A 55,975-nucleotide genomic window follows, 5' to 3' on the forward strand; every position below is an offset into this window, starting at 1 on the left:
GTGTTGGTGACGCCGTTGGTGGTGGTCGCACCCGTCACGTTCAGCGTGGTGGTGGCGATGTCGCCAGCATTGCTGATGCCGTTGGTGGTGGTGGAGCCGATCACAACAGTGCCGCCAGCCACGGTCAGCGTACCAGCGAGCGTGCCATTGCCGTCGCTGTCGACCTGGAAGGTGTCCCCGCTGCCGTTGCTCACGGTCATGCCCGCACTGTCGATCGTCACGATCGTCGGCGCATTGCTGGTCTTGACGACGTCGGACTTGCCGCCGCCGCCCAGCAGGACCAGCGCATTGCCGTCACCGTTGCCGGTAACCACGGCCGTGTCAACGAAGCCAGATCCCACGGTGGTGGACTGCTCGGAGAAGCCGCCCTCACCGATAGTGCCATTGGCAACGCGGACACCGAAATCCGACACGATGGTCGCGGAGTATGCGGCCGTCGTGTTGTTGGCGTCGCCATGGATCGATGCGCTGCCGACCAGCAGGCCTTGGGTGGTCAGAGCGGTGCCGCTCAGGCTGTTCACGCTGACGTCCGTGGCATTGGTGGTCGTGTTGAACTTCGCCGTGCCGGTGACAGCCAGATAGACGGTGCCTTCGGTGGTGACAGCGCCGATGCCAGCGTTGAGGGTCGCCGTGCCGTCGCCCTTGCCGTTGTCTTGCGACTGAACGCCGGCCGAGAGCATGCCGGTGATCTGGGTATTGGCAGAGCCGCTCAGGGTCACGTTCGTGACATTGGCCACGGTGGTGTTCGCGACGTCGGTGTAATTGCCGGGCGTCGACGTGGTGTTGAAGGTTTGATTGCCGTTCAGCGGGCCGATCACTTCCACGACAGACGTATCAGTCTTCGTCTGGTTGACCGTCACGGTGGCGTCGGCACTGGCTGTGTAGAAGGTGCTGACGTTCTGACCGAACAGTTGTTCGCTGCCCTCATCCGTGGCGGTGAAGTTGGTGGTCGTCGTTTGCGTGCGGTTGGACACGGTGGTCGTCGTCGTGATCGAGCTGCCGTTGGCGGCGTCGGTCACGTTGACGGTGCTGGTCGTGTTGACTTCCGGGGTGCTGTTGGTGACGATTCCCACATTGCAGTTCGGAGGGGAGGCTGTGGGGTCGGTGCTGGCGCCAGAGGAGGGGTTGGTAGTGCATGGCCAGCCGCAATCAGCCGGCAACGGCGGCGCTTTCAACTGCACATCCAGAAGGTAGATGCCCGCAGAGGTCTGCGCCAACGGATCCGTAGGCGCAGCCGTCACCGACGTTGCGGCGCTGGCCAGCATGGAGGTAAGCAGCAGAGCGCTGAGCCTGCTCATTGCGCGTTCGCGCGATTTGGCATTCGAATAAAGCATGATTAATCCTCTTTAACTATCCAATGACTGCCGCAACCTATTCCCGCAACACGCACAGCGGAAATCCTGCGCGCGGCCTTTGCCACACAGATCGCCGGCAACCTAGTAGCCTGATAGTGTGACGATTTAAACCAAATGGCTATATGAATAGGCTTATGCCGTCATGTATTGGGTTTCCGGCGCGATCTGACGGCGCATATGCAGGCGCTGGCCGGTCGCTTTAGTATGTGCAATCTTGATATTGGTTCGGCTTGCTGGCCTGTACCCGATCAGCTGCGAATCCACCGGTCGGATTGAATCCGATCAAGCACAAGGTAGCCCGTTGATGGCATCGCTCGAAAAGCTCGAATATCATTGCTACCGGCGCGAACATGAGCTGGCCGCCCTGGAACTCCTGTCGCTGTTGCGGTCGCTGGATCGCAGCTTCGGCCAGTTCGCGCCGGATTATGCCCTGGAATTGCCGGTGCCCCTGGCCAGGGACGATCAGACGCTGCATCTGGTGACCCGCACGGCCGCCGCCGTGTCCGCCCTGCTGTCGGACCCCAAATTGGGATTCGCCCCGGCCGTTCATGCGGAATTGCTGACATTGCAGCGGTGGCTTTCCGCCATCTTTGCCGCCAGCCCGTTTGGCAATGCCGATCACATCCTGCGATCATTCCATGTGGGGGGGCCAGGGTCGCCGCACGACATCACGCTCGATACAAAGGACCTGTTCCGATACTGCCTGCTTTACCATCCGAATTCGGAACTGCGCTTCGATCTGGACAATCTGTGGAAGGTCGCGCCGGGAATGATCCTTGGCGCCTGCATCAGCCTGCTGTCCGCCCGCTTCCTCGGCACCCCCGCCGCGCATGGCAAACGCGAACAGATTTTGCCGTGGCTGGCGCAGAAACTGGCAAACCACCAGGATCTGGGCCAATTGCCCGTCGGCGTGCTGCACGATGTCTACATGCATTGCAGCTATGCCAACCGGCGCGACAAGCACGACGTGAAACGCGGGATCAGCCGCCTGCTGCGGCGGGAACTTGGCAAGCAGGCCATAACGGACATCAAGCGCAAGCCCGCCATCGGACCGGAAAAGCCGGTGCTGCTGGTCGTGCTGGAATGGTTTACCTCCGGCCACTCGATCTACCGGACCCACAGCCGGACCATGGAAGCCGCGCGCCGGCATTTCCACGTGGTGGCCATGGGCAAGGCAAGCTGTGTCGATGAGATCACCAAGCAGGTTTTCGATGAATTCATCCCGCTGGAACGCGAACAGGCCGTGGACCAGATCCGCGAGATCCGCGCGGTTTCCGAACGGCTTGGCGCGCAGATCCTGTACATGCCAAGCGTCGGGATGTTCCCGCTGACGATGTGGCTGGCCACCGTTCGATCGGCGCCGATCCAGATCATTGCGCTGGGCCATCCGGCCACGACCCATTCCCCGGCAATCGATTATGTGGTGGTCGAAGAAGATTATGTCGGCGATCCCGCCTGCTTCAGCGAGAAGCTGATGATCCTGCCTTCCGATGGAATGCCCTATCGTCCATCGGCCTTGGCGGTCGACCTGCCCGAGCGCAAGCCGCGGTTGAACGTCGAACCGGTTCGCATCGCCGTGTGTTCGACCACGATGAAGCTGAACCCGCGATTCCTGGAAGCCTGCGCCGCGATCCGCCAGCAAGCGAAGGTCGAGGTCCATTTCGAATTTCTGATCGGCCTGGCCCAGGGGCTGGTCTATCCGCAGGTCAAGCGCGCCTGCAACCAGGTGCTGGGGGATTCGGTGACGGTGCACGAGCACCAGCCCTATGCGCGCTACATGGACGTGATCACCAATTGCGACATGTTCATCAACCCGTTCCCGTTCGGCAACACCAACGGCATCATCGATACGGTTTCGGCGGGGCTCGTTGGCGTTTGCCTGTCCGGCCCGGAAGTTCATGAACATATCGACGAGGGCATCTTCAGCCGTCTCAACTTTCCATCCTGGCTGACAACGCGCAGTGAGCTGGACTATATTGCCGCCGCCGTGCGCCTGGCCGACAATCATCTCGAACGCGCCACCTTGCGCAAGCAATTGGCCGGCCCCGACAAGGTCACGCGCATGTTCGAAGGTCGGCCCGAAATCATGGGCGACATGTTCCTGGCCACCCTGCGGAAATCTGTTCCACACAAGCGGCGCTGACGGCGGCGCCCGCCTGAACCAGGCCCCTGTCGCGCGGGGCGCGCCATGACGTGCGGGTGCATCGCGCAGCATCGGGGGATTTGGGGGGGGGATTTGGGGGGATTTGGCGCGGCGACCGCCGGCCGCTACGCAATCATCCGGTCTTTCCTTTTTGCCAGTGGCCAAGCATGCCGGGGCATGACAGCAGTGCAGCCTGCACAACCAGAAGCCACCGAAGGGGAATCCCATGTTTTTCGAATATAGCGACAAGACCAAGGGCCTGATCGAACAGGTCCGTGGCTTCATGGATCAGCATATTTTCCCCAACGAGGAACGCTATCGCCAGGAAGTGCAGGAAGGCGAGCGCTGGAAGGTGCTGCCGATCATCGAGGAACTGAAGCCCAAGGCGCGTGAAGCCGGGCTGTGGAACCTGTTCCTCAACATCTGCGCGCATGACACCGGCGAATGGAAAGGCCCCGGCCTGACCAATCTGGAATATGCACCACTGGCCGAGGAAATGGGCCGCGCCGGCTGGTCGTCGGAAGTGTTCAACTGCTCCGCGCCCGACACCGGCAACATGGAAGTGCTGCGCACCTATGGCACCGACGAACAGAAGCAGCGCTGGCTGAAGCCGCTGATGGCCGGCGAAATCCGCTCCGCCTTCCTGATGACCGAACCGGCGGTGGCTTCGTCCGACGCCACCAACATCGAGACGTCGATCCGCCGCGAAGGCGATGAATATGTGATCAACGGCCGCAAATGGTGGTCTTCGGGCGTCGGCGATCCGCGCTGCAGCATCGCCATCGTGATGGGCAAGACCGATCCAGGCGCACCGCGCCACCAGCAGCAGAGCCAGGTGCTGGTGCCGCTGGATGCCCCCGGCATCACCAAGCTGCGCCCGCTTTCGGTGTTCGGCTATGATGACGCACCGCACGGCCATTTCGAAGTGATCCTCGACAATGTCCGCGTGCCGGTGGCCAACATGCTGCTTGGCGAAGGCCGCGGCTTTGAAATCGCCCAAGGCCGCCTGGGGCCAGGCCGCATCCACCACTGCATGCGCAGCATCGGTGCCGCCGAACGCGCCCTGGAAAAGATGGTGAAGCGCCTGAAGAGCCGCGTCGCCTTCGGCAAGGCGATTTCGGAACACAGCCTGTGGCATGAACGCATTGCCGATTCGCGCATCGCCATCGAACAGGCGCGGCTGCTGACCCTGAAGGCCGCCTACATGATGGATACGGTCGGCAACAAGGCGGCCGCCAACGAGATCGCCATGATCAAGGTGGTCGCCCCCAACATGAGCTGCCTGATCCACGATCACGCCATCCAGGCCCACGGCGGCGGCGGCGTCTGCCAGGATTATGGCCTCGCCAGCGGCTATGCCGGTCAGCGCACCCTGCGCCTTGCCGACGGCCCGGACGAAGTGCACCGCCAGGCAATCGCCAAGAACGAACTGCGCAAATATAATTGATTGGCGATGGGCGGCGGGCAAGCCAACGACAGGCTTGCACCCGCCGCCCTGCCCTGCTACCCGCGCCATCTGCCGAAGGGGGGCCACCCCCATTCCATCGTGTGCGGCCATGGCGGAATTGGTAGACGCGCAACGTTGAGGTCGTTGTGGCCGAAAGGCCGTGGAAGTTCGAGTCTTCTTGGCCGCACCAAACAGCCCGTCGTTCCGGGATTTGCCGGGACACGGCATGATCAAGCGGGATCTCAGGCGGCGGCAGCACCAGGTGTCGGTGCCGCACGCGCGGGGCGGGGCCCGTCCACGCGGGATCGCGAACACTGGCTGGGTGCGCCGCATTGCAGCAATGCGGCCTTACATTCGGCCAAATCAGTGTTATCCGTGCCCCTCGAAAGCGAGGCTAGGCCATGATTCTTGTCACCGGCGGTGCCGGCTATATCGGTTCGCATATTGCGCTGGCGCTGCTTGATCGCGGCGATCAGGTGCTGATCCTCGACAATCTGTCCACCGGCAACCGCTGGCTGGTGCCGGAAGGCGCGCAGTTCGTCGAAGGCGATTGCGCCGATAGCGCGCTGGTCACGAAGCTGGTCGCCGATCATGGCATCGCCGCGGTCATTCACTGCGCCGGGGTGATTTCGGTGCCGGAATCCGTCGAAAAGCCGCTGACCTATTACGACATCAATGTCGGCCGTGCGGTCGCCTTGTTCGCTGCCGCCATGGCCGGCGGCGCTCGCCATCTGCTGTTTTCCTCAACCGCCACCGTCTATGGCGCACCCGATGCGGACCGCCTGTCGGAAGATCTGCCCTTCGCCCCGGTCAACCCCTATGCCGCCAGCAAGGCGATGGTCGAACGCGTGCTTGCCGATGTCGCAGCCACCGGCGCCGTCAATGTCGGCGTGCTGCGCTATTTCAACGTCGCCGGCGCCGATCCGGCAGGGCGTTCGGGCCAGGTATCGAAAACCGCCACCCATCTGATCAAGATCGCTGCGGAGGCGGTGATCGGCAAACGCGATTCCGTGCTGGTGACCGGCAATGATTTCGGCACGCCCGACGGCACCGGCATCCGTGACTATATTCACATCACCGATCTGGCGGCGGCCCATCTGTCCACATTGGATGCACTGGCCGCCCAGCCGGACCAGAGCCTGACCTTCAACGTCGGCTATGGCCATGGCGCCTCGGTTCTCGACGTGCTCGATGCGGTCGATCGCGTTTCGGGACAGACGCTGCACCGCATCGCCGCCGGCCGTCGCCCCGGTGATGTGGCCCGCCTGGTGGCAGACACCAGCCGGATCCGCGGCCAGCTCGGCTGGCAACCGGCATTGGACGATCTCGATCGGATCGTCGCCGATGCCATCGCCTGGGAACGCAAGCTGGCGGCGAGAGACGCCGCAGACTGAACCAGGCCCGGCTGAAGGCGTTTCAGCGTCCCGACGCGGCGGGCCAACGGCCTGCGCACGGGCTGGCGGTTTCGGCCTGGCCCAGAGGCCTTGTGTCGACGCTGGCCACCAACAGGCGCAGGGCGGCCCAGCGATCGCGCGATGCGTTCACACAGCGGGCCACCCGCTGCTGCGCCACCGAATAGCCGGCAACCAGCGTGCCATAGCGATCAAAGAACGCCAGCAGCGCCTCCGGGCTGGAGATCAGCGCCTCATCGGCAAGCGCCGCCAGCGTCGCTTCACGGCTGCTGTCGCCATCGCGATAACGACGCAGGATCGGGATGGTGGAAAGCGCCAGCGTCCCGATCAATTGGTGCACCTGGCCGTGCAGGCGGGCGTCTTCGGGCGAAAAGCCGGCCAGTGGAAACAGGGTGCCGGCCATGAACGTCAGGCGATCGGCCGGCGGGAAGGCCAGATCGATGCCGGCGTTGGCGCTGCCTTCGCGCAAGGCCGATTGCGGCGATCGCAGCAGCACGACGCTGTCTTCCGGCCGGATCGCGGTGCGCACCTCCAGCAACACGAACTGCGCGTGGTGCCCCGGATAGGCTTCGTGACAGGCCAGATCGAGTGCCACGGCCGGATCGGCAACCGCCGCCGGGTTGATCTGCAGGCGGCTTTGATAATGGCCGAGATAGCGGTGCCACGCCGCCGGCACGCGGCTGGTCCATTCGATGTCGAGATGTTCCTGTGCCGGCAGCGGCCATCTGGCCAGCGTGCGCGCCCGGCATTCGGCCAGCGCGCGGGCAAACACCGCCTTGCGCTTGTCCGGCGGCAGCGCAAACCGGCGGCGATATGCCATCACCCGCTGCGCCAGCGGACCCGACCCCGGCAGCAGCGCCGCCAGGGATTGCCGCGCCGCCGCCTGCGCCGCCATGTCGATCCGCGCTGGCGCGATGCCGAAGATCGCCGCCGCTTCGGCATCAAAGCCCGGGCGGCGCGGCGCCGCGATCAGCCCGATCAGCGCATCGAGCTGTTCGATGCGGGCCAGCAGACGGGCGCGGCGTTCCACGGGCGCCTGCGCCGTGCGAATTTCTGAAGCCAGCGCCTGCACCTCCTGCCGCAGCACAGCGGGCGGCAGCCGGTCTTGCGCAATGACCGGCCCGAAATAGGCGTCGATCTCGTCCGGGCCAAGGCCGCGCACCGCCAGTTCGGCATAGCGCCTGCCGGCCGCGTCCAGCCTGTTATCGGGTGAATCGGGCCAGCCGATCCACAGCAAGACGCCCGCCGCACACAGCAGCGATGCCAGCGCCGCGTAGCGGGCAACCAGCCGCCACCCAGCCGCCTTCAACAGCCGCCTATTCGGTGCGGAGTGCATCGATGGGATCCAGCCGCGCGGCCCGCTGCGCCGGATAGATCCCGAACACCAGACCGACCGCTGCCGAAACCCCAACCGCCAGCGCCATCGCCGAAATCGACACATGCGCCGGCCAGCCCAGCGACCAACCGATGATCCACGACGCGGCCAATCCGATCACCAGCCCGATCAGGCCGCCGATCAGGCTGAGGGTCATGGCCTCGACCAGAAACTGCATCCCGATATCCGATGATCGCGCGCCCGCCGCCACCCGCAGCCCGACCTCGCGCGTGCGTTCCGTCACCGAGACCAGCATGATGTTCATGATGCCGATGCCACCAACGATCAGCGACACGCCGGCAATGCTGGCCAGCAGCGCCGTCATCGTATCGCTGGCCCGATCGAGCGTGTCCGACATTTCTTCCAGTGTCACTTCATCGAGCTTGGGCAGGTTGGCCAGCGCAAAGGCCGCTGCCGGCGTATACAGCCCCTGCGTCAGCGCCTTGGCGGCCTGGGTTTCCACGGTGAAATCATCTGCCGCACCCATGGACGCTTGCGCCGATTGCACGGGCGCCGCGCTGACAAAGCCGCCGGTGGACGGTGCGCCGGGCGCCTTGCGGTGGCGTTCGCGCAGCAATTTGCGCACCGCATCGGCCACAATCGACGCCTCGCCGGCCTTTTGCGCGGCCACGACGATCGTATCGATATGGCTGCCGCCGCGGATGGCCTGCAAACGCTGCCACGGCACGAACAACACTTCGGCATGATCTTCCGACACGCCGGTGGTCACGCCGACAATCGTGAACGCCGTATCGGCCAACGTCACGGTCTGGCCGACGGGATCTTCGCCGCGCCCGAACAATTGCCCGGCCAGGGTGGCACCGATCACCGCTTCCGGCGCGCCATCGGCCAGCATGCGGCCCTGCACCAGTTCCCAGCCATAGGCCTGCTCATAGCCCGGCTCGACGCCCTGCACCCGGGCAAAGCTGCGCTTGGTGCCGGCGGTCAGCGTATCGCGCAGCGACACGCCGCGGCTGACAATGTCCACCTTGTCGATGCTCTGCAGGATCGCGTCGGCATCGGCAGGCATCAGGGTCCTGGCGGAACCACTGCCCGATGTGATGCCGATACTGTCCCCGCCGCGCGTGTAATTGCCGCTGCGCACGAACACCAGCCGCGTGCCGGCCGAACTCACTTCGCCTTCCACCGCCGATCGCGCCCCGGTACCGAGTGCCACCATGGTCAACACCGCGGCCACGCCGATGATGATCCCCAGCATGGTCAGAAAACTGCGCAGCCGATTGCGGCTGAGCGAGCGCAGCGCGAGGCGGAGGTTGACAGGAAGCAGCGCAAGCATGGTGATCTCCGCAAATCCGGGCCGGGTTATTCCGCGCGCAAGGCCACGACGGGATCGAGCGACGCCGCCCGGCGTGCCGGGCCGATCCCGAAAACGACGCCGATGATGGCAGCCATTGCCAACGCCAGCACCAGCATGATCGGCGATACCGCCGTGGCCCAGTGCAGCCGCTGATCCGCAAAGACCAGGCCGATGCCACCCAGCACGAGGCCAAAGGTACCGCCAAGCCCGGCCAGGGTGAGCGCCTCGACCAGAAACTGCGTCATCACATCCTGCGCCCGCGCGCCCATCGCCATCCGCAGGCCGATTTCGCGGGTGCGCGCCGAAACCGAAACCAGCATGATGTTCATCACGCCGATCCCACCGACCAGCAGCGACACCGCCGCCGCGCCCGCCAGCAGCAGGGTGAAGGTGCGGCCGGCGGCGCGCAGGCTCTTGGCCATTTCCTGCCACGACGCCGCGTCCAGCCCGCCGACATTGCCATGCACCGATCGCGCCAGCCGCGGATCGCCGCCCATCGTCGGCATCGCCATCACGCTCTGTGTCTGAACGCGAAAATCATCGAGCACGTCATCGGGCAACCGGTGTTTGGCGCGCAGCACCGCCCGGATCGCCTTGGCGGTCTGCGTCGTCACGGCGACAGACGTGGTGCGCACGGTGATTGAATCCAGCGTGTCGCGATTGCCGCCGCCCGCCGCCAATGCCGTCTGGGCACTGCGCAGCGGCGTGTAGATGCGCGGCAGCAGTTCATCGGCATCATCCTTGGTGCCATCGACAAGGCCGACAACCGTCACCTCACGCCCGCCGATGGCGAGGGATTTGCCCAGCACGGGCGCTGCACCCGGCCACAGCCGCCGGGCCACCGCGGGCGCCATCACCATCAGCGGCGCGCCAGCCACATGTTCCTGATCGGTGATCATGCGGCCTTCCACCAGTTTCCAGCCGCGCATCTCTGGCCACGGCGCCTCGAAACCGCTGACCCGCACGATGCGTGTGCGCACATCCCGGCCCGATGCGGCATCGTCCAGCGTGACATTGCCTTCGACGACGCCGGCGATCGCCCTGATATCCGCCACCTTGCCGCGCAGCAGGGCGATATCGGCGATGCCCAAGGGTTCGGGCACGGGTTGATGGCGCATGGGGGCCGCCGTGCGGCGCAGCCGGGCGCGGTTCTGGACAATGGCGGCATCCACGGCCGGATCAAATTCGCCTTCTCCGCCAACGCCGCCCGACACCGCGCCTTCGGAAGGTTCACCGCCGCTGCTGTCCTGGGTGCCTTCGGACGCGATGCCGGCCGGTTGATAATTTCCGGCGCGGATCACGATCATCGTCGGCCCGGCACTTTCGATCTGCGCCTCGATCCGCGCCTGCGCACCCAGGCCAAGCCCGGACACGATCACGACCATGGCGACCCCGACACCAACCCCAAGCAGGGTGAGCAACGTTTGCAGGCGGTTTTGCAACAGCGCCCGAAAGGCCATGCCGAGATTATTGGCCATGTCGATCAATGGCCTGCGTGGGGATCAACCGGCTTCGGCTTGGCGGCAGCGGGACGCGCTTTGGCTGCGGCCTTGGGCGCAGGCTTTGGTGCAGCCTTGGCCAGTCGCGGAATCATGTCGCCATAGATTTCCACCGTCGCCTGCTCGCCGCGGTGCACAAAGGCCAGGCGGATCACGGTCTTGGCGCTGGTCACCGGCTTGCTGCGCGCCATCCAGTGATCGCCATTGGCACTGATCGCCATGGCCAGCGGCTCGACCGACCGATCCGGCCGGACGATCTCGGCGCGCAGCCGCTGGACCGCCGACGCCGGCAGATCGTTGCGCTGCTCATCGGTGAAATACACCATCACATTGCCCGCCGGCGGCGTGACCACCTCGTAATGCAGCGTGCCCCACATTTCCACCACGCCGCCATGGTGCGCGTTGTGATCGCCATGGGTGGCCGAACCATGCTGGGCGGCAGCCGGCAGGGCAGCCAACGCCAACACACCTGTCATCAAAACCAGAAACCTATTCATGTCGCAGGGCCTCGATTGGTCGCAGTTCAGATGCACGCCGGGCGGGATAGACCCCGGCCACGATCCCCAGCACCAGGGCGGCAGCAATCGCCGCCAGCGCCGTCAGCGGCGATACCGTCGCCGACCAGTGGAAAAAGCTTTCGAGCCCACCCGATGCCGCAACGCCGATCGCGATGCCAAGCACGCCGCCGATCAGGCTGAGCAGCACGGCCTCCAGCAGAAATTGCGCCGCGATATCGCTTTGCCGTGCGCCAAGCGCGATCCGCAATCCCACTTCCCGTGTGCGCTGGGTGACGGACAGCAACAGCAGATTGGTCACGCCGATGCCGCCCACCAGCAAGGACACGGCTGCCACACTGCCCAGCATGACCAGCATGGTCTGATTGGCGCGCGACAGCGATCCCGACAATTGTTCGACGGTCAATTCCTCGACGCGCTCCAGATTGCCGCCCACGGCCCGGGCCAGTTCTGGCGGCAGCCCCTTGCCAAGCGCCTGCTTGGCCATGCTGGTGACAATGAAATCATCGGGTTCGGCTTCGGTGATGCCATGGCGTTCGCGCAGCAGATCGATGATCTGCTTGGCAACCGCCGCATTTTCGCCGACCGACGTGGTGGTGACCGTCACCGTGTTGAGTTTGCCGAGGTTGAGCAGCCGGTGCACCGTGGTGACCGGCACATAGACCGCATCGAATTGATCATCCCCCGCGACGGGCTGCGCAGCCCAGCTCTTGCTGCCGACGACGCCGATCACCTGGAACCGCTGGTTCCACAGCGTCAGGGTCTTGCCAGTCGGATCGACGCCCTCGCCAAACAGCCGGTCCGCCACCACGCGGCCCAGCACCATCACCTGCGCGCTCTGCTCCACGTCATCGGGGCTGAGAAACCGCCCGCGGTTGATCACCCACCCGGCGCGCACTTGCGGCAGATCGGCTTCGGTGCCGTGCAGACGGGTGAACCATTGGCGTTTTTCCGGGCTGTCGGCCACGAACACCCGGGCATTCTCGTGCACACCCGACACGACGAACTTCACGCCCTTCACTTGTTCTGCCAGCACCCGCGCATCATCGCGGGTCAGGGTTGCGGCGGAACCCAGGCCCGCCGCCATATCCCCCAGACGCTCCTTGGCCAGCGGATGATCGTGCATCTCCATCGGATCGTCTTCTTCGTGGACCTGCCGCAGCAGGCCGCCAAAGCGATTGCCGCCCACCGGGAACCCGGGGCTGTAGGCGGCCAGCATCAGCCGGGGCCTTACCACCGTGGGCAAGGCACCGGCATCGAAGGCCGCATGGCCGATCGTGGCTTCCGGATCAGGCCGGGCACCGCGATCCATGCGATAATTGCCAGAGGTGATCACGATCACATTGGCCCCGGCGGCGAGCAATTGATCGTTGAGCGCATTCTGGGCGCCGCGCCCCAGCGCCATGGAGGTCACCAGCGCCGCAACGCCGATGGTCACGCCGATCACCGCCAGTGCGGCCTGGTTGCGGTTGCGCAGCAAAGCGGCAAGCGCCATCGGCAGGGCCGGCAGCGGGTTGAACATGGTCAGGCGCTCGCCGCTCTGGCCGCCGCGGCCATCGGCGCGGCCGGCGCGTCGTCCAGCAGGCTCTTGGGTTCGTTGGGCGTGTCGCTGATGATCACGCCGTCGCGCACCGCCACGATGCGTGTGGCATAGGCGGCGATTTCGGCTTCGTGGGTGATCAGGATGATCGTGATGTTCCGGCGCGCGCGCAGTTCCTGCAGGATCCGCATCACTTCGATGCTGGTGGCGCTGTCCAGATTGCCGGTCGGTTCATCGGCCAGGATCAGCGTCGGCTCGTTCACCAGCGCCCGGGCGATGGCCACGCGCTGCTGCTGGCCGCCGGAAAGCTGGTTGGGATGGTGATCGGTGCGGTCCCCCAGGCCGATGGCCTGCAACGCCTTGCCGGCCCGCGCCCGGCGATCAGCCGGCGGGATCACCGGACGCGAATAGAGCAGCGGCACTTCGACATTTTCCAGCGCCGATGTCCGCGCCAGCAGGTTGAACCCCTGAAACACGAAGCCGATCTGCCGATTGCGAATTTCGGCGAGATCGTCGGCGGAAAGCCCCGACACATCGACCCCGTTCAGCAGATACTTGCCCTCGGTCGGGCGGTCGAGACAGCCCAGGATGTGCATCATCGTGGATTTGCCCGAACCCGAAGGCCCGATGATCGCGACGAATTCCCCCGCCTCCACATCCAGAGACACGCCGCGCAAGGCGTGCACGTCATTGTCGCCCAGCTTGTAGATCTTCTTGAGATTCTGAAGTGAAACCACTGGCATCGACATGACCCTGGATGTGACTGGCGCCGGAAAACCCGACAATGATCCGTGCAAGGGGATCAGTACGACGGCGTTATCAGGGCTTTTCGGGCGCCAGGGCGATTGGCCCGTTCAACCCGGCATATGTGTAGAGGGCGGTGGCGATGATCTTTTCCGCCGTCGCCATCCCCGGCGAATTGCCGGCCCCTTCGATGACCCAGAATTCATTGGCAGCGTGGGCGTTGCCGCCCGTGCCACCACGAACCGAGCTGATCGGGATGTTGATCGGCGATTCGGTGCCCGAAAACAGATAGGCCGGCCAATAACCGCCGCCGCCGCCGGCCAGCAAGATGCTGTCGTTGGGCGTGATCGGATCATGGTTCTGCCCCCACATCTGCGCGGTATAGGCGGTGGCACGGCTGATATCGTTGTCGGTGTTCTTCTTGGCCCAAGGCACATCGCCGACCAGATTGATCTCGACATCCTTGTAACCGAGCTTGTCGAGATGCTTGCGCAGCTTGGCGACGATATCCGGCCCGCTCATGTTGGGCACATAGCGGAAATTATGCTTGGACATGATCTTGTTGGGCAGGATGGCGCCGGAACCGCCGGCAAACATGTTGCCCCCCCAGATGCCATCAAGATTCATCGATGTGCCCATCCGCGCCATCTTCAGCTGGGTGAGCGGATCATCGGAAATGAACCGCGCCACGCCCAGGTTGTTCGCGGCACGCTTCAGATCATATTTCGCCGCCGACTTGGCCAGGATGGCCAGCTCTTCCTTGGTGGGCGGCACGATATTGTCATAGAATCCGGGGATCAGCACCGTGTTGCCATCGGCCGAAACCAGCTTGGACAGCATCTGGATGTGCCGCCATGCCGGGCTGTCGACCGAGCGCTTGTTGGAACCGTGGATGTCGGAATAGACCGGACCGCGGCCCCAGCTCTTGCCGCTGGTGGTCAGCTCGACGAACACGCAGCCTTCCGAACCGCCGGGGCCCCACAGCGCATCGGCATCCTTCACCAGATCGGCATGATCCTGCATGAACTTGTTGAGGCCGACATCCATGCGCTCCTCATCGCTTTCGACGATGAAGATCAGGTTGACCGGCAGCTTGCCGGTGACCGCCTTGATCGACAGCAAGGCGTTGTAGAACGACATTTCCGGGCCCTTGGAATTGACCGCGCCGCGCCCGATCAACACCTTCTTGTAGGGTGCCTGCTCGACAAGGCGGCCTTCGAACGGCGGCGCCTTCCACAGATCAGGCTGGGTGACCGGCATGGTGTCGCCCTGCCAGTAAACGGCCAGCGTCTTTTCCGCGCCCTCATCGCATTTGGCGTAGACCACCGGGTTGGACTGGGATCCCCACTTGTTGATGCCGGGATCAAAAACCTGCGTCTTCTGGCAGCCCAGCTTGTCGAAGAAGCCCTTCACCATCTCGGCCGATTCCGGGATGCCTTCGCCGGTGTTCGACACGGTGGGTTGCTGAATCCATTTCTGCAGATTGACGACGTGGGAATCGATGTTGGCATCGATATGATCATAAATCTTCAGCAGATCGGCGTTCTTGATCTTGGTGCGATCGAGCTTGATGGTTTCATCCCCGGCCGGGCGAATGCCCAGCTTCGGCCCATCGGCGGCAGCGGTTGCCGCGCCTTCCTTGCCATCCTTGGCAGTCTGATCCCCGCACGCTGCCAGTGCGATGGCAAGCGATGCCACAAGCGGCATCCAACGAATCTGCTTGAATGTGGTCACAGTCGATCCCCCTGGTCGAATCACAAGGCCGCATGATCGCCCGCCAGCGACACCCCTGCGCCTTCAGGTTTCAGCAGCCGCCAGCAATCTCATATACGCAATTTGACCGGCTGGCAGACCTCGGGTGAGCGCGGCCCCATGTTTCATGCCGGCAAGACGGCACAGAACGTCGGTCATCGCGATGAAAATGGCCGCCAGCACCCGCGCGGCACATGCCAGCAGCAGCATTTCGAAAAGCGACACCAGCAGCCAGGCGATGCCGACGATGGCCCCGCCGATCACGACAAGGGCCGCAATGATGCCGATCTGTTGGCCGAAACCGGCCGTGCAAACGCGTCTTTCGGTCAGGAGGCCCCGCTGGCGTGCTGCAGCCCTTGATACAGGATCAGGTCACCTTCTTGAACAGGGTGAAGCCCAGCACGAACAGCACGATGGCGATGATCACCGCGATCCAGAACAGCAGCTTGGCCACGCCCCAGGCCGCGCCGGCAAGGCCGCCGAAGCCGAGAACGCCAAACACCAGCGCAACGACGGCGAAGCAAAAGGCAGCTTTCAGCATGACGATGGACCCGATGATCGAGGATGGCCGCAGCCGGAGCGCGTTCAACACGCGGCGGCGCGGCCGGTTCCATCGCGATCTGGACCATCAGATCATTTGCGCACCCATTTCAGATCATATTCGGTGATCCAGGTGGCACCGCCGTCTTCGGTGCCGACCGAAAGCTCCCGGATGGTGCCATCGGGGTTTTTCGACAGCGTCCAGTGGCGCAGCCGCACCTTGCCGTTCGGCATCGGCCGCTCGGTGACATAACGCATCTCGCCGGGCTTGATCAGCGTCCCACGGAAGCTGGTGGTGGCGCCATTGTCGGTCGCCCAATAATAGCCCCAGTTCTTCAACAGCGGCGAATAGCTGAACACGCCGATGCCATTGCCATCATCGCGGCCCTTGTAGACTGTCCAGCGCTCCTCGATCACGCAATCGTTGAGGATCAGCTTCATGGAGACTTCGGCGGTCTTGGCGGCGCCGGTGTAGACATCCCATTCACCAACCGTGAAATCCTGGGCCCGATAATTGGCATCGTTGCGGCAGACACCCGCAGTGGCGGGCTGGGCAGGCTGGGCGGCGATCGACGCCGGCAGCGCCAGCAATAGAGCGAGGGGGATTGCACGGCGCAGCATCGGGACTATCCTTCTGGCAAGAGGTGGCCAAGATTAGCGCGGCTTTTGCCGAATGTCTTGGGCAGATGCCGCACTGGGGCGCGGCACGGCAGAGCGCGGCGGAGAGGGGCGATAATGGCGGACTGGTCGGATCACGAACTCGGCATGGGGCGGCCGATTGCACGTCGGGATTTTCTCGGCGGCGCGGCGCTGGCGGTGGCCGCGGGCGGCCTGGGGCTGCCCACCGCGGCGGCGGCACAAGCCGCGGACTACCCGCCGCTGAAAACCGGCCTGCGCGGGCAATATCCGGGCAGCTTCGAAATGGCGCACATGGCGCGCGACGGCAGCTTCGGCGGCCCTCTGGCGGCAGACGACAGCGGCGAACATTATGATCTGGTGATCGTGGGCGGCGGCATTTCCGGCCTGTCGGCGGCGTGGTTCCACCGGCAGGCCATGGGCGCGGACCAGAAAATCCTGATCCTCGACAATCACGATGATTTCGGCGGCCACGCCAAGCGCAACGAGTTCGTCCATCAGGGCCGCACCATCCTGGCCTATGGCGGCACGATGAGCATTGAATCGCCGTTCCCGTACAGCTTCACCTCGAAACGCATGCTGGCCGAACTGGGCGTCGATCTCACCAGCTATGAACGCTTCGAAACGAAAGCCTATGACGGGCTGGGCAACGCCACCTTCTTCGACCGTGAGCATTTCGCCGGCGACAGGCTGGTGACCGGCACCGGCAAAAAGCCCTGGGGGCAGTTTTTTGGCGAAGCGCCGCTGTCGCCAGCCGTGCGGGCCGACCTGACGCGGCTGCATAGCGATAAAAAGGATTATCTGCCCGGCCTGACACCTGACCAGAAGGCGGCGGCATTGAAAGCCATCAGCTATCAGGATTTCCTGCTGAAGCATGCCGGCATGCTGCCGGAATCGCTGCCCTATTTCACCGGGCAGGGCCATCGCAACAACAAGCGGGTGGATACGGTGCCGGCCTGGGAAATCGCCAGCGGCGGTCGCTCACCGATTTTCGCCGGGATGACCCTGCCCGGCCAGATCCATGCCGAAGCGCAGCATTTCCATTGGCCCGATGGCAATGCGTCGGTGGCGCGGCTGCTGGTCTCCGCGCTGGTGCCTGGCGTGTTTCGCGGGCCGCTCGATCAGGAAAAAGTCGTGCTGGCACCGGCGAATTATGCCGCGCTCGACAATCCGGCCAATCCCGTGCGCATCCGGCTGAACGCCATGGTGATCCGCGCCGAGCACACCGGCCCGGTAACGCGCAGCACGGAAAAGGCCGTGCGCGTGGTCTATGTGAAGGGCGGCAAGCGCATCGCGGTGACGGCGGCCAATGTGATCATGGCCTGTTTCAACAACATCATTCCGTACATCGTGCCCAGCCTGCCGGACGCGCAGAAGGCGGCGCTGCATTACCCGTCGAAGGTGCCGATGCAGTATACCAATGTGCTGCTGAGCAACTGGCGGGCCTGGGCGAAGCTGGGCACCAAGGCCATCCACGCCCCCAATGGCTATCACACCACGACCGCGCTGGATGTGCCGATGCGCATCGGCGGCTACAGCAGCGCGCAGACGCCGGATGAGCCGGTGGTGCTGCACATGGTGCGCAATCCCAACAGCCCCGGCCTGCCCCGCAAGGAACAGAACCGCATCGGCCGCGCCGACATGCTGAACACCGATTACGCCACCATCGAACGCGAGATCCGATCCCAGTTGCAGCGCATGCTGGGCGGCGCTGGCTTTGACGCCGCACGCGACATCGCCGGCATCACCGTGAACCGCTGGCCGCACGGCTATGCCTATACCTATGACACGCTGGGTGACCCGGATGTGCCGGATGAACAGCGCCCGCACATATTGGGCCGGCAGAGTTTCGGCCGCATCGCCATTGCCAATGCCGATGCGGCGGCCTCCGCCTTCACCAACACGGCGATCGATATGGCCGACCGGGCGGTGCAGGAGTGTTTGATCAGCCGGGGGTTGATCTGAGCTTGTTTGCCTTTTGATTGAGGCACTTCTGCTCCCTCCCCCCTTGCGGGGAGGGAGTTGCCCCAATCAAACTGGGAACAATCGCTTTATTCTATAGCCAGAAGCGAACACCGGTCCGGATTGACCACCCGCCGGGGTTTTCCCCCGCGGCGCGCGCCAGGCGGCTCGATTCCCCCAGCCGCCGCTCGAACATCACAGCGACATAAGGCGCGACGCGGCGGGTGACTTCATAGCGGGTAAGGATCCCGGCTTCGATGATGGCCGGGCCGGGGGCAATCAGCCGCTCCGGGACTCGGGTGGCGTAGATATCGGTTTCGAACAGCGGCTGGATGACGAACCGGTTGGTCATGCGAATGTCGAACGATTGGCGCAGGCGCAGCAGCACATCGCCCTTCAGGCCGAAAAACACGTGCGCCTCGGTTTCGAAAAACAGCGGCGCCAGGCCCGTCACCCCCACCACCACATAGGTGCGCGCATCGGGCGCGATATCGTGGCGCAGGCCGACTTGCGCATCGAAGAAGGTGGCGACGTTGCGGCTGTAGAGCGCCTGGAGTTCGCTCTGCTCCAGCCGCGGGCCCTTGGTTTCGCCTTCGGTGCGCCACCAGAATTTGTGCATGTCGCTGCCGATCCAGCCCTGCGCCTCCCAATTGGCAACCAGCGTGCCGTTGAAGCTTGTGAGATCGGCTTCCTCGACCAACGTGTAGTTGTTGATGCCGCCATCATGGGCCTGCGTGTCTTGCGCGGCACCGGGAGCGGCCAGCAACGCTGCCAATAGAACGCCGCGCATCAATGCACGTGCGGCCGGGCGAGCGCGATCTTGCCATCCGGACTCGCGACATTGGCCACCACCAGCTTGCCCATCATGCCGCTGTTCATGTGATAGAGCAGGTGGCAGTGCAGCGGCCATTCGCCGGCTTCGTTCGCGGTCAGCACGATCGACTGGGTGCGGCCCGGCGCCACCACGATGACGTTCTTTTCCGGCGTCAGGCCCGGCGCCTGGCCGTTCTCCACCTCAAAAAACATGCCATGCAGGTGCATCGGGTGCGCCATCATGGTTTCGTTGATGAAGGTGATGCGCACGCGCTCCCCGAACGTCACGTCGATGGGTGGACCTTCGCCGAATTTCTTGCCGTTCAGCGTCCAGATGTAGCGCTCCATATTGCCCTGCAACCGCACGATGATCTCGCGGGTCGGCGGCGCGGCATCGGCGCGGGGCCCAAGCGCCACCAGATCGCGCATGGAGAGCACGCGGGCACCATAAGGCGCGCCGGTGGCCCAGCCGAAGACCCGCCCCGACCCATCGGTGTCGCCTTCACGGCCCAGCACCGGCATGCCCTTCATCGGCATGCCGGCCATCGGATCGCGGCCATAGCCATAATCGACGAGCGGAAAGGGCGTGCCGCCGACCAGGCGTGTCGCCTGTGCCACGGCAGTGCCGACGCGCGGGCCGGATGATCTGGGCGTGCAATGGCCCATTGCGGCGTGTTCAGCTGGACAGTCCGGGTCCGACGCCCCACCGGCCTCTCCCGCTCGCGGGAGGGGAGCAGAGCCGCAATGGCCCATCGCAGCATGCTCGGCGCTGCACGCTTCACCGGGCGCCGGCATGGCATGGCCCATTTCGCTGAGCAGCAGCACCTGTTTCGGGCGGGCGGGCGGCGCCTGCACGGTGAGCGCCGGATCGCTGGTCAGATTGACCAGCACGCTGGCGCGGCGATCGAGCGTTTCCACCCACAGCGCATGCGCGCCGACCGGCGGGGTGACGATCACATCCCAGGTTTCGGCCACGCCCATGCGCAGTTCATCCACCACCACCGGCTGAATGGGCCGGCCATCGGCGGCGACCACCGTCATGGCCACGCCCGGAATGCGCACGTCCATGAAGCTCATCGCGCTGCCGTTGATCAGCCGCAGCCGCACACGCTGGCCGGGGGTGAAGGCAAACACCGGCTTCGCCGCGCTCGGCTTGCCGTGGGCGAGCAAGGCATAGCCCGTCACGTCGGCAATATCGGTGGCATCCATGCGCATCTGCCCCCAGGCGCGGCGCTCTGCCATGGTCTTGTCCATGCCGAACTTTTGTCCATCCCGCACCAGTTCCGGCAGGGTGCGCTTGTTCCAGTTGTAATAGCCGCTGTCGCTTTTCAGGTTGCGCTGCACGCGGCCCGGATCTTCGCGCGTGTGGTCCGACAGCAGGATCACATGCTCCGCATCGGCCTTGATCGGGTCGTCTCCCGCCGGCGCGATGATCAGCGCGCCATATTGGCCGGCCTGTTCCTGGCCTTCGCTGTGCGCGTGATACCAATAGGTGCCGCTCTGGCGGACCTTGATGCGGTAGATATGGGTCTCGCCGGGCGCTATCCCGGTGAAGCCATTGAAGCCCGGTGCGCCATCCTGCGGCCCATCGACCAGCAAGCCGTGCCAGTGGATCGAGGTCGCGGATTTCAACCGGTTGGTGACCCGAACGATGGCCTCCTCGCCTTCCTTGAAGCGCAAGGTCGGGCCAGGCACGCTGCCATTGATGGCGATCACGCTGTCGCTGCGGCCGGGCACGATCGCCATCTGCCGGCGTTCGACCAGCAGGTCATAAGTGGCAGCGCTGGCCGACGCCGACACCATCAGGCACAGCACCATCAGGAGAAAGCGGTTCATCGTGGCGTTCATTGCATCATCAGCATGAACAGACCCATGGACAGCATCATCAGATTTTCCAGGAGCGACACAAAGCCCAGCGGCACATTGCTGCCGGCGCCGACGCAGGCGCAGGTCAGCGCACGCTTGTCGATATAGACCGCCTTGATCACCGAGGCCGCGCCGATGCCGCCGATGAACAGCGCCAGTCCGGACGCCAGCCAGACCAGTTGCCCAGACAGCATCAGCACGCCAGAAGTGGCTTCGGCCCAGGCATAGACATAGGCATAAGGCAGCCAGGCGCGCGCCAACAGATCATAGCCGATGAACCCGGTGACAAAGCCTTCGATATCCTTCAGTTTCAGGAAGGCCAGCAAACACATGGCCATGCCGACGAACCAGATGCCGGCTTCAATGGTGAACGGCGTGCCCCGCACCGCCATGCTGATCGCCAGCGACATCGCGGCCGCCATGGCGAACAGGGTGATCACCGGCCGATAGGTGAGCGCCTTGGGATCATGCACCGACAGGCCCAGCCAGCGCCGCAGATCATCATGGCCGCCCACACGCTGCCCGGCGATCCAGATCTGCGGGGTGGTCTTCACGCCCTGTTCGGCCTTGAACGCGTCGACCGCTTCGCGGCTGGTCAGCAGCACGTCGTCGACGTCATAGCCCTTGGATTGCAGCAGATGGCGCGCACGCAGGCCCCATGGGCAGACATGATCGGGCAGGGCCATGCGCACCAGGCGGGCCGTGCGGGGCAGTTGAGCATCCATCAGCGCCATCCTTTGCGTTCGGCGAGTCGCTGCCCTATAGCTTCCGTACCATGATACGGAGTCAAGCCATGGCAGCCCTTACCCCCACTTTGACGATCGCGCGTCTTGCCGCAGCCGGCGGAGTCGGCGTCGAAACAGTCCGCTTTTACCAACGCAAGGGGCTGATGCCGGTGCCCGCCAGCGCCGGCGCCGTGCGCCATTATGATGAAACCGCCGTGCAGCGCCTGGGTTTCATTCGCTCGGCGCAGCGCGCCGGTTTCAGCCTGAAGGAAATTGCCGAACTTCTGGCCCTGGATGCCAGCAATGATCGCGCCCGCGTCCAGGCGCTCACCCGCGCCCGCCTTGCGGCGCTCGATGCCGAAATGGCCGCGCTCGCCGCCGCCCGCGCGGCCCTGTCGGTCTTGCTGGATGAATGCACCAGCGGCCAGGACGGCCCCTGCCCGATCATCGCGACCTTCGCGGGCGCAGCCTGCCATTGAACATGGTCGCAAGGCGATCCTGTCAGCCGCGCGCCGGATCAAGCCACCCGGCTGGCCGATTGCAGCGCCAAGATTCGCCTCACCAGCCGCCGATTCGCGGCCATTGGCCGATCACCTCATTCTGTTCCAACACCATATAATGCGCATGCTGGGCCGCCGTGGCGCAGGCGTGGTTGGGCAGGATCCGCAGCTGCGATCCGATCGGAAACCGGTCAAGCGCCAGCCGAGCGCCCGGCGCGCGCGCACCGATGATGCCATGTTCCTGGTTGCATTCCTGCACGATCACATCGCCCAGCGGGCTGCCCATCACATCGCACACCAGGCCATAGCCCTGATCCACCGCCTGCGATGCCGTGCCGCGATCGCGGGACAGCGCCATCCAGCCGGCATCGGTGATCAGCACGCCCTTTTCCGCCTGATGGCCGATCACGGTGGCGAGCACGCTGAGCGCGATCTGGCCGGGTTCGGCCACCCCAAGCCCGGCCATCACCAGATCGAAGAAGGTGTAAACCCCCGCACGCACTTCGGTGACGCCGGCCAGATCAGCCTGCGCCAGCGCGGTTGGCGTTGACCCGATGGACACGGTTTCACAAGCGATGCCCGCCGCCCTGATACGGCTTGCCGCCCGCACGCAGCCAGAGGCTTCCTGCTGGGCAGCCGCCAGCCGCGCGGCGGCGGTGCTGCTGCCATAGGAGCCGCCAGCGTGGGTCATCACGCCGGCCAGATGCAGGGCCGGATCGCTGGCAATCAGGGTCGCCAGCGTGATCAGCGCGGCGGAATCCGGCCGGATGCCGGCCCGATGCCCGTCCACATCAATCTCGATCATCACCGGCAGCACCACCGCTTCGGCCTGCGCGGCGGCGGCGATGGCCCGCGCCTGATCTGCATCATCCACCACCAGCGTCAGCCGCGCGCCGGCCTTCAACAGCCGCGCCGCCCGGGCGATCTTGGCGGGCACAATGCCAACCGCGTAGAGAATATCGTCAGCGCCATGGGCAAAGAAATGCTCGGCTTCGGCCAGGGTGGAAACCGTGATCCCGCCTGTGCCGCCGGCGGCGCACACATCATGCCAGACATCCACCGATTTGTGGGTTTTCACATGCGGGCGCAAACGGGCACCGCTGCGGCCGATCGCCTGCGCCATCAAGGCGATGTTGCGACGCATCTGATCGCGATCGAGCACCAGGGCTGGCGTCTGTATGTCGGCAAGCGTGAAGGGGCGATCAGTGTGGCTCATGCCGCAGCAATCCCGTCAATTTCCACCAGAAAACCATGGTGGAGTTCCGGCACCGGAATCACCGCCCGGGCCGGGCGATGCTTGCCCAGTCGCTGGGCATAGATGGCATCGAATTCCGGCCAATGTTCGATCCCGACCACATAGACATTCACTTTCAGCAGACGTTCCGGCGCGGATCCGGCCGCCTTCAGCACCGCCAGCAGATTGTCGATGGCGCAGCCGGCCTGGGCTGCAAAACTGGCCTGGTTCAGCCGGCCATCGATGGGATGGATTGGCAACTGGCCTGAAATGAAGACCAGGCCGCCGGCCGATGTCGCATGGGAATAATGGCCGCCGGGCGGGGCATTTTCCGGCACCTCGATGTTCATCATGCTGATGTGCTCATTTCTTCGGGGTCAATTGCGATCATCGCAGAGCCAACGGGCCATGCACAAGGGCTGCGGCCTCGGAAAATCGGCCGGCCATGTGTGACGGTGCCGGTCCCTACCCGAACGCACCAAAATGATTGGCAATCGCGATGCCGATCAGCGGCAGCAGCCTGGCCGCTTCCGCGATCGGCCCGATGAAGCGGCGCTGGATCCCGGCATAGGCCTGGGGGTCGCCATCCGGCCAGTCGCTGGGCTCATTCATGCGATAATCATCCAGATCGGGCGCCGTCACCGGAAAGGCCCGGCGCAATTGCGCCAGCGCTTCATCGGTGCGCAGCGACAGGATCATGTCCAGCACATCGTCGCGGCTGATATCGTTGCTGCGCGAGAAGGCCGGCATGTCGACAGCGCGCAGGAACAGATGCTGCATCAGCGCCAGACGCAGCGCGTGCAACACCCCCAGCGTGCGGCGGGTGGCTTCGCCTGCTGGATCGGCGGAGGGAGCGGGCAGATGGTCGAGCAACTGGCGCAGCTTGATATTGTCCACCCGCAATTGCGAGGCGAGCCGGCGGAACTGGCCGGAGCGGTCATCTTCGATCAGCCGTTCGGCCAGCGCCAGGCAGGGCCGCGCCAGATGATCTTCGGTGCCGCGATAGGGCCGCGTCGCCCAATAGGCGCTGTTGAACAGCTCGCCATAAGCCGCCAGCGTCTTGATGCTGGCCAGCGCATTGGCTGCCCCGACCAGGCCCAATATCTGCCGGCCGCGCGCCGATCCGGCCAGCAGCGCCGCCAGCGCCTCGCGCGCTTCGCCGGCGGCGGTGCCAACGCCGGCCAGCACATTGGCCGGATAACCGAGTTGTTGCAGCACGGCATTGTGCGGGATGGCGCGGATCTGGCGCAAGTTCGCTTCACGGTCGCTGCCGATGTCGGATTGGCGCTTTAGCCGGCGTGATCCGGTGACCGGCAGCAAGCCCAGACCAAAGGCGGTGATGGCGCGGGCATAGGGCCGGGTTTCGAACAGCCGGCGCTGGTGGCGGCGGATCATGCGGTAATAATCGAGGGACAGATCGGTGCGGGTGTAGAAGGCGTCGCCCGCGCCATCGTCGGCCAGCCCCGGCCACAGCGCAGCGATGCGCGCCAGTGTCGCCAGCGCCAACGCATCATGGCCGAAGAACAGGAAGCCATCGCCGCCCTGAAAACTGGCTTCGGCCTCGATGCGGATGTGGCGATCCGCGAACTGCCCGCGCGCCCAGCGGCTGAGTGGCCAGGCCAGGCGATCGCCGAAATCCACCGGATGCGCGCCGCGGCCCATCGATTCGCCGTGGGTGTTGAAGATCAGCGCCGCGACATCGCCAAGCTGGTTGGCGGCCATGGCGCGCGCCAGCCGGCCCTGCAACCGTTCGATGGCCAGCGCCGCCGGGATCTGGCCGACGAAGCGCCCGGCATCGGAAAATCCGGTCTGGATCGCCACGCGGCCGCGGCGGCGAGCATGGGCAACATAGGCCGGCTCCGCCAGCAGCGCATCGAGGAAGCGCCCACCATGTTCCAGCGCGGTTTCGGTTTCGAACAGCGGCGACACATCGACATGGCTGTCGATCCCGAACAGCTTCGCGAAATACAGCGCCGACAGCACGGTTTGCGGCTGTTCGCATTCGGCAATCAGCAGGCGGATCGGCGTGTCGGCATCGATGTGACGCAGAATCGCCGCCATGGCGAGGAACTGCCGCACGGCCGTGGTGCTCTCCACCGCCAATGCGGCGAAATTGCTGCGCAGCGGCTGCACTTCGTTCAGCAACATGCGCAGGCGCAGCAGCGCCTGGCCGCTGGCCATGTCGAGATTGCCATCCGGATCGATGCGGCGGCGGATGGCATTGTGCAGTTGCGCGGCGTTCACGCGGAAATGGATGGCGCCCATGCCCAGGCCATCGGCGGCCATGGCCGCCGCCAGCACAAGGCGCGGCGCGGCCAGATCGACGGGCAGCACGGCGGCGGCGGCACGCAGATCAGCGATGACGCCGGACAGGCTGGTCAGGCTGTCGGCATCCGGCGCGGTAATCTGGTTGGCGATGGCCGACAGGGCCGCCGGCGTGTCGGTATCGCCGGCCAGCAGCGCCGCCATGGTCGCGGCATGGCGGCAGGCGCGGCGCAACCGGCCGGCCAGGCCCGCCTCGCCTGCGGCGCTGGCCGTATCGGCATGGAGCGCCAGCCGCCGGGCCTTTTCATTGAAGCGAAAGCGCAAGCTGGTTGCCCAGCCGATATCGGTGCGGCCATCCATGTCATAACCGACCCAGGTTGCCAGCCGGAACAGGCACGGGGTCAGCGCCTGCCAGTCGTCGGGATAATGCGTGGCAGCGACATCGAGCACGACGGCATGGAGCCGTTCGCGCGCCGCCTGGGCACGGGCAAGCGCGGCCATGGCTTCTTCATGTTCATCGGCCAGGCTGGGCGATGGCCGATCAGGCCGCGGTGCGATGACGACCGGCGCGCCAGAGACCGCAGCTTCGGCGACGGCGGCATATTCGTTCGGAGTGAGCAGAAAGGTCGGGTGGGCGGTGAACACCACATGCAGCAGCGGCTGCGACCAGCGCATCGCGAAGCCTGCGAAATCACTGCCCTGCGCCGATGCCACCACCGCGGCGCGAAAGGCGGCAATATTCTCGTCCTCTTCCAATGGCCCGATCAGCCGCGCCAGCCGATCAGCGCGCGCCTGCAAGCCATCGCGGCCCAGCTCGGCAATCGCTTCGCTCAGGCCCGCCAGCGTGATCTCGCCCTTTTCCAACTGCCGAGAGATTTCCAGCCCGAGCTGGAACACCGGGTTGAACAACGGGGTTTCCGCCGTGCGGGCATGAAGTTCATTCATGCGCTGGCGACAGGCTTCGATCATGATTTTATCCCCTTCTGCCGCCAATCTCGCTTGGGCCGCGCGGCAGGGCAAGCCGCTTGTGCAGCGGTGGCGCGCCCCCCCCTTGCGATCGCCGCCAAAGCGCGGGATGAATGGGTGTGACCCTGATATCCCGCGCCACCTGGCACGATGTTGCCGCGCTGACGCTGCTGCCGATGCGCCGGCCGCTGATCCTGGCGGCGTTGGCCTTTGGCGGCGTGCTGCTGTGGTGGGTGGCGGCGGCGGACGAGCCAGCCCCGCTGGCCCTGCATGCCGGCGCGATTTATGCGGCGGTCGCGCTGCTTGCGGCGATGGCCGGCCATGAAGGCCAATACACGCCGCAGGCGGCCGGCCTGCGGCAATTCTGGGCGGCGTTGCTGCGCACGGCGCTGCTTTTGGTGCTGGTGCATGGGGTGGCGCGGGCCTTGGGGATGCCGGCCTTGCCCCACCCGGTTTCGACGACACTGGCCCTGGCGGCCACGGCGCTGTTCTTCGCCGGGCTTGCGGCCGTCTGGCCCTTGCTGCCCGGCAGCCCCAGCAATGAAAGCTGGGTGCGCATCGGGCTGGCGCTGCTAATCGTGTTGGGCGTCGATTTCGGCAACCTGGAGCTCGGCAAGCCGATCCTGCTGGCCCTGTCTCCCGGCCATTGGGCGCAGGCGGCCATCCAGACGGCGGTGACCGGCACCGGCACGCGCGCTGCCGCAGCCACGTTGCTGGCGCTGGCCGGGGTGGGCGGCCTGGCGTTGCTGGCGGCCTGCTTGCCGACGCGGCGCTGGCCGCCGTGGCTGCTGGGTGCCGGTTGGCTGGGGCTGGCCGGGCTGGTGTGGCAGCAGCCGGCCCCGCCATTGCCGCGTGCCGACATGGGCGCGAACTACACCGTGCAGGCCCTGCAGCAGCTTTCGGCGCGCGACCCCAGCATTGCCCCGATCGCCACCAGCACACCCGATGCGGCACTGGCCAGCGCGCTCACCCGCGTGCAGCGCCAGATCAAGACCTGGCCGCCGGCGGCCGACCCTGATCCGCAGCAACGCGCCCGCAACCTGTTGCTGATCGCGGCGGTGCCCGACCTTTACGATACCGAACCGCTGCAATCGCATCTGCCGATCTTGGTGCAGTCAGAGTTGCGCGCGCGCATCCCGGCAGCGCAACTGCCCGGCCTATTGGCGGCGAGCGCCGCGCACCCCGAACAGGGCAGCATGGCGGCGCGCGAAACGCTGCCGAAACTGGGCCTGCCCGCCAACACCGGAGACGAAGCCGCCGTACGCAAGCGGGTGGCGCTTTATGCTGCAAAACTGGGGGACGCATCACCATGACAGCCCAAACCACGGCCATCGCCCTGTTGCTGGCGCTCGGCAACATGCCGGCCTTCGCCCAGCAAGCAGCGCCCTTCGTGCCCAGCGGGTTCACGGCACCGGTGCTGGTGAAGGGCGCCGGCTTTGAACTGGTGCCGCTCGGCCCGGCGTTGGTGAAGATCGATTATGATGCCTACATGTCGTCCATCGCGCATCTGCAAACGACGTTCACCCGCAGCAAGGATTGGCCGCATGCCGGCCTGACCGCTGCCGATGCGATGAAGGATATGGAGGGCGAGGCCGGGCGGTTCCAGCAGCGCCAGTCCTTTGCCTATGCGGTGCTCACCCCGGATGGCCGGCGCGAGCGCGGCAGCGTGTATGTGTCGCCCAGCCGCGTGGCCGGTTATGATGCGGTGGTCAGACTGTGGGTGACCAAGGCCGAATATGATGCGGGCTTTGACGCAGAGCTTTATGCGTGGGTGACGGGCTGGGTGCGCAAGGAGTGGCCGTTCGCCAAGGTCGCCTATCCGGGGCGCGCGATTCCGTGGGCCGAGTGGGATGCGCTGGTGGCGGCGAGCAAGGCGGCGGGGCCAAACTAGGCCGCTTGGCGTTCAGCCCTGCAACAGCACCGTCAGCCCCGGCGGCAGCGGATCGGGCACGGCGTCCAGCCGCTGCGCATCGCGGCGAGCACGGTCGATGATGGCAGGGGCAACGTCGCCCGCCACCACCAGCACATCGCAGCGGGCAAGCAGATTGAGTTGATTGAGCGTCAACTCGCCGGGATCGGCGCTGGTCACGTGGATGGTGGCAAGCTGCGGCGTCGCGCCCGAATCGCCAGCGATCACCTGCGCCACGGCGGTGGCGGGATCGGACAGCGCGGCGAAGGGATCGAGCGGCGCGAACTCGGCCAGGGCGCGTTCCCACAGGCGGCGGCGGTCCGATGGCGTCTTGTGGCGGGCGTTCACCACCTCGCGGGACGCACGGATCGCGGCCGCAAGCGGCCCGAGGCTGGCGGGCAGCAGCGCCTCCAGCCGGGTGCGCAAGGCGCGCGACAGGCTGGCCGACGCACCGCCAGTGGAGACCGCCACCAGCACCGGCGAGCGATCGATGATGGCGCCCATCAGAAAATCCGACAGCGCCGGCTTGTCCACCACATTCACCAGCAGGCCGCGTGCGCGCAAGCGGGTGGCGGCGGCACTTGCGTCGTCATCGTCATCCAGCGCGACGAAGGCCAGAGCCGCCTCAGGCGCGTCCTCGCCCACGATCACCCCGCCAGCCGCCAGGATCAGCCGGGCCTTGGCGTCGGCCGGCTCGCCGTCGCCGATCAATATGACCGGACGACCGCTGAGCGTGAGGAAGATCGGCAATTGCTGCATGGCCGTGCTGTGGCTGGCAGATCAAGCCGGCGCAAGAGCATGTGGATCGGCCACCCGCGTCGCCCGCGCCAGCAATGCCAGCGCACCAGGCACCGCGCCCAGACCGGCCATCGCCGCCCAGCGCCCGGCCGGGTGGCGCGCCAGCGCCAGCGCCGCCATGGCCAGCCGCACCGGCCGGCGCGTGCGCGCAAACAGCGCCGGCTGAAAATCATCGGCGCTCGCGCCGGCAGCGGCCATCTCGGCCGCCAGCCGGCCGGAGGTGAGCGCGATGCCCATGCCGTCGCCGCAGAAACTGGGGATCACCGCCGCCTGATCGCCCAGCCGCCACTGCCCATCGGTCGCGGCGCGCGCCAGATGGCCATAGGGCACGCGGCTGATCGCCAGCGGGCGCGGCAGCAATTGTTCGGCATCGGCCAGCGCCGCCAGTCCGGGTTCCCGCGCCAGCCGCGCCCACAGCGCCGACCAATCGCCCAGTTCGCGATACTGCGCGCCATCAACGAGCAGGCACAGATTGAGCCGGCCGCCCTCCACCGGCTGCAACCCGGCATAGCCGCCATCAAAAAACGTCACCGCCACGGTGCCCGACAGCGCGCGACTGAGGCTGGCGCTGCGCAGATACATCTTGAACCCGATCTGATCCGGCCCGGGCGGGCGGGCATGGCCGCGAATGTCGTGCTTGCCGCTGGCCAGCATCACGGTGGGCGCGCTGATGTCGCCGGCGCTGGTGTGGGCGATGCTGCCCGAAAGGCCGCGCACGCTCACGCCGCGCTGCACCGCGACCCCTGCCCGCGCGGCACGCGCCAGCAACGCCTCATCCAGCACGCGGCGCGTCAGGCTGAGCGCCGGGAACGGTAATTGCGCCGCCACATGGCGCCGACCGGCGTTGATCCGCACGCGGGTGATCGGCACCGCGCCATGCGCCACCGGATCGACACCCAGCGCGACCAGCGCCGCCACCGCCTCGCCGCTCAGAAATTCGCCGCAGATCTTGTCGTGCGGGGCACTTTCCCGCTCCAGCAGCAGCGACGCGTGCCCGGCGCAGGCCAGATCGATGGCCGCGGCAGTGCCGGCCAGCCCGCCGCCGATGATCAGGGCGTTTCGCATGAGGCCACCGTATGGCGGAACGGCACATGCCAGCGCACCCGCGCGCGCACCCCGGCCTGATCCAGCAGCCGCGCCCAATCGGCACGCGTGAAGGCGCGGCGCACCGACAGCGCGCCATCATGGGCAACGATGGGATGCCAGCGCAGCAGCAGCGCCAGTGCGCGGAAGCCGGCCCAGGCGATCGGATGGCGATGCAGATCATTGATCAGCCAGCCGCGCAGCGCCGCGCCCTGCATCCATCTGATGAACCCGACCAGTTCGGCATCGTCCATGTGATGCGCGACAAGGCTGGAAATGATGAAATCCGGCCGAAACCCCAGCATCTCGGCGCGGCCAGTGCGATAATCGATGCCAAGCGCCGGATCGGTGGCCGCGCGCGCCACCGGCGCCGAGCGCGGGTTGAGATCGATGCCGATCAACCGCACCTGCTTGCCGGAATCGCGCGCCCAGGCCGCGATGGCGCGCAGCATGTCACCATGGCCGAAGCCGACATCGAGCACGGAAAAGCTTTGCACCCCCCGCGTCTGCCGTTTCAGCCAGGCCAGCGTGGGCGGCCGCGCCAGGGTGATCGTGTTCACCTGTGCCAGATCGGCAATCACCGCCGCATAGATGGCCGGATCGAGATGATCGTCGTCCATCACCTCCGGCAGATCGGCACGGCGGCTGAAATCCAGCGGCGCACGCGGCCACGCCGCCGGCACCACGAACGACTTGTTCATCCGACCGCCGTGAAGCGGAAGCTTTCCGCCGCCAGGCCCGGCCCGAACGCCACCGCAAAGCCCGGCGTGCCGCGCGGCACCGCCGTGCCGATGCCGGCCATGATGCGTTGCAGCACGAACATCACCGTCGCGCTGCTCATGTTGCCGCATTCGCGCAGCACGTCGCGCGACCAGTTGAGGGCGCCCTGCCCCAGGCCGAGCCCGCTTTCCACCGCATCCAAGATGGCGCGGCCGCCGCCATGCACGGCCCAGACGCCATAATCATCCGGGCTGTGGCCGCGCAGCAGATCGGCCCCGGCCGGGCCGGCCAGCGCGCGCTGCAACAGCGGCGGCACCTGGCCGGACAGATGCATGTCATAGCCCTGATCGCCGATCCGCCAGGTGATGGCATCGGCCGAATCGGCAACGGTAGTGGCACGGAAATCGACCAGCGCGAGGCCGTGTGGATCGGCACTGACCAGCGCCGCCGAACAGCCATCGCCGAACAACAACATGGCAAGCAGGCTTTCCAGTTCGCCGGTTTCCTGAAAATGCAGCGTGCACAGTTCGATATTGACCACCAGCACCCGCGCGGCGGGATCCGATCGCACGAAATGATGCGCCAGCCGCAGGCTGTTCACCGCCGCATAACAGCCCATGAAGCCGACATGCGTGCGCTCCACACCGGGGTGCAGGCCCAGGCGCTGAACAAGGATCTGATCGAGGCCGGGTGCGACCATGCCGGTGCAGCTGGTCACCACCAGATGGGTGATGCCGTGCAACTCGGCGGCTGTCAGCCCCAACCCGGCAATGGCCTGTACAGCAAGATCGGGCGCGGTGGCCTCGAATCGCGCCATGCGCTTGGCGGTGCCGGGGAAGCTGCCGGGACGATAAAAGCCTTCAGCGTCGGCGGTGAAGCCATCGGGGTCCTTCACCGGCGTGAAAAAGCTCCAGCGGTGATCGATGGCCGAACGGCCGACCAGCCGCCGGAAGATCAACTGGTCGCGGCGTTCCTTGATCATCGTGCCGACGAAATCGACGAAGGCATCGTGCACGTCGTGGGGCGGCAGCGCAGTGCCGATGCGGTTTACATGCGCGATTGCGGGGGCGGCCATCACGATCCTTGAACTGAGTGTCACTTCATAACTGCGCCCCTCAGGCTTTGGTTGCAAGTACCGCCGCTGCGGCCGATGGTTGCGGACCATGACTGCCCTCCTCCCGCCCGCTTCCGGAATCAGCGCCGTGCCCGGCATCCACATCGGCCATGCCCACTGCGCGGCGGCCCGTACCGGGGTCACCCTGATCGTGCCGGCCCAGCCCGCGGTGATGGCGGTGGAGGTGCGCGGCGGCGGGCCGGGCACGCGTGAGACCGATGCGCTCAATCCGATCAATCTGGTGGCGCGCGTGCATGGCCTGGCGCTGGCTGGCGGATCGGTGTTCGGGCTGGCGGCCGGCGATGAGCTGGCGCTGCTGCTCAGCCACGCTGGCCGCGGCCTGCCGATGGGGGCCGGGGTGCCACCGGTGCCAGTGGTGCCCGCCGCGATCCTGTTCGATCTGGCCAATGGTGGGGACAAGAACTGGGGCCTCGATCCGCCCTATCGGCGGTTGACGCGCGAGGCCTTTGCCCATCTCGGCCAGCCGGGCAGCGATGGCCATGGCGCGATCGGCGCCGGCCATGGCGCACGATCGGGCAGCCGCGACGGCGGCATCGGCAGCCTGGCCCGCGACATCGGTGACGGCGTGATCGTCGGGGCACTGATTGCCGCGAACAGCTTTGGCGAAGTCTATGCCGGCGCGCCGCCGGATGATGGCCCGGTGGATATGCCCAAATTGACCGGCAACCGCGATTTCGGTCGCCAGAACACGGTGATCGGCGCGGTCGCCACCAACGCGCCGTTGACGCGCGCGCAGGCATTGCGGGTGGCGATGGTGGCGCAATCCGGACTGGCCCGCGTCGTGCGGCCGGTGCACACCCAGTTTGATGGCGATTGCCTGTTCGCCATCTCGACAGCGCCGACGAATATAGCGCCGGTCGATGATGTGCAGTTGGCGATCATTGCCACCGTCGCGGCCGATCTGGTGGCGCTGGCCACACGGCAGGCAGTGGGACTTTATTGATCCTGCAATATCGCAATGCGGCCGGCCAGTTCGGCCAGTCGATCACTATAGCTGGCGCGATCCGCGGCGGTGCTGGTGCCGAGATCCAGGGCCTGCAGCCGGAACGCGGCACCCACCAGCGGCGCCAGCGCGGCGGCCAGTGACGATTGCGCCGCTTCGGCGCGGCCGCTCGCGGCGCTGTCATCGGCGCTGCCATTGGCGGCGCGCTGGGCGGTGGCCAGTGCTGCCCGCGCCGGGCCAGCAGCAGCCGCCACGGCATCGATCACGCCATCGATGGCCGCCAGCTCGGCCTGTGCTTCCGCAAGAGTCGGCACCGGCACCGGAGGCGGCACATCCGGCGCAGCCGCGGGCGCCGCTGCAACAGGCGGCGCGCAATCGGCAGCCGCCGCGCAGCGCCCGCCGCCAACAACATTGCGCGGCACCATGGTGGTCACCTCACCAGCGCGCGGCGCGAGGCCAGGCCAATCGGCGCGGCGACCGCCACAGCCGGCCAGCGTGAAGGCGAGCAGCGGCACGACAAAAATCGGGTGAAACGGGCGCGCCATGAACCCCCGCCTAGAACGGCAAGGAAGAGGTTGCAATGGCTGAGACGCGCCGCTAAGAGGCCCATCCACAGTGCGCGCCCGTAGCTCAGCTGGATAGAGCATCAGACTACGAATCTGAGGGTCGGACGTTCGAATCGTTCCGGGCGCACCACCCACTCAAAATACCCGGGATTAGCCGGGATGATGCGGGACATGGCGGGATTGTCCCCGCGGTATCGGGCACTTGCCTGGGTCCGGCGCATCGTCGCCAAGGCCTGGAGACAGTTTGATTGACGCAAGGCGCGGCAAGAACGGAGCCTTTCTCCCGGAGGCCAAAAACCATTCGGCAGATGCGATGCTGTTTTGATACAGGTGCGCAGACCCGCCGACCAAGCTGCTGGGCCGACGCTCGGCCGGGCTGGAACCCGTGGGCCTGACGCTGCCCTGCCCAATCAGTCGGTCGATTTGCGATCTTGGCGAGCCGCTGGCGCGTGTGCGTTACCGGTTGCCGGCCTTCGACGATCGCGGGTGCGAGCGTTGAGAGACGCAGCAGTCGGGTAAAATGCTCGGCCGAGTAGCCCTGTGATGCAGCCACGCTTGCAAGGGGCACGTCGACTGATGCGAGCATCACCTGCCAGGCACCACGGGCCAAGGCGATAAGCTTGATCAGCGCTGGATCGGCCTGAGATGCACTGGAGGCCGTGTCGTCAGTCCAGCCCTTATCGCATATGGTCTGGAGGGTCTCGACACGCGGCATACAGGGGGCAGCTGGCCCGGCCTGCGGATCTGGCAGGGAACGCTGGCGCTTGTGTCTGCAGCGCTGGGGCATGGCGGGGTGCCCCGCCTGTGCAAGACACGGACGCCACGGTCATGGGCGGTGCGCCGCCACACCGCCGCAGCCCAGGGCGGACCTGCGGTTTCCTGGTTTCAGGATTTGATCTGGGTCAGGCTGCAAACGCGACCGAGCACACAGATGACAACAAAAAATGCAGGGCTGGAGCGCACCGGTACACGGCACGCCCAACCCTGCATCATAAGCAACTTGCTACCAAGGATGGCGCGCTCGAGCCCTGATCGGCCGAGCGCGCATCCTGAGTCAGGCCGCGACGACCATTGTCGAGCGCCGACGGAAGGCGCCAACCAGGCCAAAGCCGACGACCAGCATCGCCCAACTTTCCGGTTCCGGAACCACAGCGGACACCACACCGGGCGCATCGCTGGAGAAGCTGCCGTTAGCCTTGGCGCGGAAGTCGTTGAGGCTCTGGCCGCTGGTGGCACCGAACGCGGCCGACAGGCTGGAAAGGACCAGATTGAGATCATATTCCGTGCTGTTCGGGAAGGTCATGAAATCCGACGACACGTTCGAGAAGGTTGCACCACCCGAAGTGTTCGCAGCCAGCGAGCCAGACGTGCCGCTGCCAACGATTGCGCCGCCGCCGAAGGTGGCGGTGAACACGTTGGATTGCGCCGCATAATCCGTCTGACCGACGGTAACGGCATTCTTGGTGCGAACCTCGAAGGTGCCGGCCGACTGGTTGGACGTGGACAGCGCCTGAACGAAGGTGCCGAACACGTTCTGGGCAGCACCGGTGGTATAAGCAGAAAGCTTCATTTCCACAGGCAGGGTACCCAACGCGGTATTGAGCGCCGCGTTGGCGAACGTCACGCTCGCATCGACCCACATGGGCGAGGTGCCGTTGCCGGTCTGCGTGTAGATCCTGTTGGCAGCCTTGACGTAACGGACATTCGTGCCAGTCGTTGAGACTGCGATGTCGACAATGGTAACAGCCGAGGCGGCACTGGCAGAGGCCAGCAACATCCCAGCAACAAAAAGACGATGAATGTTCATGACTTCTCCCTTTGGTGTCTTGACTAACTTACGAGACAATTGCTGGCCCGTAAGCGCAGCAATGTCTTCATAGTCAAACCCGGGAGATTCGGGCGAAGTTGGATGCCCATTATGGGCATGTTGTGCTCAATTTGAGCTAGTCGCCGCCATGGCTTCGGTCACGGCAGGGACGTCCGGGCCTGCGACAGCCGATGGCGGGCTGATGATTTCGCACAGATTCGAGAAGAGGTTGAGGGGCCCCTCACTCTTGCCCAACAAGTGGGCAATGCCGTTGGCCTGGCAGAGCGAATTCGCCAGGACGCTTTTGGAGGTGGCGTTGGGGCTGGTCGCGACGATCATGGCCTGCTTTTGCCGGTTCTTGATCCGGCGGGCCAGTTCCAGGCCGGTCATGGCCGGCAATTCGATGTCGATCAGCGTGAGATCAAAGATCGCGCTGCGCGCCCGCGTCCAGGCGTCGTAGCAGTTGGTAAAGCAGGTGACGCTATGGCCTTTGTCGCGCAATTTGCTGGCCAGGCTTTCGCGGAACCGGGCGTCTGCATCAACCAGCAGGATGCGCAGCGGCTTGGCATCTTCGGAACGAACCGCGTCGGCGGCATCCAGTGCGGCTTTGATTTTCTGCTCGTACATCTCACATACTCTGCTTGGCCAAAAGCCGAGGACCCAGCCCTGCGCTGTCCCGCTTCAAGGTGAAACCCGTGTCCGCTGCCGCCGCGAACCAACGCCGACCAGCCCGATCCCCGCAGCCAGCAAACCAAGGCAGGCGGCATCCGGGCCATCGACCGTCAACGAACCGAAGTTCACGGTGAACAACCCCTGGCCCCCAGCGTGCATCCGGCCATCGGCAAACCCGGCGGACTGCGCAGGTGCCGAAATGACCGGGCTGCCCTCGATCACGGACGTTCGGGCAAAGTCGGGCATGGTGGTCGGGGTTGGTTGCTGGCCTGGGCCGCGGAACGTCAAGATGTGCGCAACGCTGGTGCTGTCGACTGGTTGGGCAACATCATTGCCGCCTCCAGACAAGAACATCGTTGCGGACAGGGCAGACGCTGCGCTTCCACAGGCCATAACTGCGAGGAATGGCAGAATAAAATTGACATGATTGCGCATTTTACCCTCCCCCATCCCTTTGCAGAAACCAAGTTTCGATAGTTTGATAAATATTCATTCGAGATGCGCAAGATGCATAGTGCAGTTTTTCTAAAGTATGATGCTCATTTTGAGCATGTTTACTTTTGCTATACAATCATGCCGACAATGAAATTGCTGCATGGTCGCATCGCGCGGCGATCAGGCCGCATCAAGGGCGGCCGGCGGCGTGGCGGGCGCGCTGGTTGGCGCAGTCAGCCCGCGCAACAGCTTCAGCACCGCTTCATTCTCGAAATTCAGGATCAGGCCCTGTTCGGTTGCGCACACGGCGCCCATCGCACTCAGCTTTTCCAACCGGCGCCGCATTGTCTGGCGGGGCGTGCAGGTCGCGCGCGCCACAGCGCTCTGCGATGCCGGAACCAGATTGACCGTCGAAAGTGTGGCACCTTTCGTGCCCGCCGTGCGTTGCGAGCGTTGCAGATTGGCCGTGGCGATCGTGGTCAGCGTCAGCAGTTCTTCGGCGTTCAAGTGGGTATCGCGTTGCAATTCCTGAAACAACACGGCGGTCCGGTTGAGCGCAGCGTAGACACTGGGCAGCATGATCCCAAGCTCGCCCGCCAGATGCCCCATGACCTCCGACTCCACACGAGCCGAAGCCGCATGATCGTGGCCGGGCGCGAAACCGCGCGCAAAGGCATGATCTGTCATGGGAGTTGCGCTTTCAGGCCAACAAGTTGAGTTTGTATTTGCCTTGTTAAGAATCTTTTTTAAGGCGATCAGCCGCCTTTGCTTTCGATATATCTGGATTTCACACTAAAGAGACACTGACAGAAACAAGTTCCTGATATTTCAAAGAACGGATAATGCATGGCGACCCCCCACGACTGCCCGATTAACCATATTTTTTGACTAGCGCGGCTGACGGTCTGGAAACAAGTTCTTGGATGCTCATATCGGGCATCTAATAGAAATTAATATTTTGATATCCGGCGGAATCTAAAAACATTAACACAACTTATAGTTTTGAAGGCCGCTTCGCGCGCCGACCGTGTCGGCCACGGCGCGCGACTTGCTGGCCGATGGGGCCGCCCGAATCAGGTGCAACATGTTCCCGGGTGATGACGCCATGTTGCAGGCACCGGATCGTTTCCGCGCAAGCCGAGCATGGCCATCGGGCGGTAGGCCGGTGTGGCGGTGCCGGCGTCAGTTGATCAGAGGAAGGCGCGCAGTTCGGCCACAAAGCGATCAAACTGGTCGTGGTGCAGCCAATGGCCGGCATCGGCGAAGGTCACGACGCCGGCATTCTGGAAATGCGCGATGCGGCCGTCGGCTTCCGGGTTGGAGGCCCAGCTTTTTTCGCCATACATCAGCAACGTCGGGCAGGTGATGCGCTGCCAAAGCTGCATCACCAGATCGTTTGGCATGTCGTGCAGCCACGGCAGGTGCAGATAATTGTCGAATTTCCAACTGTAGCTGCCGTCCTCGTTGCGGTGGGTGCCGTGGATGGTGAGGTGGCGAGCCTGTTCCTCGCTCAGAAAGCTGTTTTCCTGATGCATGCGCGCAAATGCATCTTCCAGCGTGGCATATCGCTTGGGCTGGCGGGCGGCGGCGGCGCGCTTGGCGTCGATCCATTCGCGCTCGCGTGTCGCAAAATCGGTCTTCTGCCGTTCGGCGATCATCTTAGGGCTGGGGCCGAGGCCTTCGATGGCGACGAGCTTCTTCACGTTTTCCGGATACAGGCCGGCATAGCGCAGCGCGATATTGCCGCCCATCGAATGCGCCACGATGGTGACAGGCGCCAGCTTCAACTGATGGATCAACTGCGCCAGATCATAGACATAATCGTGGGTGATATAATCGCCATCGGGCGCCCAGGCGCTGTCGCCATGCCCACGCCAATCGGGGGCGATGATGTGCCAATCGCCCTGCAATTCGCGCGCCACCCAATCCCAACTGCGGGCATGATCGCGCCCGCCATGCAGCAACAGCAGCGGCGGCGCGGCGGTGTTGCCCCAATCGCAATAATGCAGCCGCAGCCGCTGCGAGATGAAGCTGTGCGAGGTGGGGCCGGAATTGATCATGTGGCGGGGTTGGCGCGTGGCGGCGGCGCTGTCAATCAGGCGGGCAGCAAGCCGCCATGGTGCTGATCACCGCGGGTGAACACCCTGTCATCGGGCAGGATGGCGGTGATGGGAAGATCGGCACGGCCGGCCAGCCGCTGGTAAAGCGGGCCGAAATCGGTTTCCAGCGTGACGCGCAGCAGATCGTCGAAGCTGTCGATGACGAAATAGGCCTGCTGATAAGCGTCGATCCGATAGGGTGTTTGCAGCACGCGCTGCAGTTGCCAGCCGATGCGGTTCGGGCTGCTGCTGTCGAGGGCAAACCGCGTCTCGCCGTGGCTGGAAACGATGCCGGCACCATAGATGGCCAGGCCTCCATCGCCTTTGGCCGGGCTGCGGATCAGGCCGAATTCCACCGTGTACCAATAAAGCCGCGCCAGCCGATCGATCGCGCCATGATCCGCCGCGCGCAAGCCGCCGCGGCCATAGGCCTGCATGTAATCGGCAAAGGCCGGATGCGCGAGCAACGGCACATGGCCGAACACGTCGTGGAACACATCAGGTTCCTGCAGATAATCGAGCTGATCCGGCCGGCGGATGAAATTGCCGGCCGGGAAGCGCCGATGGGCGAGATGATCGAAGAACACCGCATCAGGCACCAGGCCCGGCACCGCCACCACCTGCCAGCCGGTGAGCGCCATCAATTGATCGTTGAGCCGGGCAAAATCCGGCACGCCGGGCCGGCCGAGATCGAGCAACCGCAGCCCTGCCAGAAATTCCGGCGCGACCCGGCCGGGCAGCAGCCGCGTTTGCCGATCAAACAGATGATCCCAAACACGGTGATCGGTGGCGGTGAAATGCGCCCAATCCTGGGGGATGGTCCAATCAAGGGAGGCTTGGCGGTGCACCCAATCAATCTAGCAGGGGGGCGGCCGCGGCGCGAGTGCTTCCCGGCAGCGGGTCTGGCCTGTATCAAGGGCAGAAGCCTGAGGGGAAATTGCCGATGTCGCTGCCAGCCGATCGCACACCAGTCATCATCGGCGTCGGCGAGGTGCTTGACCGGCCCGGCGATCCTGCAGCGGCGCTGGAGCCGCTGGCGCTGATGGAAGCGGCGGTGCGCGCCGCCGATGCAGATGCCGGCGGCGGATTTCTGGCGCGCGTCGACAGCCTGGATGTGATCAACCTGATTTCCTGGCGCTATGATCGGGTGGCGGCGCGGTTGGCGGAACGGCTCGGCATCGTGCCACCGCGCGCCGTGTATGGCGTGGTCGGCGGCGAGACGCCGACAACAAAAATCCACGAAGCCGCGCTGCGCATCATGAACGGCGATTCGATGGTGGCGGTGGTGACCGGCGGCGAAGCCCAGAATGCCGTCGCCAAGGCCAAGGCCGCCGGCGTGACGCTGCCGTGGACGCCGCCGGCGAGCGTGCCCGAGAACCCCATCATCCCATCCGAACATGTGACGCCGCTGGGCATGAGCCACGGCATCTTCCAGCCGATCCACATCTATCCGCTGTATGAAAATGCCACTGTCGCGGCCTGGGGGCTGACCCCGGCCGAAGCGCTTGCCGAAAGCGGCGCGGCCTATGAACGGATCAGCGCGGCCGCAGCGGCCAACGCGCAAGCCTGGGGGCGCGCCGCGTTCCGTGCGGACGCGATCACGCAGGTGACCGACGACAACCGCATGATCTGCTGGCCCTATACCAAGCGCATGGTGGCCAACAACAATGTCAATGCGGCAGCCGCGGTGCTGATGACCACGCTGGCGGCGGCACGCGCGGCGGGCATCCCGGAACACCGCATCATCCACATCCACGGCGGCGCCAGCGCGGGCGAACCGATGGATTATCTGAAGCGCGATCAATATGTGCATTCGGCGGCGCAAGACGCCGTGCTCGGCCAGGCGATGCACATCGCGCCGCAAGGCTTTGACCGGGTCGAACTTTACAGTTGTTTCCCCACCGTGCCGAAGATGGCGCGGCGCACGCTGGGGCTGGCGGCAGATGTGCCGCTTTCCGTGATGGGCGGGCTGTCATTCGCGGGGGCTGGCCTGAATTGCTACATGCTGCATTCGGCGTGCGCGATGGTGCGCTCCCTTCGCGATGCCCCGGCCGATTCGGCGCTGCTGTATGGCCAGGGCGGCTATGTGACCAAGCACCACGCGCTGGTGATCGGCTGCCGCGCCGCCGAGCCGGCGTGGCTGATGCTGAACCGCGATGTGCAGGACATGTGCGAAAATGCGCGGGGCGACGTGCCGCGCTTCGATGGCGGCTATGCCGGGCCGGCACGCGTGGAAACGTTCAGTATCGTCTTCGGCCGCGATGGCCAGCCCAGCCATGGCAGTGTGGTGGGGCGCACGCCGGATCAGGCAAGGGTGTTCGGCAAGCTGGACATGGCGGACAATGTGGGGCTGGCTGCCTTTCTCAGCGTTGATGCCAGCCCTGTCGGCATGGCGGGCCGCGTGGATGCGGGCGATGATGGGTTGCAGCACTGGCGGGTCACGTAACAGGCACCCTTGGTGGCGGCGCGTTGACGGCATCATGATGCTGCCGACACCGGCCCGCCTGCTCGCCCCATGACGCCGCGCCTGTCCATTTTGAGCAGGCGCGGCGTGGACTGCACCTTCCCAACCGATATCAGGCTTGAGCGGTGGCGCGACGCCATGGTGATCCCGTGAAATGACTGATCCAAAGGGAACAGGATGAGCAAGTGGAATTTCTTGCGTGTCGTGGCCGCATCTGACGGTCAGGTCGGCAGCACCATTGATACATCGGGCACCGGATTGCCGATGACGGCTGCTGATCTGGCGGCCATGCGGACTGTGATTGGCGGCAACGTCGCCGCGTTTGAACAGTCGCTGCAAGACATGTGGCGCATGCCGGAGAATTTCCGCCAGATGATGGCACCGATCGAGGCGGCGGTTGCCAATCTTGATCTGGTGCGGCGGCAACTGGCAGCGAGCGAGGCGCAACTGGCGCGCGAATCGCTGAGCGCCACCACAGCGCAGCGCGACCTTGATCGGCTGGCCGAAGTGACGGACCGGCTGCAACGCGACCTGCTGATTGAGCAGACCACCGCTGCCGCCCTGCAACAGCGTGTCAGCAACCTGGATGCTGACAATGCCCGATTGGTGCAGACCGACATCAACCTGACCGCCGCATTGCAGCGCAGCCAGGCCGAAACCGGCGAAGCAATCAGCCAACTGCAGGAAAGCAACCGGCAACTGGCAGAGATGGCGGTGGCGCAGGCGGTTGCCGACCGGCGCATCGGCCAGCTGCAGACGGAGCTGGAGCAGACCAGTGGCGATCTGGCAGAGCGTGACGCCGCGCTGGCCGCCGTGTCGTTGAGCGAGCGCCATTTGCGTGCGCGGCTGGAAATGGCCGCTGAATCGATTGCCGAACTCGAGGCATCGGTGCGTCAAGTCGATGAACGCTATGGCGAGACTCGCGCCGCCCTGCAGCGCGAGCGCGATACGGGGGTAACCCTGCGCACCGATTTGAACCACACCAGGCAGATGCTGACCGAAATGGAGGCCCGACTGGAAAATCAGACCGAGGCGGCACAAACCCAGGCGAGGGCGCAGGAGCATCGCATGGAGATGTTGCGCGCGCGCATGGCCGAAGCCGAGCACAGCCTGGCGCTGGAACGGCGCAAGCGGCGCGAGAGCGATTTCGATCTGGCCCGGTCGACGAGCACCATCGACGCTTCGAACCGCAGCATGGCAGACCTGCGGGTTCAACTGGCCAGTGCGAACGAGGCACAGGCCATGCTGGCCCGCAAGCTGAACGAAGAGAGCGAGCGCAGCCGGGCGCTGGAAGCGCAACTGGCCGCCACCCGCGATCAGGCCGCGGCGGATTATCAGGAATTCCTGTCCAACGTCTCGAATTTCCGGGCGTCGGAAGCATCGCTGAACGAATCGCTCGATCGGTTGCGGCGGCGCCTGACATTGTTGGAAAGCGACAATGACCGCTTGCACCGTGGCCTGCCGGTTGCCGTGCGGGATGAGTTGGCTGGACAGGACTGAACGACTGCCAGCGCGCCAGGATGGAGGCAGGGTTCGACATCGACCCGCTTCGTTCTGGTCGGTCAACCGCCCAGGCGATCCAGTGCATGGTACAACAGCACGCCGGCACACACGGCGACGTTCAGGCTGTCGGCCGTGCCGTGCATCGGCAGCTTCACCACCGCGTCACACTGGGCGGCATATTCGGCGGGCAGGCCGGATTGTTCGTTGCCCATGAACAGGAAGCAGGGCGCAGCATAGCCATGGGCGCGGTAATCGACGGTGCGGCCATCCAGCGCTGCGCCAACCAATTGCCCGTCCCCCTGCCGCAGCCAGGCGAAGAACTCCGGCCCGGAGGCGCGCGCGACCTGCCGGCTGAACAGTGCGCCCATGCTGGCGCGCACGGCCTCCACGCTGAACGGGTCGCAGCTTTGATCGAGCAGAATCACCCCGCCGGCGCCGGTGGCGTCGCAGGTGCGCAGCATGGTGCCGAAATTGCCGGGGTCCTTCAGATTCTCCGCCACCAGCCACAGGTTGCTGCGGGCGCGATCGATGCGCGCCAGCGACGTGTCCGGGATCGGATAGGCCGCCGCGACGCCCTGGGCATTGTCCTTGCCGGTCAGCCGCTGCATCAGATCGGGCGTGGTGCGCAGGATGGTGGCGTGCGCTGCGCCGGCTGCGGCAATCAGTGCCTGGGTGAGCGGATGGCGCTCGGCCTCAGGCGTGAACACCAAAGTGGTCGGCACCTGCCCGGCGCCGAGCGCTTCGGTGCAGACGCGCAGGCCTTCGGCCAGGAACTGCCCAGCCTCGCGGCGGCCGCGCTTGTCGGCCAGCGTCTTCAGCGATTTCAGCACCGGGTTGGCCGCCGAGGTGACATCGGTAATGCGGATCATGGCGCCCAGATCACAAAGCAACGATATTGTAAGTGTGCCAGAGCAGGATCGACAGCGCGCCGCGGTGCGGGCGCATCGGTTCGGCCAGGGCGCGAGCGCGCTTTTCGGTCGGGCGCGATGCTTCGCCGAGCAGCCGGCCCAATTGCACCTGCAAAGCCAGATCACCGGCCGGGAAGATATCGGGCCGGCCTTCGGCGAACAGCAGGTAAATCTCTGCCGACCAGCGGCCGATGCCCTTGATCGAGGACAGCAGCACGATGGCCGCCTCGTCATCGGCGGGCAGGGCGGCAAAATCCACGTGCCCGCCGGTCACCGCTGCGGCCAGCGCGTGGACATAGCTGGCCTTCTGCCCGGACAGGCCGGCGCTGCGCAGTGTGTCGAACGGAGTGGCGGCAACGCGGGCCAGATCGTCCATGTCGCCGCCGCATGCGGCTTCCAGCTTGTTCCAGATGCTTGCGGCCGCCTTGGTGCTGACCTGCTGGGCTACGATGGCGCGCATCATCGTGCCGGCACCGCGCGGCCGCAGCCGGGGTTCAGGCCGGCCATGCGCGGCCAGCGTGGCGGCCACCGGGGGATGAAGGGCCGCCAATGCATCGAGGCTGGCGGCCAGTTGTTCAGCAGAAAGGCCCATGGGCAACAGCCTAGCGGGGCAGCGGCCGGCTGGCCAGCGGGGGCGATGTTGACGTCTGTAAATCGCTGGTTTGGTTCCAGTGGCACGCCCCACCCTCAGCGCCTCCCGCAAGCGGGAGGGGAGCGGATTGCACATGCACCAACGATTCCCCTCCCGCTTGCGGAAGGGGCTTGAGGTGGGAATGGCTGGCCCGAAACCCGCGATTTGGCCTTTCGCCCCCGACCCGTTATGGTCCCGAGGATGGTCGACCCTCGTGTCCGCATCGGCTTTTTCCAAGACAAGAACCGTGCCTTCTGGATTTTGCAGGGCGGCGGCTGGATCGCCTATCTGATGCTCAGGGCGCTGTCGGGCCTTGCCAATTCGATGGGGCTGGCCTTCGTGCTGCCAGCGATGATCATCACGGCGACCGGCTTTTCGATCACCCTGCTGCTGGCAGCCGCCTATCGCCGGCTGATCGCCATGAAGCCGATCTGGACCTGGACGCTGACCGCCATGTTGCTGATGACGGCCGCAGCGCTGTTTTCGGTGTTGGAGGTGTGGGCGCACGCGACCTTCTATCAACCCGGCTGGCAGCCCAAGGGCATCCAGTTCCTGGGGGCAATTCTGCTGGATTTCTCGGTGCTCGGGGCCTGGACGGGGCTCTATTACGGGATCAACTATTATCTGCTGCTCGCCGATCAATCGGAGCGGATGCTGAACATGGCGGCACAGGCCAACAGCGCGCAACTGGCCATGCTGCGCTATCAACTCAACCCGCATTTCCTGTTCAACACGCTGAACAGCATCTCGACACTGGTGCTGCTGAAACAGACCGACCGTGCCAACGCCATGCTGTCGCGGCTGGCGAGTTTCCTGCGCTACAGCCTGGTCGGGGAACGCGAAGGCCTCGCCACGGTTGCGCAGGAGGCGGAAGCGCTGAAGCTGTATCTCGATATCGAACGCACCCGCTTCGAGGCCCGGCTGCGCACCCGGTTCGATGTCGCGCCCGATGTGATGGAGGCGCGGCTGCCATCGCTGTTGCTGCAACCCATTGTGGAAAATGCCATCAAATATGCCGTTACCCCATCCGAAGACGGCGCCGACATCGTGATCGACGCGCGGCGCATGGGCGACCGGCTGGTGATCACCATTGCCGATACCGGCCCTGGCCTGGGTGGAACGCCGGCAGACGCGGGCGGTACCGGTGTGGGGCTGGCCAATATCCGCGAGCGACTGGCGCAAAGCTATGGCCCGGATCATCGCTTTGAACTGGCGGACAATGAACCGCAGGGGCTGATCGCGCTGATCGACATTCCGTATCAGACCGAGATTGTGCCACTTCCTGCCGCATACCCGATTGCAGCGCCGCAACTTGGCTCGCAAGGATGATGCCATGCTGATCCGTGCAATCCTGGTTGATGATGAACCGCTGGCCATCCAGGGCCTGGAACTGCGCTTGGCTGCGTTCGACGATATCGAGATTGTCGAGCGCTGCGCCAATGGCCGTGAGGCGATCCGTGCCATCCGCACCCACAAGCCCGATCTGGTGTTTCTCGATATCCAGATGCCGGGTTTCGATGGCTTCTCCGTGATCTCCGGCTTGTCCGATATCGAGCCGCCGTTGTTCGTGTTCGTCACCGCCTTCATGCAGCACGCGCTGAAGGCCTTTGATGCCCAGGCGGTGGATTATCTGCTCAAACCCGTCGAGGAAGAGCGGCTGGCCGCCACCGTCGAGCGCGTCCGCCAGCGCCTCGCCGAGCGCCAGGGTGCGCAGGGCGCCGAGCGCTTGAAGGAAATCCTGTCCGAAGTCGCCCCCGAAGCCCTGCCGGATGATCTGGCCGATGCGCCGGCCGCCAGCCGGTTTGAAAAGGTCATCAACATCAAGGATCGCGGCCAGATTTTCCGGGTGGAAGTGGCCGAGATCGAACGCATCGATGCCGCCGGCGATTATATGTGCATCTACACCGCCGATCAGACCCTTGTGCTGCGCGAGACGATGAAGGATCTCGAAAAGCGCCTTGATCCCAAGAAGTTCCAGCGCATCCACCGTTCGACCATCGTCAATCTCGACAATATCAAGAGCGTCAAGCCGCACACCAACGGCGAATGTTTCCTGGTGCTGGGCAGCGGCACGCAGGTGAAGGTCTCGCGCTCCTATCGCGACGTGGTGGCGCGCTTCCTTTAAAAGCCCTGGCGCCCCAGCCAGCCGGTGACGATGCCGGCGGCGGTCTTCAGATGCTCGGGCTGAAACGCGTAATAATGTGTCGCGCCTTGCACAACATGGCGTTCCCGCGACGCTGCGTTCGGGACACAATCATACAGGCGCTGCGTGTGACTGGGGGTGCAGGCGTCGTCCGCCGTATTGCCGATCACCAGCACCGGCACGGTGATGCGGTGGCCCACTTTCAGCGAGCAGGCGTGGCTGCGCAGGCTCCACTGCGACAGCCATGATCGCAATGTGGTGAAGCGGCCCAGCCCGCCGGGGCTGTCGTTGATCAGGCGCGGATCACCGAGATAGCAGCGGCCGGGCGCGCGATCATTGGGGTCCACCAACGGATCGAGCCAGCAGGGCGCCGCCATGGTGCCGTGGACGATGAAGGCGCGTTCGGCATGCGGGCCTTCGCGCTGCGTCAGTTCGGCCAGCGTGTGCAATGCCCAGTCGGTGATGCGGTTCGATCGCGCCACCTGGGCAGCGGCATATTCGGCCAGAAAGTCCGCGCTGTACGGCGGCTGCGGACCGGCCGGATCATAAAGATTCCACCGCGAATCGCGGCGGGTGGGATCGGATTCGTCGATCACCGACGGATCAAGCCATTCGGTCAGCGTCTGCGCCCGCGACACGTGCGCCGCCAGCAACATCACGCCATCGACCGGCGGCAATTTCGCTTCGACCATGGCAAAGCGATCGCCGGCCGGCGTGTGGGTGATGCAGGCGTCGGCCGCCTCCGCCTGATAGAACAAGGCGAGGCTGCCGCCGCCCGACCAGCCGGCGAGCACGACCTTGCTGTAGCCCAGCACATCGCGGCAATGCGCCACCCAACGGCCGAGATCCACCGCCACCTTCTCCATGATCAGCGCCGAATCATTGTTGGGGTAACGCGACACCGCCGTGAGCACGTGGCAACCAGCCGCCGCCAGCGCACCGGGCATCGGCAGATAATGCATGATGCCCATCGGGTGCATGAAAATGACAATCGTGTCCGACGCCGCATCGGGCTTCAGATGATGGGCCTGCAGTGCCACCACGCCATCGATGCCACCATAGGTGTCGCGCAGGCCGACGGCCTCGCGAAAGGCGATCAGCAGGGGGATGCGGGCAAAGCTCATGCCGCCTTCGCGGCCTTGCGAGCGCTCCAGGCGGCAATGGTGGCGTGGGCGGTGCGCGCGTCTTCGGCCAATATGGTATCATGCGCGGCGACGCGGGTGGTGATTTCCAGCGGCAAGCCATTGGGATCGGCGAAATAGACCGATTTGACGAAGCCATGATCGATCGGCCCGAAACAGGGCACGCCGGCGCCGTTCAACTGGTCCCGCCAGGCCAGCAATCTTGCCTCATCCTCGGCCTCGAAGGCGACATGGCGGTCGAACCCGTGTGCCATGTTGAAATCGCCATCCTTCACGCTGTTCGGGGCATCGAAGAAGGCGATGAAATTGCCGTCCGGCAGGCGAAAGAACAGATGCACGAACGGGTTGGGCAGGCCCGATCCCGGCTCCTTTTCCTCCTGCACCACCGCGGCCAATGGCAGGCCGAGCACGTCTTCGTAAAAGGCACGCGTTTCTTCGGCGTCGCGGCAGCGATAGGCGCTGTGGTGAATGCCCTTGAGTGCTGTGGTCATCGCCCGAGTCCTCCCCTTCGCCACGCTCGCACAGAGAATGGGCTGCGCCAAGCGGCGTAATTGTGAATTACAAGGCTACAAAGGTTCCGCTTTTTGCCTTTCTCCGACATGAACAATGCCAATATCCAGGCAGCGCCCAAGGCCATAAGCGATGACAATAACGATCATGACACAGGGCGCATGCGTAGGACAGGCACTGCGCCGATATGGCGGATTTCGCGTAAATGTCCTATATTGGGAAAATGCCCCCACACGCCGGAGCTGCCCGATGAACGCCCATCCGCCCAAGCGCCTGACCGCCACCATGCTCGATGGCGGCCGCATCGTCGTGCCGGCCGAAGTGCGCGCGGCGCTGGGCCTGAAAAAGGGGGACAAGGTGCTGGTGTCGCTGGATGCCGATGGCGAAGTGCGCTTGTCCACGCAGATACAGGCCTTGCGGCGCTTGCAAGAGAAGATGCGGCCGTTCAAGCGGCCCGGGATCAATGAGATCGACGATTTCATCGCGTTTCGCCGGGCCGAAGCCGCCCGCGAAGAGCGCGGCGAGTGAGCCCGGGTGTCATGGTGCTGGATGCGTCTGCCCTGCTGGCAGCGATGCTGGAAGAACCGGGACAAGAGAAAGTCGAGCGCGCACTGCCCAATGCCATCATCGGCAGCGTCAATCTCGTCGAGGTCGCGTCGCGCCTGATCGACGGCGGCCTGTCCCCCGAAGAAGCTGAAGAGGACCTTGCCGCGCTGGAGCTGACGGTAATCGATTTCGATCAGGCGCAAGCCATCGAAGCCGCCCGCCTGCGCGCCCTCACCCGCCACGCCGGTCTGTCGCTGGGCGATCGCGCCTGTCTCGCACTGGCGCTTGTGCGCGGCGTGCCGGTGTTGACCGCGGATCGCGCCTGGGCGGCCCTGGCCGAGGCAATCGGTGTCGAGGTGGAACTGGTCCGCTAGGGCCCCCGCCCCCGACCGGGGCTGGAACCCAGGGAATCAGCGCTTCGTCGCGGTGCCGAGCTTGATCGTGTCGAGCCGCTTGGCATGTTCCTGCACCTTGGGCAGCACGTCGCTGGCGAAGCTACTCAGTTGCGCGGGCGCGGCGGCGTTGCCCGTCATCGTCTGATGCAGGGCGATGGCCTCGGCATGGGCTTCGCGCTGCTGTTCCAGATAAAGTTCATCAAAATTGGCGCCTGCACCCTGCAATTCGGTCAGGCGCGCCTGATGCGCAGCCAGCAGTTCGAGGCGCGGCGCCTGCAAGGCTGCGCTGGTGGTGGCCACCTGCAACAGTCGTGTCGAGGCGCGATGTTCATCGATCATCTGCTGGGCAAAATCACGCACCGCCGCGTTCTTCGACCGGGTGAGCGCCAACTGGCTCGTCTGGATTTCGAACTGGTCGCCCGATGCCGCCTGCGTGGCATATTCCTGGGGATCGCTCGGCGCAGAGATGCTGCTGGCGCTGGTGCCGCCCATGCCGTTCATCGTCGCCTTGCCGTCGGCTGTCATGCCGTCGGCGGCGGGCACACTGACCGGGGTCTCCTTGGCCTTTTCCCCGCAGGCGGCCAGCGCGAGCGACGACAGGGCGGCAGCGAACAACAAGGTCTTCATGGCGCTTCTCCGGTGAATGGTCATCTGCCGGCAAACCGGCGAGGCGCCGGAAGGTTCCCCGGGCACATCGGGCAGCGCCGGCAAACGATGGCGCACAGCCCCGGTGCCAGCAGTGGAATGCGCACAGGGCGCGGCGGAATTTGCCGCTTTGCCGGAACCTGGCGGGCCGCGCCGGGTTGAACCGGCATCGCGTCCCCACAGGAGAATATCATGAGCCACCACCATGTTTCCGCCGTGTTCGATACCCAGGCCGAAGCGGATCGCGCCGTTTCGCAGCTGCGCGATGCCGGCATCGACACGGCGGCAATCTCGCTGATCGCGCGCCGTGCCGGCGAGAATGTCACCACCCATGGCGATGGTGCCGAAACCGGCAACGCCAGGGATGTGATCGGCACGACCGCTTTGGGTGCCGGCATCGGCACGGCGCTGGGCGTGGCGGCGCTGGCCATTCCCGGCGTCGGCCCGTTCATTGCGGCCGGCGCGATTGCCGCTGTGGCCGTGCCTGGCGCTGCCCTTACCGGCGCGGCGGTCGGGGCCATCGCTGGCGGCCTGGCGGGCCTGCTCACCGATCAGGGTGTGAGCGAGGAGGATGCCCGCTATTATGAAACCCGCATCTGCGATGGCGGCATCTTCGTGTCGGTCGACACAAGCCGGACGCCGCTCCACGGTTCGGTGCCGCGCGACATCCTCTATCGCAATGGCGGCCACAGCAGCACGCGCGAAAAGATGAACATGGCGATGTGATGAGGAGCCCCCACGCCGCGAACATGCGCCGTGGGAGCGTTCACGACCGGGCCTGATCAGGCGGCGAGCTGTGCCAACAGGAAATTGCTCGCGTCGGTGAGCACTGGCGCCTTGCCGCGAAACGGTTTGGACAGCGCCAGCAGGATGCCGATGTGGCCGATGCCGGGGTAAAGCGTCGTCGTGGCGCGGCCGCCCAAGTCGGTGATGGCCTTGGCCAACACCACGCTGTTGCGCGGCTTCACGGTCGTGTCCTCATCACCGTGCAACAGCAACAGCGGCGGCGCATCGGGCCGTGCAAAATGGATCGGCTGCGTGTCCGCCAGATCGGGGGCGCTGCCCAAAGCGGCCTCGGCCGCGCCGCCCGGTTCGAAGGGGCGGAAATCATAGGGCCCGGCCAGACCCACCGCTGCCTTGATATCGTCTGCCACGCCCCAGCGCCGATCCAGGCTGAGCAGCAGCGCGATATGCGCGCCGGCGCTGTGCCCCATCACGCCGATCCGCGCCGGATCACCGCCGTGGCCCGCGATATTGGCCGCCACCCATTTGATCGCCGCCGCGCCATCCTGCACGAACGCCGGCCAGCGCACCTGCGGCACCAGGCGGTAATCCGGCACCACCACCACGAATCCCCTGGCCGCCAGCGCCCGTGCCGCAAAGCCATAACCCTCGCGATCACCGCTGTTCCAGCTGCCGCCATAGAAGAACACGATCACCGGCAAGTTCGCCGCAGCATTCTCGGGCGCCCACACATCCAGCCGTTGCCGCGCATCGCTGCCGAATGCCGCCCCCGTCACGATGCGCTTTACCCCGCCATCGCCGGGGGTGAGTCGATTGACGCCGTTGAGCGCGCCAAGCGGCGAGCAGGCGGCGGCGAGCGCGGAGAGCGCCGTGAGGCTGAGCAGGGAGCGGCGGGACATCATGGGATGGCGATAGGGGCCGACGGGCGATTGGGCAACCGCAGCGGATGGTTGTCGCCCTGCAGGCCGGCGGCGGCAATTTCCTGACACTTGCGGGCCTGCGCACCGATTGCAGGCGGCGCGCGGCGCGGCTATGTTGGGATATCGCATGGGAGGGATCGTCATGAAGCTGAACATCAACGGCAAGCCGACCGAGGTTATCGCCGATCCTGACATGCCCCTGTTGTGGGCCCTGCGCGATGTGCTGGGGATGACCGGCACCAAATTCGGCTGTGGCGCGGGTTTCTGCGGGGCGTGCACGGTGCAGTTGGACGGCGAACCGGTGCGTGGCTGCCAGACCCCGGTGTCGGCGGTGGGCACCGCCAAGATCACCACCATCGAAGGCCTGTCGATGTCGGCCTGGGGCCGCAAGTTGCAGGATGCCTGGGTGGCGCTGGATGTGCCGCAATGCGGTTATTGCCAGGCCGGGCAGTTGCTCGCGGCCGAAGCGCTGCTGCGTTCGACGCCAAAGCCGACCGATGCCGATATCGATGCAGCGATGAGCAGCAATCTGTGCCGCTGCGCCACCTACACCCGCATCCGCGCTGCCATCAAACAGGCGGCCGCAGCATGACGTCTGCAGCCTTGAAACCATCCCGCCGCGCCGTGTTGCAGGCCGGGGTGCTGGCCGGCGGCGCCATGACGCTGGGGCTGCGGGCGGCCGGGGCGAAGGCCAGCGTGCCGGGCGCGCTGTCGGCCTTCGTGATCGTGCGCGCCGATGGCAGCGTGGAGATCACCGCGCACCAGCCGGAGATCGGCCAGGGCGTGAAGACCAGTTTCCCGATGATGATCGCCGAAGAGCTGGACGTGGATTGGTCGCAGGTGAAGGTGGTGCAGGCCCCCGGCAACCGGGCTGTCTATGGCGCGCAGATCGCCGGTGGATCGAGCGCCACCCCCACCCAGTTCGAACGCATGCGCCGGCTCGGCGCATCGGCGCGGGCCATGCTGATCGACGCCGCCGCCAAGGGCTGGGGCGTGCCGGCCGGCGAAATCACCACCGCCAGCGGCCGGCTGTATCACAAGGCCAGCAACCGCGAAGCCAGCTATGGCCAATTTGCCGAAGCCGCCGGCGGGATCACGCCGCCCAAGCCTGAATCGCTGAAATTGAAGGACCCGGCCAATTTTCGCATCCTGGGCAAGCGCGTGCCCGGCGTCGACAATCGCGCCGTGGTGACGGGCCAGCCGCTGTTCGGCATCGATGCGCGTCCGGCCGGCATGGTCTATGCCGCCTATGCCAAATCACCGGTGTTCGCCGGCAAGCTGAAAAGCGCCAACAAGGCCGCCGCGCTCGCGGTGCCGGGCGTGAAGGCGGTGATCGATATCGCCGAACGCCGCGACCTGAAGACCGAGATCGACGTGGCACTGCCCGGCATCGAGGTGTTGCCGCAGGGCATTGCCGTGCTGGCCAATTCCACCTGGGCGGCGTTGAAGGGCCGCGATGCGCTGGATGCGGTGTGGGAAGGCGGCGATGCAGCCTTCCAATCCACCGTCGCCTGGGACGCCGCGGCGGCCAAGGCGCTGAAGGATGGCCCGCAAAAGCCCGGATACATCAACCATGGCGATGCGCCGGCGAAACTGGCGGGTGCGGCGAAGCATGTGAAGGCCGATTATGCCTATCCGTTCATCGCCCATGCCGCGCTGGAACCGATGAACTGCACCGCGCAGGTGAAGGATGGCAAATGCGAGCTGTGGCTTTCGACCCAGACCCCGGAAGACGCGCGCCGCATGGTGGCGCTGGCGCTGGGCATCAAGGCTGAGGATGTCACGCTCAACCTGATGCGGTCGGGCGGCGGCTTCGGCCGGCGGCTGATGAACGATGTCGCGGTGGAGGCTGCGGTAATCGCCAAGGCGGCCGGCGTGCCGGTGAAACTGACCTGGGATCGCGGCCAGGATTTCGCCCATGATTGGCTGCGCCCCGGCGGCTGGCACCGGCTGGAGGCCGGGCTGGATGCGGCCGGCAACATCACCGCCTGGCACGATCATTTCATCAGCTATGGCCGCGACGGCAAGCTCGATCCGCCCGCCGTGATCGATGCCTCGCTGTTTCCATCGGGCGTGATCCGCGATTATCGCGCCGATGTGACCGTGCTGCCACTGGCGTCGACGCTGGGTTGGCTGCGCGCGCCGATCAACAATGCCTTCGGCTTCGTCACGCAAGGTTTCATCGATGAATGCGCTCACGCCGTGGGCCGCGATCTGGTGGAATATCGCCGCACCTTGCTGGGCGCCCCGCGCGCCATCCCGATCGCCGAGGAATTCAGCGGCGAGACCAAGGCGGACGCGCAAGGCACACCCTATCACACCGGGCGCATGCGCGGCGTGCTGGACAAGGCCGCCGCCATGGCCGGCTGGGGCCGCAAGCTGCCGGCCCGGCCCGGCATGAGAAGCGGGATGGGCATTGCCTTCCACTTCAGCCACCTCGGCTATTTCGCCAATGTCGTGGAGGCCAGCGTCGCCGCCGATGGCAGCGTGAAGGTGCACAAGATCTGGGTGGCGGCGGATATCGGCCGGCAGGTCGTCAACCTGTCGGGCGCCGAAAACCAGGTGCAGGGCAGCGTGATCGACGCGCTCGGGGCGGCGCTGGGGCAGCGCATCACCTTTGCCGATGGGGCGGTGGAACAGCGCAACTATGGCGATTATCCGCTGGCCCGCATGAACGAGGCGCCGGCGGTGGAGGTGGCGTTCATTTCCACCGATTTCCACACCACCGGCCTGGGCGAGCCAGCCTATCCCAGCCTGGCGCCAGCGCTGGCCGGGGCGATCTTCGCCGCCACGGGCAAGCGACTGCGGCAATTGCCGTTCGATACCGATCTGCTGAAGGCCTGAGGGGGCAACAGATGACCATCCAGATGAACCGCCGCAATTTCCTGTTTGCCAGTGCGGCGGTGGGCGGCGGCCTGTATCTGGGCATCAGCCCACAAGCCGCCGAGGCGGCCGAGGCCGGGCAATTGAACGCCTGGGTGGTGATCGCGCCGGACAATCGCATCCGCATCATGGCCAGCAACCCGGAAGTCGGCCAGGGTATCCGCACCAGCCTGCCGATGGTGATCGCCGAAGAACTCGACGCCGATTGGGCCAAGCTGGAGGTGGTGCCGACGATCGCCGATTCCAAGGTCTATGGCCGCCAGGTCGCCGGCGGATCGCAGGCCATGGCCACCCAATATGAATTGATGCGCAAGGTCGGTGCTTCGGCGCGCGGCCTGATCGTGCAGGCCGCCGCGACGGCGTGGGGCGTGCCAGCCGCCGAGCTGACCACGGCCAAGGCGATGGTGATGCACGCGGCATCAAGGCGCGCGGCGCCCTATGGCCAGTTCGCCACGGCGGCTTCCGCCCTGCCCGCCCCCGACGCGGCCAGCGTGCCCGTGAAGAATCCCAAGGACTTCAAGCTGATCGGCACGTTCCAGCCGGGGGTGAACAATCGCACCATCGTGGCCGGCAAGCAGGCTTACGGCATCGATGCCGTGCTGCCAGGGATGCTGCACGCGGCCTTTGAAAAGCCGCCGGTGCAGGGCGCCAAGGTGAAATCCGCCGATCTCGCCAAGGCAAAGGCGATGAGCGGCGTGCGCGATGCCTTCATCGTGCCAGGCACGGACGAATATGAAGGGCTGAGCGCTGGGGTGGCGGTGATCGCCGACACCACCTGGCATGCACAGCGCGCCCGCACGGCGCTGAACGTGCAATGGACCGACAGCCCGGCCGCCTTCCAATCGACGGCGACCTGGGAAAAGCTGGCCGGCGAAGCCAAGGGCAAGCCGCCGGCCATGGCCGTGCACAGCAGCGGCGACGTGAGCGCGGCGATGGCGCGCGCCGCCAAACGCATATCGGCCGATTATGCCTATCCCTTCATCCCGCATGTGCCGCTGGAGCCGATCAACTGCACGGCGCAGGTGATCGGCGACAAGGTGGAGATCTGGGCGCCGACGCAGAACCCCGAACCGGGCCGCGCGGCGGTGGCAAAAACGCTGGGCGTGCCGCTGGAAAATGTCACCATCCACATGATGCGGGTGGGCGGCGGTTTCGGCCGGCGGTTGCAGAATGACTATATGGTCGAAGCCGCCTGGATCGCGCGTGCCGCCGGCCGGCCGGTCAAGCTGACCTGGACACGCGAAGACGACATCACCCAGGATTTCCTGCGCCCCGGCGGCTGGCATTATCTGGAGGCCGGGCTGGATGCGGCCGGGCGCTGCATCGCGTGGGACAATCATTTCATCAGCCATGGCCGCGACGGCAAATTCGCCCGTGCTGCCAATATCGGGGCCAGCGATTTCCCGGCCGGCATCGTCGCGGATTTCCGCGTGGGCGCCACCGTGCTGCCGCTGATCCACACCACCGGGTTCCTGCGCGCGCCGGCCAACAATGCCTTTGGTTTCGTGACGCAGGGCTTCATCGATGAACTGGCGCACGCCGCCGGCCAGGACCCGCTGCAATTCCGCCGTGATTTCCTGGGGGCGCCGCGCTTCATCGGCGATCCGGCCGCCCGCGGCTCCTACAATACCGGCCGCATGCGCGCCGTGCTCGACAAGGCGGCGGCGATGGCCGGCTGGGGTCGCAAGCTGCCGGCGCGGACGGGCCTCGGCATCGCCTTCCACTTCAGCCATCTCGGTTATTTCGCCAATGTCATCGAAGCCAGCG

At 65.5% G+C, this 55,975-nt stretch carries 52 protein-coding genes and 2 tRNA genes (1 of these 54 running past the window's edge); 20 read left to right on the top strand and 34 right to left on the bottom strand.

Annotated features, from left to right (window positions below; translation table 11 throughout):
• A partial coding sequence (locus ABWP22_RS09700) for a hypothetical protein (protein WP_353199770.1) occupies window positions 1–1,334 on the bottom strand: 1,334 nt, incomplete at its 3' end.
• A 325-nt stretch (window positions 1,335–1,659) separates the two neighbouring features.
• Between ABWP22_RS09700 and ABWP22_RS09705 the strand changes: the two genes are divergently transcribed.
• The 4 genes from ABWP22_RS09705 to galE all read left to right on the top strand — a co-directional run bounded on the left by ABWP22_RS09705 (window position 1,660) and on the right by galE (window position 6,339).
• Window positions 1,660–3,498 carry a hypothetical protein gene (locus tag ABWP22_RS09705; RefSeq protein WP_353199771.1) on the top strand — a complete coding sequence of 613 codons (1,839 nt, stop codon included), beginning with the start codon at window positions 1,660–1,662 and terminating at the stop codon, window positions 3,496–3,498.
• 226 nt (window positions 3,499–3,724) lie between these two features.
• Window positions 3,725–4,945 carry an acyl-CoA dehydrogenase family protein gene (locus ABWP22_RS09710; protein WP_353199772.1) on the top strand — a complete coding sequence of 407 codons (1,221 nt, stop codon included), beginning with the start codon at window positions 3,725–3,727 and terminating at the stop codon, window positions 4,943–4,945.
• A gap of 103 nt (window positions 4,946–5,048) precedes the next feature.
• Window positions 5,049–5,135: transfer RNA gene (locus ABWP22_RS09715), tRNA-Leu, on the top strand.
• A 211-nt stretch (window positions 5,136–5,346) separates the two neighbouring features.
• Window positions 5,347–6,339, top strand: coding sequence for a UDP-glucose 4-epimerase GalE (galE, locus tag ABWP22_RS09720; RefSeq protein ID WP_353199773.1), 993 nt, complete (start codon window positions 5,347–5,349; stop codon window positions 6,337–6,339).
• 22 nt (window positions 6,340–6,361) lie between these two features.
• Here the strand turns inward: galE and ABWP22_RS09725 are convergent, their stop codons facing one another.
• The 10 genes from ABWP22_RS09725 to ABWP22_RS09770 form a co-directional block, all read right to left on the bottom strand.
• Window positions 6,362–7,693, bottom strand: coding sequence for a hypothetical protein (locus ABWP22_RS09725; RefSeq protein WP_353199774.1), 1,332 nt, complete (start codon window positions 7,691–7,693; stop codon window positions 6,362–6,364).
• Complete coding sequence (locus ABWP22_RS09730; RefSeq protein ID WP_353199775.1) at window positions 7,674–9,029, bottom strand: ABC transporter permease; 1,356 nt, start codon at window positions 9,027–9,029, stop codon at window positions 7,674–7,676. The genes ABWP22_RS09725 and ABWP22_RS09730 overlap by 20 nt, the downstream gene beginning before the upstream one ends.
• A gap of 26 nt (window positions 9,030–9,055) precedes the next feature.
• A complete protein-coding gene (locus ABWP22_RS09735) occupies window positions 9,056–10,528 on the bottom strand; it encodes an ABC transporter permease (protein ID WP_353199776.1) in 1,473 nt (490 codons plus the stop codon).
• A 5-nt stretch (window positions 10,529–10,533) separates the two neighbouring features.
• Entirely contained in the window at window positions 10,534–11,025 is a 492-nt protein-coding gene (locus ABWP22_RS09740; protein ID WP_353199777.1) for a hypothetical protein, read from the bottom strand.
• 13 nt (window positions 11,026–11,038) lie between these two features.
• Entirely contained in the window at window positions 11,039–12,586 is a 1,548-nt protein-coding gene (locus ABWP22_RS09745) for an ABC transporter permease (protein ID WP_353199778.1), read from the bottom strand.
• Window positions 12,587–12,588: 2 nt separating this feature from the next.
• The gene (locus ABWP22_RS09750) at window positions 12,589–13,353 is read right to left on the bottom strand and encodes an ABC transporter ATP-binding protein (protein WP_353199779.1); all 765 of its coding nucleotides are present in this window, start codon (window positions 13,351–13,353) and stop codon (window positions 12,589–12,591) included.
• Window positions 13,354–13,423: 70 nt separating this feature from the next.
• Window positions 13,424–15,055, bottom strand: coding sequence for a M20/M25/M40 family metallo-hydrolase (locus ABWP22_RS09755; RefSeq protein WP_353199780.1), 1,632 nt, complete (start codon window positions 15,053–15,055; stop codon window positions 13,424–13,426).
• Window positions 15,056–15,145: 90 nt separating this feature from the next.
• A complete protein-coding gene (locus ABWP22_RS09760; protein WP_353199781.1) occupies window positions 15,146–15,364 on the bottom strand; it encodes a hypothetical protein in 219 nt (72 codons plus the stop codon).
• A 103-nt stretch (window positions 15,365–15,467) separates the two neighbouring features.
• On the bottom strand, window positions 15,468–15,692 hold the full coding sequence (locus ABWP22_RS09765; RefSeq protein WP_502951110.1) for a DUF1328 domain-containing protein: 225 nt from the start codon (window positions 15,690–15,692) through the stop codon (window positions 15,468–15,470).
• A gap of 41 nt (window positions 15,693–15,733) precedes the next feature.
• On the bottom strand, window positions 15,734–16,261 hold the full coding sequence (locus ABWP22_RS09770; protein ID WP_353199782.1) for a hypothetical protein: 528 nt from the start codon (window positions 16,259–16,261) through the stop codon (window positions 15,734–15,736).
• A 114-nt stretch (window positions 16,262–16,375) separates the two neighbouring features.
• Here ABWP22_RS09770 and ABWP22_RS09775 point away from each other — a divergent pair, with 114 nt between their 5' ends.
• Window positions 16,376–18,241 (top strand): NAD(P)/FAD-dependent oxidoreductase, encoded by a 1,866-nt coding sequence (locus ABWP22_RS09775; protein WP_353199783.1) that lies wholly within the window; start codon window positions 16,376–16,378, stop codon window positions 18,239–18,241.
• 91 nt (window positions 18,242–18,332) lie between these two features.
• On the opposite strand, the gene ABWP22_RS09780 is transcribed toward ABWP22_RS09775, so the two are convergent.
• From ABWP22_RS09780 to ABWP22_RS09790, 3 genes are read right to left on the bottom strand one after another with little or no spacing between them, the layout of a single operon-like run.
• On the bottom strand, window positions 18,333–19,028 hold the full coding sequence (locus ABWP22_RS09780; protein WP_353199784.1) for a copper resistance protein B: 696 nt from the start codon (window positions 19,026–19,028) through the stop codon (window positions 18,333–18,335).
• A complete protein-coding gene (locus ABWP22_RS09785; protein WP_353199785.1) occupies window positions 19,028–20,887 on the bottom strand; it encodes a multicopper oxidase domain-containing protein in 1,860 nt (619 codons plus the stop codon). Before ABWP22_RS09785 ends, ABWP22_RS09780 begins: the two co-directional genes overlap by 1 nt.
• Before the next feature lie 8 nt (window positions 20,888–20,895).
• Window positions 20,896–21,642 (bottom strand): MauE/DoxX family redox-associated membrane protein, encoded by a 747-nt coding sequence (locus tag ABWP22_RS09790; RefSeq protein WP_353199786.1) that lies wholly within the window; start codon window positions 21,640–21,642, stop codon window positions 20,896–20,898.
• A 68-nt stretch (window positions 21,643–21,710) separates the two neighbouring features.
• Between ABWP22_RS09790 and ABWP22_RS09795 the strand changes: the two genes are divergently transcribed.
• Window positions 21,711–22,121, top strand: coding sequence for a MerR family DNA-binding protein (locus tag ABWP22_RS09795; protein WP_353199787.1), 411 nt, complete (start codon window positions 21,711–21,713; stop codon window positions 22,119–22,121).
• Window positions 22,122–22,200: 79 nt separating this feature from the next.
• Here ABWP22_RS09795 and ABWP22_RS09800 read toward each other — a convergent pair whose 3' ends face one another.
• From ABWP22_RS09800 to ABWP22_RS09810, 3 genes are all read right to left on the bottom strand, one after another.
• On the bottom strand, window positions 22,201–23,358 hold the full coding sequence (locus ABWP22_RS09800; protein WP_353199788.1) for an alanine racemase: 1,158 nt from the start codon (window positions 23,356–23,358) through the stop codon (window positions 22,201–22,203).
• Window positions 23,355–23,729: a RidA family protein gene (locus ABWP22_RS09805; protein ID WP_353199789.1), complete on the bottom strand. Its 375-nt coding sequence runs from the start codon at window positions 23,727–23,729 to the stop codon at window positions 23,355–23,357. The genes ABWP22_RS09800 and ABWP22_RS09805 overlap by 4 nt, the downstream gene beginning before the upstream one ends.
• Before the next feature lie 112 nt (window positions 23,730–23,841).
• On the bottom strand, window positions 23,842–26,610 hold the full coding sequence (locus ABWP22_RS09810; RefSeq protein WP_353199790.1) for a phosphoenolpyruvate carboxylase: 2,769 nt from the start codon (window positions 26,608–26,610) through the stop codon (window positions 23,842–23,844).
• 116 nt (window positions 26,611–26,726) lie between these two features.
• On the opposite strand from ABWP22_RS09810, the gene ABWP22_RS09815 reads away from it, so the two are divergent.
• Together ABWP22_RS09815 and ABWP22_RS09820 are read left to right on the top strand one after the other, a co-directional pair.
• Window positions 26,727–27,920, top strand: coding sequence for a hypothetical protein (locus ABWP22_RS09815; RefSeq protein WP_353199791.1), 1,194 nt, complete (start codon window positions 26,727–26,729; stop codon window positions 27,918–27,920).
• Entirely contained in the window at window positions 27,917–28,498 is a 582-nt protein-coding gene (locus ABWP22_RS09820; RefSeq protein WP_353199792.1) for a twin-arginine translocation pathway signal protein, read from the top strand. Before ABWP22_RS09815 ends, ABWP22_RS09820 begins: the two co-directional genes overlap by 4 nt.
• Window positions 28,499–28,510: 12 nt before the next feature.
• Here the strand turns inward: ABWP22_RS09820 and ABWP22_RS09825 are convergent, their stop codons facing one another.
• The 4 genes from ABWP22_RS09825 to ABWP22_RS09840 are packed head-to-tail and all read right to left on the bottom strand — an operon-like array spanning window position 28,511 to window position 32,192.
• Entirely contained in the window at window positions 28,511–29,275 is a 765-nt protein-coding gene (locus tag ABWP22_RS09825; protein WP_353199793.1) for a precorrin-2 dehydrogenase/sirohydrochlorin ferrochelatase family protein, read from the bottom strand.
• 21 nt (window positions 29,276–29,296) lie between these two features.
• The gene (locus ABWP22_RS09830; protein WP_353199794.1) at window positions 29,297–30,379 is read right to left on the bottom strand and encodes an NAD(P)/FAD-dependent oxidoreductase; all 1,083 of its coding nucleotides are present in this window, start codon (window positions 30,377–30,379) and stop codon (window positions 29,297–29,299) included.
• Window positions 30,364–31,098 (bottom strand): methyltransferase domain-containing protein, encoded by a 735-nt coding sequence (locus ABWP22_RS09835; RefSeq protein ID WP_353199795.1) that lies wholly within the window; start codon window positions 31,096–31,098, stop codon window positions 30,364–30,366. The genes ABWP22_RS09830 and ABWP22_RS09835 overlap by 16 nt, the downstream gene beginning before the upstream one ends.
• A complete protein-coding gene (locus tag ABWP22_RS09840; RefSeq protein WP_353199796.1) occupies window positions 31,095–32,192 on the bottom strand; it encodes a type III polyketide synthase in 1,098 nt (365 codons plus the stop codon). The genes ABWP22_RS09835 and ABWP22_RS09840 overlap by 4 nt, the downstream gene beginning before the upstream one ends.
• Before the next feature lie 88 nt (window positions 32,193–32,280).
• Between ABWP22_RS09840 and ABWP22_RS09845 the strand changes: the two genes are divergently transcribed.
• On the top strand, window positions 32,281–33,195 hold the full coding sequence (locus ABWP22_RS09845; protein ID WP_353199797.1) for a P1 family peptidase: 915 nt from the start codon (window positions 32,281–32,283) through the stop codon (window positions 33,193–33,195).
• On the opposite strand, the gene ABWP22_RS09850 is transcribed toward ABWP22_RS09845, so the two are convergent.
• Window positions 33,189–33,740: a hypothetical protein gene (locus tag ABWP22_RS09850; protein WP_353199798.1), complete on the bottom strand. Its 552-nt coding sequence runs from the start codon at window positions 33,738–33,740 to the stop codon at window positions 33,189–33,191. The genes ABWP22_RS09845 and ABWP22_RS09850 overlap by 7 nt on opposite strands.
• A gap of 74 nt (window positions 33,741–33,814) precedes the next feature.
• On the opposite strand from ABWP22_RS09850, the gene ABWP22_RS09855 reads away from it, so the two are divergent.
• Window positions 33,815–33,891: transfer RNA gene (locus tag ABWP22_RS09855), tRNA-Arg, on the top strand.
• 924 nt (window positions 33,892–34,815) lie between these two features.
• On the opposite strand, the gene ABWP22_RS09860 is transcribed toward ABWP22_RS09855, so the two are convergent.
• From ABWP22_RS09860 to phhA, 6 genes are all read right to left on the bottom strand, one after another.
• Window positions 34,816–35,568 carry a PEPxxWA-CTERM sorting domain-containing protein gene (locus ABWP22_RS09860; RefSeq protein WP_353199799.1) on the bottom strand — a complete coding sequence of 251 codons (753 nt, stop codon included), beginning with the start codon at window positions 35,566–35,568 and terminating at the stop codon, window positions 34,816–34,818.
• Window positions 35,569–35,694: 126 nt separating this feature from the next.
• Complete coding sequence (locus tag ABWP22_RS09865) at window positions 35,695–36,195, bottom strand: response regulator (RefSeq protein ID WP_353199800.1); 501 nt, start codon at window positions 36,193–36,195, stop codon at window positions 35,695–35,697.
• A gap of 54 nt (window positions 36,196–36,249) precedes the next feature.
• Window positions 36,250–36,486, bottom strand: coding sequence for a hypothetical protein (locus ABWP22_RS09870; protein ID WP_353199801.1), 237 nt, complete (start codon window positions 36,484–36,486; stop codon window positions 36,250–36,252).
• Between the two features lie 369 nt (window positions 36,487–36,855).
• Window positions 36,856–37,362 (bottom strand): hypothetical protein, encoded by a 507-nt coding sequence (locus tag ABWP22_RS09875; protein ID WP_353199802.1) that lies wholly within the window; start codon window positions 37,360–37,362, stop codon window positions 36,856–36,858.
• A gap of 503 nt (window positions 37,363–37,865) precedes the next feature.
• Window positions 37,866–38,735, bottom strand: a complete 870-nt coding sequence (locus tag ABWP22_RS09880; RefSeq protein ID WP_353199803.1) for an alpha/beta fold hydrolase — start codon at window positions 38,733–38,735, stop codon at window positions 37,866–37,868.
• 35 nt (window positions 38,736–38,770) lie between these two features.
• Window positions 38,771–39,622 (bottom strand): phenylalanine 4-monooxygenase, encoded by an 852-nt coding sequence (gene phhA, locus ABWP22_RS09885; protein WP_353199804.1) that lies wholly within the window; start codon window positions 39,620–39,622, stop codon window positions 38,771–38,773.
• A 95-nt stretch (window positions 39,623–39,717) separates the two neighbouring features.
• Here phhA and ABWP22_RS09890 point away from each other — a divergent pair, with 95 nt between their 5' ends.
• Window positions 39,718–41,220 carry a TLP1 C-terminal extension domain-containing protein gene (locus ABWP22_RS09890; RefSeq protein ID WP_353199805.1) on the top strand — a complete coding sequence of 501 codons (1,503 nt, stop codon included), beginning with the start codon at window positions 39,718–39,720 and terminating at the stop codon, window positions 41,218–41,220.
• Between the two features lie 195 nt (window positions 41,221–41,415).
• On the top strand, window positions 41,416–42,738 hold the full coding sequence (locus tag ABWP22_RS09895) for a coiled-coil domain-containing protein (protein ID WP_353199806.1): 1,323 nt from the start codon (window positions 41,416–41,418) through the stop codon (window positions 42,736–42,738).
• 62 nt (window positions 42,739–42,800) lie between these two features.
• Here ABWP22_RS09895 and ABWP22_RS09900 read toward each other — a convergent pair whose 3' ends face one another.
• Together ABWP22_RS09900 and ABWP22_RS09905 are read right to left on the bottom strand one after the other, a co-directional pair.
• Window positions 42,801–43,610 carry a TrmH family RNA methyltransferase gene (locus ABWP22_RS09900; protein WP_353199807.1) on the bottom strand — a complete coding sequence of 270 codons (810 nt, stop codon included), beginning with the start codon at window positions 43,608–43,610 and terminating at the stop codon, window positions 42,801–42,803.
• Window positions 43,611–43,620: 10 nt separating this feature from the next.
• Window positions 43,621–44,241 (bottom strand): DNA-3-methyladenine glycosylase family protein, encoded by a 621-nt coding sequence (locus ABWP22_RS09905; RefSeq protein WP_353199808.1) that lies wholly within the window; start codon window positions 44,239–44,241, stop codon window positions 43,621–43,623.
• A gap of 240 nt (window positions 44,242–44,481) precedes the next feature.
• Between ABWP22_RS09905 and ABWP22_RS09910 the strand changes: the two genes are divergently transcribed.
• On the top strand, window positions 44,482–45,609 hold the full coding sequence (locus tag ABWP22_RS09910) for a sensor histidine kinase (RefSeq protein WP_353199809.1): 1,128 nt from the start codon (window positions 44,482–44,484) through the stop codon (window positions 45,607–45,609).
• Window positions 45,610–45,613: 4 nt separating this feature from the next.
• Window positions 45,614–46,405, top strand: coding sequence for a LytR/AlgR family response regulator transcription factor (locus ABWP22_RS09915; protein ID WP_353199810.1), 792 nt, complete (start codon window positions 45,614–45,616; stop codon window positions 46,403–46,405).
• Here the strand turns inward: ABWP22_RS09915 and ABWP22_RS09920 are convergent.
• The gene (locus tag ABWP22_RS09920; protein ID WP_353199811.1) at window positions 46,402–47,547 is read right to left on the bottom strand and encodes an alpha/beta hydrolase; all 1,146 of its coding nucleotides are present in this window, start codon (window positions 47,545–47,547) and stop codon (window positions 46,402–46,404) included. The genes ABWP22_RS09915 and ABWP22_RS09920 overlap by 4 nt on opposite strands.
• Window positions 47,544–48,056, bottom strand: a complete 513-nt coding sequence (locus ABWP22_RS09925; protein ID WP_353199812.1) for a VOC family protein — start codon at window positions 48,054–48,056, stop codon at window positions 47,544–47,546. The genes ABWP22_RS09920 and ABWP22_RS09925 overlap by 4 nt, the downstream gene beginning before the upstream one ends.
• A 268-nt stretch (window positions 48,057–48,324) precedes the next feature.
• On the opposite strand from ABWP22_RS09925, the gene ABWP22_RS09930 reads away from it, so the two are divergent.
• Both ABWP22_RS09930 and ABWP22_RS09935 read left to right on the top strand, forming a co-directional pair.
• Window positions 48,325–48,603, top strand: coding sequence for an AbrB/MazE/SpoVT family DNA-binding domain-containing protein (locus ABWP22_RS09930; RefSeq protein ID WP_353199813.1), 279 nt, complete (start codon window positions 48,325–48,327; stop codon window positions 48,601–48,603).
• Window positions 48,600–48,995 (top strand): type II toxin-antitoxin system VapC family toxin, encoded by a 396-nt coding sequence (locus ABWP22_RS09935; protein ID WP_353199814.1) that lies wholly within the window; start codon window positions 48,600–48,602, stop codon window positions 48,993–48,995. The genes ABWP22_RS09930 and ABWP22_RS09935 overlap by 4 nt, the downstream gene beginning before the upstream one ends.
• A 36-nt stretch (window positions 48,996–49,031) precedes the next feature.
• On the opposite strand, the gene ABWP22_RS09940 is transcribed toward ABWP22_RS09935, so the two are convergent.
• A complete protein-coding gene (locus tag ABWP22_RS09940) occupies window positions 49,032–49,643 on the bottom strand; it encodes a DUF4142 domain-containing protein (protein WP_353199815.1) in 612 nt (203 codons plus the stop codon).
• 210 nt (window positions 49,644–49,853) lie between these two features.
• Between ABWP22_RS09940 and ABWP22_RS09945 the strand changes: the two genes are divergently transcribed.
• Entirely contained in the window at window positions 49,854–50,387 is a 534-nt protein-coding gene (locus ABWP22_RS09945) for a hypothetical protein (protein WP_353199816.1), read from the top strand.
• A gap of 56 nt (window positions 50,388–50,443) precedes the next feature.
• Here the strand turns inward: ABWP22_RS09945 and ABWP22_RS09950 are convergent, their stop codons facing one another.
• On the bottom strand, window positions 50,444–51,307 hold the full coding sequence (locus ABWP22_RS09950; RefSeq protein WP_353199817.1) for an alpha/beta hydrolase: 864 nt from the start codon (window positions 51,305–51,307) through the stop codon (window positions 50,444–50,446).
• 154 nt (window positions 51,308–51,461) lie between these two features.
• Between ABWP22_RS09950 and ABWP22_RS09955 the strand changes: the two genes are divergently transcribed.
• The 3 genes in view from ABWP22_RS09955 to ABWP22_RS09965 are tightly spaced (at most 11 nt apart) and all read left to right on the top strand, a layout consistent with a single transcriptional unit that may run on beyond the window.
• Window positions 51,462–51,917 carry a (2Fe-2S)-binding protein gene (locus ABWP22_RS09955; protein WP_502951112.1) on the top strand — a complete coding sequence of 152 codons (456 nt, stop codon included), beginning with the start codon at window positions 51,462–51,464 and terminating at the stop codon, window positions 51,915–51,917.
• A complete protein-coding gene (locus tag ABWP22_RS09960) occupies window positions 51,914–54,169 on the top strand; it encodes a xanthine dehydrogenase family protein molybdopterin-binding subunit (protein ID WP_353199819.1) in 2,256 nt (751 codons plus the stop codon). Before ABWP22_RS09955 ends, ABWP22_RS09960 begins: the two co-directional genes overlap by 4 nt.
• Before the next feature lie 11 nt (window positions 54,170–54,180).
• Window positions 54,181–55,975: the 5' portion of a xanthine dehydrogenase family protein molybdopterin-binding subunit gene (locus tag ABWP22_RS09965; RefSeq protein ID WP_353199820.1), read on the top strand. The gene runs 374 nt beyond the window's last position; the window shows 1,795 of its 2,169 coding nt (coding positions 1–1,795); its start codon is at window positions 54,181–54,183; its stop codon lies off the right edge, out of view.

The organism is Sandarakinorhabdus sp. (genome assembly GCF_040398665.1).
Lineage (GTDB): Bacteria > Pseudomonadota > Alphaproteobacteria > Sphingomonadales > Sphingomonadaceae > Sandarakinorhabdus.

Bases quoted from the DNA above. Each gene is read 5' to 3' on its own strand.
- ABWP22_RS09705 (WP_353199771.1), top strand. From the start codon at position 1,660: ATGGCATCGCTCGAAAAGCTCGAATATCATTGCTACCGGCGCGAACAT.
- ABWP22_RS09710 (WP_353199772.1), top strand. From the start codon at position 3,725: ATGTTTTTCGAATATAGCGACAAGACCAAGGGCCTGATCGAACAGGTC.
- galE (WP_353199773.1), top strand. From the start codon at position 5,347: ATGATTCTTGTCACCGGCGGTGCCGGCTATATCGGTTCGCATATTGCG.
- ABWP22_RS09725 (WP_353199774.1), bottom strand. From the start codon at position 7,693: ATGCACTCCGCACCGAATAGGCGGCTGTTGAAGGCGGCTGGGTGGCGG.
- ABWP22_RS09730 (WP_353199775.1), bottom strand. From the start codon at position 9,029: ATGCTTGCGCTGCTTCCTGTCAACCTCCGCCTCGCGCTGCGCTCGCTC.
- ABWP22_RS09735 (WP_353199776.1), bottom strand. From the start codon at position 10,528: ATGGCCAATAATCTCGGCATGGCCTTTCGGGCGCTGTTGCAAAACCGC.
- ABWP22_RS09740 (WP_353199777.1), bottom strand. From the start codon at position 11,025: ATGACAGGTGTGTTGGCGTTGGCTGCCCTGCCGGCTGCCGCCCAGCAT.
- ABWP22_RS09745 (WP_353199778.1), bottom strand. From the start codon at position 12,586: ATGTTCAACCCGCTGCCGGCCCTGCCGATGGCGCTTGCCGCTTTGCTG.
- ABWP22_RS09750 (WP_353199779.1), bottom strand. From the start codon at position 13,353: ATGTCGATGCCAGTGGTTTCACTTCAGAATCTCAAGAAGATCTACAAG.
- ABWP22_RS09755 (WP_353199780.1), bottom strand. From the start codon at position 15,055: ATGCCGCTTGTGGCATCGCTTGCCATCGCACTGGCAGCGTGCGGGGAT.
- ABWP22_RS09770 (WP_353199782.1), bottom strand. From the start codon at position 16,261: ATGCTGCGCCGTGCAATCCCCCTCGCTCTATTGCTGGCGCTGCCGGCG.
- ABWP22_RS09775 (WP_353199783.1), top strand. From the start codon at position 16,376: ATGGCGGACTGGTCGGATCACGAACTCGGCATGGGGCGGCCGATTGCA.
- ABWP22_RS09780 (WP_353199784.1), bottom strand. From the start codon at position 19,028: ATGCGCGGCGTTCTATTGGCAGCGTTGCTGGCCGCTCCCGGTGCCGCG.
- ABWP22_RS09785 (WP_353199785.1), bottom strand. From the start codon at position 20,887: ATGAACCGCTTTCTCCTGATGGTGCTGTGCCTGATGGTGTCGGCGTCG.
- ABWP22_RS09790 (WP_353199786.1), bottom strand. From the start codon at position 21,642: ATGGATGCTCAACTGCCCCGCACGGCCCGCCTGGTGCGCATGGCCCTG.
- ABWP22_RS09795 (WP_353199787.1), top strand. From the start codon at position 21,711: ATGGCAGCCCTTACCCCCACTTTGACGATCGCGCGTCTTGCCGCAGCC.
- ABWP22_RS09800 (WP_353199788.1), bottom strand. From the start codon at position 23,358: ATGAGCCACACTGATCGCCCCTTCACGCTTGCCGACATACAGACGCCA.
- ABWP22_RS09805 (WP_353199789.1), bottom strand. From the start codon at position 23,729: ATGATGAACATCGAGGTGCCGGAAAATGCCCCGCCCGGCGGCCATTAT.
- ABWP22_RS09810 (WP_353199790.1), bottom strand. From the start codon at position 26,610: ATGATCGAAGCCTGTCGCCAGCGCATGAATGAACTTCATGCCCGCACG.
- ABWP22_RS09820 (WP_353199792.1), top strand. From the start codon at position 27,917: ATGACAGCCCAAACCACGGCCATCGCCCTGTTGCTGGCGCTCGGCAAC.
- ABWP22_RS09825 (WP_353199793.1), bottom strand. From the start codon at position 29,275: ATGCAGCAATTGCCGATCTTCCTCACGCTCAGCGGTCGTCCGGTCATA.
- ABWP22_RS09830 (WP_353199794.1), bottom strand. From the start codon at position 30,379: ATGCGAAACGCCCTGATCATCGGCGGCGGGCTGGCCGGCACTGCCGCG.
- ABWP22_RS09835 (WP_353199795.1), bottom strand. From the start codon at position 31,098: ATGAACAAGTCGTTCGTGGTGCCGGCGGCGTGGCCGCGTGCGCCGCTG.
- ABWP22_RS09840 (WP_353199796.1), bottom strand. From the start codon at position 32,192: ATGGCCGCCCCCGCAATCGCGCATGTAAACCGCATCGGCACTGCGCTG.
- ABWP22_RS09845 (WP_353199797.1), top strand. From the start codon at position 32,281: ATGACTGCCCTCCTCCCGCCCGCTTCCGGAATCAGCGCCGTGCCCGGC.
- ABWP22_RS09850 (WP_353199798.1), bottom strand. From the start codon at position 33,740: ATGGCGCGCCCGTTTCACCCGATTTTTGTCGTGCCGCTGCTCGCCTTC.
- ABWP22_RS09860 (WP_353199799.1), bottom strand. From the start codon at position 35,568: ATGAACATTCATCGTCTTTTTGTTGCTGGGATGTTGCTGGCCTCTGCC.
- ABWP22_RS09865 (WP_353199800.1), bottom strand. From the start codon at position 36,195: ATGTACGAGCAGAAAATCAAAGCCGCACTGGATGCCGCCGACGCGGTT.
- ABWP22_RS09870 (WP_353199801.1), bottom strand. From the start codon at position 36,486: ATGCCCGACTTTGCCCGAACGTCCGTGATCGAGGGCAGCCCGGTCATT.
- ABWP22_RS09875 (WP_353199802.1), bottom strand. From the start codon at position 37,362: ATGACAGATCATGCCTTTGCGCGCGGTTTCGCGCCCGGCCACGATCAT.
- ABWP22_RS09880 (WP_353199803.1), bottom strand. From the start codon at position 38,735: ATGATCAATTCCGGCCCCACCTCGCACAGCTTCATCTCGCAGCGGCTG.
- ABWP22_RS09890 (WP_353199805.1), top strand. From the start codon at position 39,718: ATGTCGCTGCCAGCCGATCGCACACCAGTCATCATCGGCGTCGGCGAG.
- ABWP22_RS09895 (WP_353199806.1), top strand. From the start codon at position 41,416: ATGAGCAAGTGGAATTTCTTGCGTGTCGTGGCCGCATCTGACGGTCAG.
- ABWP22_RS09900 (WP_353199807.1), bottom strand. From the start codon at position 43,610: ATGATCCGCATTACCGATGTCACCTCGGCGGCCAACCCGGTGCTGAAA.
- ABWP22_RS09905 (WP_353199808.1), bottom strand. From the start codon at position 44,241: ATGGGCCTTTCTGCTGAACAACTGGCCGCCAGCCTCGATGCATTGGCG.
- ABWP22_RS09910 (WP_353199809.1), top strand. From the start codon at position 44,482: ATGGTCGACCCTCGTGTCCGCATCGGCTTTTTCCAAGACAAGAACCGT.
- ABWP22_RS09915 (WP_353199810.1), top strand. From the start codon at position 45,614: ATGCTGATCCGTGCAATCCTGGTTGATGATGAACCGCTGGCCATCCAG.
- ABWP22_RS09920 (WP_353199811.1), bottom strand. From the start codon at position 47,547: ATGAGCTTTGCCCGCATCCCCCTGCTGATCGCCTTTCGCGAGGCCGTC.
- ABWP22_RS09925 (WP_353199812.1), bottom strand. From the start codon at position 48,056: ATGACCACAGCACTCAAGGGCATTCACCACAGCGCCTATCGCTGCCGC.
- ABWP22_RS09930 (WP_353199813.1), top strand. From the start codon at position 48,325: ATGAACGCCCATCCGCCCAAGCGCCTGACCGCCACCATGCTCGATGGC.
- ABWP22_RS09940 (WP_353199815.1), bottom strand. From the start codon at position 49,643: ATGAAGACCTTGTTGTTCGCTGCCGCCCTGTCGTCGCTCGCGCTGGCC.
- ABWP22_RS09945 (WP_353199816.1), top strand. From the start codon at position 49,854: ATGAGCCACCACCATGTTTCCGCCGTGTTCGATACCCAGGCCGAAGCG.
- ABWP22_RS09950 (WP_353199817.1), bottom strand. From the start codon at position 51,307: ATGATGTCCCGCCGCTCCCTGCTCAGCCTCACGGCGCTCTCCGCGCTC.
- ABWP22_RS09960 (WP_353199819.1), top strand. From the start codon at position 51,914: ATGACGTCTGCAGCCTTGAAACCATCCCGCCGCGCCGTGTTGCAGGCC.